56 protein-coding genes (2 of these 56 only partly in view) are annotated in these 55671 nt (G+C 64.9%); 24 read left to right on the top strand and 32 right to left on the bottom strand.

Going from position 1 to position 55671, the window contains the following annotated elements:
- The 7 genes from ABDB87_RS14110 to ABDB87_RS14080 all read right to left on the bottom strand — a co-directional run.
- Positions 1-863 carry the 5' portion of an O-antigen ligase family protein gene (locus tag ABDB87_RS14110; RefSeq protein ID WP_345928127.1) on the bottom strand. It extends 379 nt beyond the left edge of the window, so only the first 863 of its 1242 coding nucleotides appear in the window; its start codon is at positions 861-863; the stop codon falls past the left edge of the window.
- A gap of 223 nt (positions 864-1086) precedes the next feature.
- Positions 1087-1392 carry a Rossmann-fold NAD(P)-binding domain-containing protein gene (locus tag ABDB87_RS14105; RefSeq protein ID WP_345928124.1) on the bottom strand — a complete coding sequence of 102 codons (306 nt, stop codon included), beginning with the start codon at positions 1390-1392 and terminating at the stop codon, positions 1087-1089.
- A gap of 127 nt (positions 1393-1519) precedes the next feature.
- A complete protein-coding gene (gmd, locus tag ABDB87_RS14100) occupies positions 1520-2719 on the bottom strand; it encodes a GDP-mannose 4,6-dehydratase (protein WP_345928122.1) in 1200 nt (399 codons plus the stop codon).
- Positions 2720-2882: 163 nt separating this feature from the next.
- On the bottom strand, positions 2883-3974 hold the full coding sequence (locus tag ABDB87_RS14095) for a GDP-L-fucose synthase family protein (protein WP_428715125.1): 1092 nt from the start codon (positions 3972-3974) through the stop codon (positions 2883-2885).
- Positions 3975-4145: 171 nt separating this feature from the next.
- The gene (locus tag ABDB87_RS14090; protein ID WP_345928118.1) at positions 4146-4316 is read right to left on the bottom strand and encodes a hypothetical protein; all 171 of its coding nucleotides are present in this window, start codon (positions 4314-4316) and stop codon (positions 4146-4148) included.
- Positions 4317-6239: 1923 nt separating this feature from the next.
- A complete protein-coding gene (locus tag ABDB87_RS14085) occupies positions 6240-6587 on the bottom strand; it encodes a VanZ family protein (RefSeq protein ID WP_345928116.1) in 348 nt (115 codons plus the stop codon).
- Positions 6588-6597: 10 nt separating this feature from the next.
- Positions 6598-8004, bottom strand: coding sequence for an undecaprenyl-phosphate glucose phosphotransferase (locus ABDB87_RS14080; RefSeq protein ID WP_345928114.1), 1407 nt, complete (start codon positions 8002-8004; stop codon positions 6598-6600).
- A gap of 267 nt (positions 8005-8271) precedes the next feature.
- Between ABDB87_RS14080 and ABDB87_RS14075 the strand changes: the two genes are divergently transcribed.
- Together ABDB87_RS14075 and ABDB87_RS14070 are read left to right on the top strand one after the other, a co-directional pair.
- A complete protein-coding gene (locus tag ABDB87_RS14075) occupies positions 8272-8790 on the top strand; it encodes a hypothetical protein (RefSeq protein WP_345928112.1) in 519 nt (172 codons plus the stop codon).
- 398 nt (positions 8791-9188) lie between these two features.
- Entirely contained in the window at positions 9189-9794 is a 606-nt protein-coding gene (locus ABDB87_RS14070) for an REP-associated tyrosine transposase (protein ID WP_345928110.1), read from the top strand.
- Between the two features lie 255 nt (positions 9795-10049).
- Here ABDB87_RS14070 and ABDB87_RS14065 read toward each other — a convergent pair whose 3' ends face one another.
- From ABDB87_RS14065 to ABDB87_RS14055, 3 genes are all read right to left on the bottom strand, one after another.
- The gene (locus ABDB87_RS14065) at positions 10050-10463 is read right to left on the bottom strand and encodes a bacteriohemerythrin (RefSeq protein WP_345928108.1); all 414 of its coding nucleotides are present in this window, start codon (positions 10461-10463) and stop codon (positions 10050-10052) included.
- Between the two features lie 233 nt (positions 10464-10696).
- Complete coding sequence (locus tag ABDB87_RS14060) at positions 10697-10981, bottom strand: hypothetical protein (protein ID WP_345928106.1); 285 nt, start codon at positions 10979-10981, stop codon at positions 10697-10699.
- 60 nt (positions 10982-11041) lie between these two features.
- Entirely contained in the window at positions 11042-11770 is a 729-nt protein-coding gene (locus ABDB87_RS14055; protein WP_345928104.1) for a phosphatase PAP2 family protein, read from the bottom strand.
- A 162-nt stretch (positions 11771-11932) separates the two neighbouring features.
- On the opposite strand from ABDB87_RS14055, the gene ABDB87_RS14050 reads away from it, so the two are divergent.
- The 3 genes from ABDB87_RS14050 to ABDB87_RS14040 are packed head-to-tail and all read left to right on the top strand — an operon-like array spanning position 11933 to position 13852.
- On the top strand, positions 11933-13015 hold the full coding sequence (locus tag ABDB87_RS14050) for an acyltransferase family protein (RefSeq protein WP_345928102.1): 1083 nt from the start codon (positions 11933-11935) through the stop codon (positions 13013-13015).
- Complete coding sequence (locus ABDB87_RS14045; protein ID WP_345928100.1) at positions 13012-13413, top strand: PilZ domain-containing protein; 402 nt, start codon at positions 13012-13014, stop codon at positions 13411-13413. Before ABDB87_RS14050 ends, ABDB87_RS14045 begins: the two co-directional genes overlap by 4 nt.
- Positions 13414-13417: 4 nt before the next feature.
- Positions 13418-13852 (top strand): YkgJ family cysteine cluster protein, encoded by a 435-nt coding sequence (locus ABDB87_RS14040; protein WP_345928098.1) that lies wholly within the window; start codon positions 13418-13420, stop codon positions 13850-13852.
- Positions 13853-13855: 3 nt separating this feature from the next.
- On the opposite strand, the gene ABDB87_RS14035 is transcribed toward ABDB87_RS14040, so the two are convergent.
- Both ABDB87_RS14035 and ABDB87_RS14030 read right to left on the bottom strand, forming a co-directional pair.
- Complete coding sequence (locus ABDB87_RS14035) at positions 13856-14683, bottom strand: S1/P1 nuclease (RefSeq protein WP_345928096.1); 828 nt, start codon at positions 14681-14683, stop codon at positions 13856-13858.
- 8 nt (positions 14684-14691) lie between these two features.
- Positions 14692-14898, bottom strand: coding sequence for a SlyX family protein (locus ABDB87_RS14030; RefSeq protein ID WP_345928094.1), 207 nt, complete (start codon positions 14896-14898; stop codon positions 14692-14694).
- Between the two features lie 96 nt (positions 14899-14994).
- On the opposite strand from ABDB87_RS14030, the gene ABDB87_RS14025 reads away from it, so the two are divergent.
- The 5 genes from ABDB87_RS14025 (at position 14995) to ABDB87_RS14005 (ending at position 20769) form a co-directional block, all read left to right on the top strand.
- A complete protein-coding gene (locus tag ABDB87_RS14025; protein WP_345928092.1) occupies positions 14995-15615 on the top strand; it encodes a YitT family protein in 621 nt (206 codons plus the stop codon).
- A 3-nt stretch (positions 15616-15618) separates the two neighbouring features.
- Positions 15619-16467, top strand: a complete 849-nt coding sequence (locus ABDB87_RS14020; RefSeq protein WP_345928091.1) for a sulfurtransferase — start codon at positions 15619-15621, stop codon at positions 16465-16467.
- A gap of 29 nt (positions 16468-16496) precedes the next feature.
- Positions 16497-17342 carry a 23S rRNA (adenine(2030)-N(6))-methyltransferase RlmJ gene (locus ABDB87_RS14015; RefSeq protein ID WP_345928089.1) on the top strand — a complete coding sequence of 282 codons (846 nt, stop codon included), beginning with the start codon at positions 16497-16499 and terminating at the stop codon, positions 17340-17342.
- A gap of 92 nt (positions 17343-17434) precedes the next feature.
- Positions 17435-17788, top strand: coding sequence for a hypothetical protein (locus ABDB87_RS14010; protein WP_345928087.1), 354 nt, complete (start codon positions 17435-17437; stop codon positions 17786-17788).
- A gap of 104 nt (positions 17789-17892) precedes the next feature.
- Complete coding sequence (locus tag ABDB87_RS14005) at positions 17893-20769, top strand: PAS domain S-box protein (RefSeq protein ID WP_345928085.1); 2877 nt, start codon at positions 17893-17895, stop codon at positions 20767-20769.
- Between the two features lie 18 nt (positions 20770-20787).
- Here the strand turns inward: ABDB87_RS14005 and ABDB87_RS14000 are convergent, their stop codons facing one another.
- Entirely contained in the window at positions 20788-21687 is a 900-nt protein-coding gene (locus tag ABDB87_RS14000; RefSeq protein ID WP_345928082.1) for a hypothetical protein, read from the bottom strand.
- 167 nt (positions 21688-21854) lie between these two features.
- Between ABDB87_RS14000 and ABDB87_RS13995 the strand changes: the two genes are divergently transcribed.
- Positions 21855-22187 (top strand): DUF3301 domain-containing protein, encoded by a 333-nt coding sequence (locus tag ABDB87_RS13995; protein WP_345928080.1) that lies wholly within the window; start codon positions 21855-21857, stop codon positions 22185-22187.
- 15 nt (positions 22188-22202) lie between these two features.
- On the opposite strand, the gene ABDB87_RS13990 is transcribed toward ABDB87_RS13995, so the two are convergent.
- Positions 22203-23366, bottom strand: a complete 1164-nt coding sequence (locus tag ABDB87_RS13990) for an ROK family protein (RefSeq protein ID WP_345928077.1) — start codon at positions 23364-23366, stop codon at positions 22203-22205.
- Between the two features lie 267 nt (positions 23367-23633).
- On the opposite strand from ABDB87_RS13990, the gene ABDB87_RS13985 reads away from it, so the two are divergent.
- A complete protein-coding gene (locus ABDB87_RS13985; protein ID WP_345928075.1) occupies positions 23634-24860 on the top strand; it encodes a uracil-xanthine permease family protein in 1227 nt (408 codons plus the stop codon).
- A gap of 57 nt (positions 24861-24917) precedes the next feature.
- Here ABDB87_RS13985 and ABDB87_RS13980 read toward each other — a convergent pair whose 3' ends face one another.
- From ABDB87_RS13980 to ppx, 7 genes are all read right to left on the bottom strand, one after another.
- Positions 24918-25808 (bottom strand): dienelactone hydrolase family protein, encoded by an 891-nt coding sequence (locus tag ABDB87_RS13980; protein ID WP_345928074.1) that lies wholly within the window; start codon positions 25806-25808, stop codon positions 24918-24920.
- A gap of 126 nt (positions 25809-25934) precedes the next feature.
- Positions 25935-26696 carry a TatD family hydrolase gene (locus ABDB87_RS13975; RefSeq protein WP_345928072.1) on the bottom strand — a complete coding sequence of 254 codons (762 nt, stop codon included), beginning with the start codon at positions 26694-26696 and terminating at the stop codon, positions 25935-25937.
- A 33-nt stretch (positions 26697-26729) separates the two neighbouring features.
- On the bottom strand, positions 26730-27311 hold the full coding sequence (locus tag ABDB87_RS13970; protein ID WP_345928070.1) for a hypothetical protein: 582 nt from the start codon (positions 27309-27311) through the stop codon (positions 26730-26732).
- Positions 27308-28237 (bottom strand): MlaD family protein, encoded by a 930-nt coding sequence (locus tag ABDB87_RS13965; protein WP_345928067.1) that lies wholly within the window; start codon positions 28235-28237, stop codon positions 27308-27310. The genes ABDB87_RS13970 and ABDB87_RS13965 overlap by 4 nt, the downstream gene beginning before the upstream one ends.
- A gap of 2 nt (positions 28238-28239) precedes the next feature.
- Positions 28240-29001 carry an ABC transporter ATP-binding protein gene (locus ABDB87_RS13960; RefSeq protein WP_345928065.1) on the bottom strand — a complete coding sequence of 254 codons (762 nt, stop codon included), beginning with the start codon at positions 28999-29001 and terminating at the stop codon, positions 28240-28242.
- Entirely contained in the window at positions 28998-30116 is a 1119-nt protein-coding gene (locus ABDB87_RS13955; protein WP_345928063.1) for an MlaE family ABC transporter permease, read from the bottom strand. The genes ABDB87_RS13960 and ABDB87_RS13955 overlap by 4 nt, the downstream gene beginning before the upstream one ends.
- Position 30117: 1 nt before the next feature.
- Positions 30118-31632, bottom strand: a complete 1515-nt coding sequence (gene ppx, locus ABDB87_RS13950; protein WP_345928061.1) for an exopolyphosphatase — start codon at positions 31630-31632, stop codon at positions 30118-30120.
- Between the two features lie 189 nt (positions 31633-31821).
- Here ppx and ppk1 point away from each other — a divergent pair, with 189 nt between their 5' ends.
- Positions 31822-33894 (top strand): polyphosphate kinase 1, encoded by a 2073-nt coding sequence (ppk1, locus tag ABDB87_RS13945; protein WP_345928059.1) that lies wholly within the window; start codon positions 31822-31824, stop codon positions 33892-33894.
- Positions 33895-33901: 7 nt separating this feature from the next.
- Here ppk1 and ABDB87_RS13940 read toward each other — a convergent pair whose 3' ends face one another.
- Both ABDB87_RS13940 and sthA read right to left on the bottom strand, forming a co-directional pair.
- Positions 33902-34483: a tetratricopeptide repeat protein gene (locus ABDB87_RS13940; RefSeq protein ID WP_345928057.1), complete on the bottom strand. Its 582-nt coding sequence runs from the start codon at positions 34481-34483 to the stop codon at positions 33902-33904.
- 119 nt (positions 34484-34602) lie between these two features.
- Positions 34603-35991: a Si-specific NAD(P)(+) transhydrogenase gene (gene sthA / locus ABDB87_RS13935; protein WP_345928054.1), complete on the bottom strand. Its 1389-nt coding sequence runs from the start codon at positions 35989-35991 to the stop codon at positions 34603-34605.
- Between the two features lie 245 nt (positions 35992-36236).
- Here sthA and ABDB87_RS13930 point away from each other — a divergent pair, with 245 nt between their 5' ends.
- Positions 36237-38450 (top strand): NADP-dependent isocitrate dehydrogenase, encoded by a 2214-nt coding sequence (locus ABDB87_RS13930; protein ID WP_345928052.1) that lies wholly within the window; start codon positions 36237-36239, stop codon positions 38448-38450.
- A gap of 92 nt (positions 38451-38542) precedes the next feature.
- Here the strand turns inward: ABDB87_RS13930 and dut are convergent, their stop codons facing one another.
- The 3 genes from dut to coaBC are packed head-to-tail and all read right to left on the bottom strand — an operon-like array spanning position 38543 to position 40598.
- On the bottom strand, positions 38543-38992 hold the full coding sequence (gene dut / locus ABDB87_RS13925) for a dUTP diphosphatase (RefSeq protein ID WP_345928050.1): 450 nt from the start codon (positions 38990-38992) through the stop codon (positions 38543-38545).
- A gap of 24 nt (positions 38993-39016) precedes the next feature.
- Entirely contained in the window at positions 39017-39409 is a 393-nt protein-coding gene (locus ABDB87_RS13920) for a tautomerase family protein (protein WP_345928048.1), read from the bottom strand.
- Position 39410: 1 nt separating this feature from the next.
- Positions 39411-40598, bottom strand: a complete 1188-nt coding sequence (gene coaBC / locus ABDB87_RS13915) for a bifunctional phosphopantothenoylcysteine decarboxylase/phosphopantothenate--cysteine ligase CoaBC (RefSeq protein WP_345928046.1) — start codon at positions 40596-40598, stop codon at positions 39411-39413.
- Positions 40599-40666: 68 nt separating this feature from the next.
- Between coaBC and radC the strand changes: the two genes are divergently transcribed.
- The 5 genes from radC (at position 40667) to ABDB87_RS13890 (ending at position 44336) form a co-directional block, all read left to right on the top strand.
- Complete coding sequence (gene radC / locus ABDB87_RS13910; protein WP_345928044.1) at positions 40667-41344, top strand: RadC family protein; 678 nt, start codon at positions 40667-40669, stop codon at positions 41342-41344.
- 89 nt (positions 41345-41433) lie between these two features.
- The gene (gene rpmB, locus ABDB87_RS13905) at positions 41434-41670 is read left to right on the top strand and encodes a 50S ribosomal protein L28 (protein WP_345928042.1); all 237 of its coding nucleotides are present in this window, start codon (positions 41434-41436) and stop codon (positions 41668-41670) included.
- Between the two features lie 33 nt (positions 41671-41703).
- Positions 41704-41871, top strand: a complete 168-nt coding sequence (gene rpmG, locus ABDB87_RS13900; RefSeq protein WP_345928040.1) for a 50S ribosomal protein L33 — start codon at positions 41704-41706, stop codon at positions 41869-41871.
- A gap of 109 nt (positions 41872-41980) precedes the next feature.
- A complete protein-coding gene (locus ABDB87_RS13895; protein WP_345928038.1) occupies positions 41981-43054 on the top strand; it encodes a 3-deoxy-7-phosphoheptulonate synthase in 1074 nt (357 codons plus the stop codon).
- 43 nt (positions 43055-43097) lie between these two features.
- Positions 43098-44336, top strand: coding sequence for a DUF1015 domain-containing protein (locus tag ABDB87_RS13890; RefSeq protein ID WP_345928036.1), 1239 nt, complete (start codon positions 43098-43100; stop codon positions 44334-44336).
- 65 nt (positions 44337-44401) lie between these two features.
- Here ABDB87_RS13890 and ABDB87_RS13885 read toward each other — a convergent pair whose 3' ends face one another.
- The 3 genes from ABDB87_RS13885 to yaaA all read right to left on the bottom strand — a co-directional run bounded on the left by ABDB87_RS13885 (position 44402) and on the right by yaaA (position 47237).
- Positions 44402-45145, bottom strand: a complete 744-nt coding sequence (locus ABDB87_RS13885) for a carbonic anhydrase (protein WP_345928034.1) — start codon at positions 45143-45145, stop codon at positions 44402-44404.
- Between the two features lie 160 nt (positions 45146-45305).
- Positions 45306-46433: a M14 family metallopeptidase gene (locus tag ABDB87_RS13880; protein ID WP_385919215.1), complete on the bottom strand. Its 1128-nt coding sequence runs from the start codon at positions 46431-46433 to the stop codon at positions 45306-45308.
- A 27-nt stretch (positions 46434-46460) separates the two neighbouring features.
- Positions 46461-47237 (bottom strand): peroxide stress protein YaaA, encoded by a 777-nt coding sequence (gene yaaA, locus ABDB87_RS13875; RefSeq protein ID WP_345928032.1) that lies wholly within the window; start codon positions 47235-47237, stop codon positions 46461-46463.
- A 101-nt stretch (positions 47238-47338) separates the two neighbouring features.
- Between yaaA and bioA the strand changes: the two genes are divergently transcribed.
- Together bioA and ABDB87_RS13865 are read left to right on the top strand one after the other, a co-directional pair.
- Positions 47339-48688 carry an adenosylmethionine--8-amino-7-oxononanoate transaminase gene (gene bioA / locus ABDB87_RS13870; protein ID WP_345928030.1) on the top strand — a complete coding sequence of 450 codons (1350 nt, stop codon included), beginning with the start codon at positions 47339-47341 and terminating at the stop codon, positions 48686-48688.
- 89 nt (positions 48689-48777) lie between these two features.
- Positions 48778-49233 (top strand): hypothetical protein, encoded by a 456-nt coding sequence (locus tag ABDB87_RS13865; RefSeq protein WP_345928028.1) that lies wholly within the window; start codon positions 48778-48780, stop codon positions 49231-49233.
- Between the two features lie 9 nt (positions 49234-49242).
- On the opposite strand, the gene ABDB87_RS13860 is transcribed toward ABDB87_RS13865, so the two are convergent.
- From ABDB87_RS13860 to ABDB87_RS13850, 3 genes are all read right to left on the bottom strand, one after another.
- Positions 49243-49797 carry an NUDIX hydrolase gene (locus ABDB87_RS13860; protein ID WP_345928026.1) on the bottom strand — a complete coding sequence of 185 codons (555 nt, stop codon included), beginning with the start codon at positions 49795-49797 and terminating at the stop codon, positions 49243-49245.
- Positions 49798-49866: 69 nt separating this feature from the next.
- Complete coding sequence (locus ABDB87_RS13855) at positions 49867-50388, bottom strand: TspO/MBR family protein (RefSeq protein WP_345928024.1); 522 nt, start codon at positions 50386-50388, stop codon at positions 49867-49869.
- Positions 50389-50456: 68 nt separating this feature from the next.
- Positions 50457-51014 (bottom strand): hypothetical protein, encoded by a 558-nt coding sequence (locus ABDB87_RS13850; protein ID WP_345928022.1) that lies wholly within the window; start codon positions 51012-51014, stop codon positions 50457-50459.
- 247 nt (positions 51015-51261) lie between these two features.
- Between ABDB87_RS13850 and ABDB87_RS13845 the strand changes: the two genes are divergently transcribed.
- The 3 genes in view from ABDB87_RS13845 to ABDB87_RS13835 are tightly spaced (at most 6 nt apart) and all read left to right on the top strand, a layout consistent with a single transcriptional unit that may run on beyond the window.
- On the top strand, positions 51262-54363 hold the full coding sequence (locus ABDB87_RS13845) for a hybrid sensor histidine kinase/response regulator (protein ID WP_345928020.1): 3102 nt from the start codon (positions 51262-51264) through the stop codon (positions 54361-54363).
- Between the two features lie 4 nt (positions 54364-54367).
- On the top strand, positions 54368-55201 hold the full coding sequence (locus ABDB87_RS13840; protein WP_345928018.1) for a CheR family methyltransferase: 834 nt from the start codon (positions 54368-54370) through the stop codon (positions 55199-55201).
- 6 nt (positions 55202-55207) lie between these two features.
- Positions 55208-55671 carry the 5' portion of a chemotaxis protein CheB gene (locus ABDB87_RS13835; protein ID WP_345928016.1) on the top strand. Its footprint extends 112 nt past the window's final position, so only the first 464 of its 576 coding nucleotides appear in the window; its start codon is at positions 55208-55210; its stop codon lies beyond the right edge, outside the window.

The raw sequence follows: 55671 nt of genomic DNA, 5'->3' as shown, positions 1-55671 counted from the left end.
TTCCAGAAAACAGTTCTCGTCTCTGCCGTGCCTGCAGCGTCACCTCTCTCACGATTAAAAACAGATTCTGGCGCCTGATATTCAACTCCAGCCAAGCCCGCAGCACCAGCAATAAACTGTGCCACCACGGGATGCCAGCTCAGGGTAACCAGGACTGTCACCCCCAGAACGGCGGCGCCAACGAGATTTCTGAGCGCAACTGCTCGATAGAAATCCTTGCGCGCATTAAATAACCAAGCAACATTTGAGAATATGAGTCCAAGCACCAGCCCTATTACCGGAGTACGGTAGGCCGGCCCTCCACTTGAGACCCCTGATACAACGAGAAGAAAACAAATCAAAACAACCAATACCGACACAGCTTTTTTCCTTCCCTTGACCTGGTCATCAAAAACAGAAACTAGCAAAAAAAATGCCAGAACCTGGGAAGAGATAGTTGGCTGTAAATTCTCTAGAAATCCGCCCAAGGTACACAACAACACCAGAAGCGAAAGTATCTTGTACCTTTCTCGAATAACACGATAGAGCCGATCGCCATACGTAATGACCAGAGCAGGCAATAACGAGTAGAACGCCATAGCCGCGCGCCTTAAATTATTATCCCCCCACAAATCATTGCTTCTCTCATAGCACATCCACAACAAGGCCATCAAAATCAAGCCGGCTGCGTACTTGAAACTTCGGATGTGATGAAAAAAAACACCAGCAACCGAAACCACATTCATCAGGATTACCACATCAAGCAAGTAGATCGGTCCAACGCCGATCTTCGTTGCCGCGCGATTAGCCAGCAAAATAGATAGCAAGGCTATGAAACTTAAAAACTGAATCAGCTTAAAACCTTGTGACGATGTTTCTTTCACCAAACCTCCGGAGTCTAATTAGGGCGTGCTGGCAGGTCTTGCCTTTTGCCCAAACCTGATCGCATTACTGAACCAACGCTCACCCGTGGTACGCCTCAAACGCACTCCTGATACGCGCCTCAAGCTCCACTGCAGCCCTCCCGCCCCCCTAGCGCATTCATAAATTCAGTTCGAAGAGCGCCCGCTTCGCGGGCTTCAAGGTGCAAGCTGCAAAAAACCGCCTTCATGCCAAGTACGCCTTGAATGCGCTGCTGATCCCTGCTTCGAGTTCCACCGCAGCTTTCCAGCCAAGCGCGTTGAGACGGCTGCTGTCCATTATTTTCCTTGGGGTTCCGTCCGGCTTGGTGGCATCAAACTCAATCGCCCCCTTGTAACCCACCACCTTAGCCACCATTTCAGCGACCTCGCGAATCGTCACACCCGAGCCAAAGCCAACGTTGATATGGCTGCACATCGGGCTGGTGTTCGCAATCCCGGCGTCAACATCGTGGCGCATTGCTTCGGAATTTGGATTAGTTGTGCGTTTCATGGTTTTTGGGCTTCGCCCTCGTTTTGCCTTCATTCACGCAGAAGCCCGCGCCCCTTTTTTATCGGGCTACGCGGGCTTCCTTCCGTTCCTACGCCATATATTCTTGTTGGCTTGGTGAGAGCGGCGGTCAGCGTTCGGTTGAAACCGCCACCTCAAACCCCGCCCCTTTCAGCAAGGCATGCCGCTTGGCCGCCTCAAGATCAGCCGCGACCATTTCCTCACACATCTGCTGCACGGTGATTTCCGGCACCCAGCCGAGTTTTTCCTTGGCTTTGGTCGGGTCGCCCAGCAGGGTTTCGACTTCGGCAGGGCGGAAATAGCGCGGATCGATTTTTACGATCACATCGCCGGGTTTTAACGGCGGGGAGTTGGGAGTGGGGAGTCGGGAGTCGGGGTCGCCTTCGGCGGTGTGCTGAGTGCTGGGTGCTGAGTGCTGAATGAGGGCGTGATATTTGTCGGTGAGCGATTCGACGATGCCGATTTCTTCCACGCCCTGCCCTTCAAAGCGCAGCTTGATGCCGAGGTGCTCGGCGCTCCAGGTGATGAACTGGCGCACGCTGTATTGCACGCCGGTGGCGATCACGAAGTCTTCGGGCTGGTCTTGCTGCAGCATCATCCATTGCATGCGCACATAGTCTTTGGCGTGGCCCCAGTCGCGCAGGGAATCGATATTGCCCATGTAGAGACATTTTTCGAGGCCCAGCGCGATATTGGCGAGGCCACGGGTGATCTTGCGGGTGACGAAGGTTTCGCCCCGGCGCGGAGACTCGTGATTGAAGAGAATGCCGTTGCAGGCATACATGCCATAGGCCTCGCGGTAATTCACCGCGATCCAGTAGGCGTACATTTTGGCCACCGCATAGGGGCTGCGCGGGTGGAAGGGGGTGGTTTCGCGCTGGGGGATTTCCTGCACCAGGCCATAGAGCTCGGAGGTGGAGGCCTGGTAGAAGCGGGTTTTCTTTTCCAGGCCAAGGAAGCGGATGGCTTCGAGCAGGCGCAAGGTGCCGACCGCGTCGACATCGGCCGTGTATTCGGGCGACTCGAAGCTCACCGCCACATGGGATTGGGCGCCGAGGTTATAGACCTCGTCCGGCTGCACTTCCTGCAGGATGCGGGTGAGGTTGGAGGTGTCGGTGAGATCACCATAGTGGAGCTTCAGGCGGGCATGCTCGATATGCGGATCCTGATACAGGTGGTCAATACGCTGGGTGTTGAACTGCGACGCGCGGCGCTTGATGCCGTGCACTTCGTAGCCTTTTTCGAGCAGAAATTCAGCGAGGTAGGAACCGTCTTGCCCGGTGATGCCGGTGATGAGCGCTTTTTTCATGGCTTGGGTGAAGGATGGAATGCTGGATCGGGATGCGTGCTGCGTATTTCAATGTGTAAAGGGCCGCTGATCGCGGCCCTGGCGGAGTTTGCTTTGCTCAAGCGGCCTTTCGCGCCGTGCGAGGCGGGCTTGCCCGCACGACAGGAAAAGGCCGGCGTGCGGATCAGGCGGGCTGGAGGGCGGGCGCCCTGGCCGGGCGCTCGATGCTCTCCCGCGCTTCGCTGCCGAGGTAGGACTCGTAGGCGAGGCGCAGGCCGGTTTCGAGATTGATCTGTGCCTGCCAGCCGAGCTTGTTGAGCCGCTCGCTGCTCATGAGCTTGCGCGGCGTGCCGTCGGGCTTGGTGGCATCGAACTCGATGCGGCCCTGGTAGCCGACCACGGCGGCAACCTTTTCGGCCATTTCGCGGATGGTGAAATCTGACCCGTAGCCCACGTTGATGTGGCTGAGCATGGGGCTGGTGTGCTGGTCGTAGGTGGCTTTGTCGAGATTCATCACGTAGACGCTGGCGGCGGCCATGTCATCCACATAGAGGAATTCGCGGTAGGGGGTGCCGGTGCCCCAGAGCTGCACAGAATCGGGCCGGCGCAGCACGGCGAGGCCGCCGCGCTCTTCGTCGCGCAGCAGGCCGAGCATGGCGAGGATGTCTGCCGGGATTTCGCCGTATTGGCGCTCGTTGGCGATGATGCCGGCGAGATCGCCCTCCATCGCCATGCGGGCCAGGTGGAACTTGCGGATCATGGCGGGCAGCACGTGGCTATTGGCCAGGTGGTAGTTGTCACCCGGGCCGTAGAGGTTGGTGGGCATCACGCTGCGGTAGTCGGTGCCGTATTGGCGGTTGTAGCTTTCGCAGATCTTGATGCCGGCGATCTTGGCGATGGCGTAGGGCTCGTTGGTGGGCTCGAGCTGGCCGGTGAGGAGCGCCTCTTCCGTCATCGGTTGCGGCGCGTGCTTGGGGTAGATGCAGCTGGAGCCGAGGAAGAGCAGCTTCTGGATGCCGGCGCGGAAGGCTTCCTGAATCACGCTGGTTTCGATCATCAGGTTGGAGTAGATGAACTCGGCCGGGTAGGTGTTGTTGGCGTGAATGCCGCCCACCTTGGCGGCGGCGAGGTAGATCTGGTCGATCTCTTCGAATTGCAGCAGGTGGCGCACGGCGGACTGGTCGGTGAGGTCGAGCTGCTTGTGGCTCTTGGTGATGATGTTTTCACGCGGCACGCCTTGCGCCACCAGCTGGCGGACGATGGCGGAGCCGACCATGCCGTTGTGGCCGGCGACGAAGATGCGGGGGTGGGCAGCGCCGGCGGAGCGCTGGGCGCTGAGAGCGGAGTGCTGAGTGTGAGGGGTGTTCATGATGCGGGTGGCCTGCTTGCGGTAAGGATTTGCCGCACCGGCGCGAGCGCGCCAGGCGGTGCGGCGCGGAATCGGGGGTCAGCGAATGGCGCGCTGTGGCTGGCTGAGTGAGGCGACGGGTGAGGAGGCGGTGGCCTCGACCACGTTTGCGCCGCCTTCCGGCTGGCCAGCGGCCGAGAAGCCGGGCCCGAGCAGTAGCACGCCAAAGCTGGCGAGGCATACGGCGGCACAACGGATGTAGAAACTCATGATTCCCCCGGGTTCTGCTGGTTTGTGCGGCGTTGCGCCTGCTGCAGGTCGGCGGGTGCGCACGCGCCAGCCGGTGCATGAGGCCAGACAAGCGTTTGCACCCTTGCCCGTTTCATCGCCTTGATGCCTTCAGACCTGCCGATGGTCGGCAAACCTGGTAACCGCGTCCGATTTCTGTTGCTTCGGTTTTGTACGGTCTTGCCCGAATGGTACGGCGTCCGTCACGGGGGTATGTGAGACGTAGTTCTCGTTCACGAAAAAATGAACAGGATCAAATGTGAATTCATGTTGCGGGGGTGGCGCGGGCGCGACGGTTGTGGGGTTTTTGGTGGGAGGGTTGGGAGTGGGGAGTTGGGAGTGGGGAGTTGGGAGTTGGGAGTTGGGAGTTGGGAGTTGGGAGTTGGGAGTCGAGCGTGGGTGGGTTCGGCGCGGGTGGGGCGTGGGTGCGCCCGTTCGGCAGGCGTGAGTCGGGTTCGTAGGGCGCACTGAGCGGAGCGAACTGCGCCGTGTGTGCCAGGCATCGTGTGGGTGGGGCGTGGTGCCCTGCCCTGCGTTTGAGGTGCGTTGAGTCGGGGGCGGAAGCCTGGGGATGAGGGCGCGGGTAGGGCGCGGGGGTGCGTGCCGGTGCGGGTGCGGCGCGATTCGCTTCGCTCATGGCGCCCTACGGTGGGCGCCCTACGGGTGCGCCCCTTCGGCAGGCGTGAGTCGGGTTCGTAGGGCGCACTGAGCGGAGCGAACTGCGCCTTGTGTGCGAGGCATCGGGTGGGTGGGGCGTGGTGCCCTGCCCTGGGTTTGAGTTGCGTTGGGTCGGGGGCGGAAGACTGGGGATGAGGGCGCGGGTGCGGGCGCGGGGCTGCGTGCCGGTGCGGGTGCGGCGCGATTCGCTTCGCTCATGGCGCCCTACGGTAGGTGCCCTACGGGTGTGCCCCTTCGGCAGGCGTGAGTCGGTTTCGTAGGGCGCACTGAGCGGAGCGAACTGCGCCGTGTGTGCCAGGCATCGTGTGGGTGGGGCGTGGTGCCCTGCCCTGGGTTTGAGTTGCGTTGGGTCGGGGGCGGAAGACTGGGGATGAGGGCGCGGGGTTGAGTCGCGATTTGAGGGCGACTTTTGTGAGTGGGCTCGGTGCGATTCGGGGACGATGGGTGCGGCGGGGTTTGGGCGGGCGGGTGCGTGCGCGTGGGTGCGGGTGCGGCGCGATTCGCTTCGCTCATGGCGCCCTACGGTGGACGCCCTACGGGTGCGCCCCTTCGGCAGGCGTGAGTCGGGTTCGTAGGGCGCACTGAGCGGAGCGAACTGCGCCGTGTGTGCCAGGCATCGGGTGGGTGGGGCGTGGTGTCTTGGGCGCCCTCGGTGTGCGCCGGGCGGCGCGTGCGGGTGGGGCGCGATTCGCTTCGCTCATGGCGCCCTACGGTGGGCGCCCTACGGGTGTGCCCCTTCGGCAGGCGTGAGTCGGTTGGTAGGGCGCACTGAGCGGAGCGAACTGCGCCGTGTGTGCCAGGCATCGGGTGGGTGGGGCGTGGTGTCTTGCGCGCCCTCGGTGTGCGCCCGGCGGCGGGCGCGGGTGGGGCGCGGGGGTACGTGCCGGTGGGTGCGGCGCGATTCGCTTCGCTCATGGCGCCCTACGGTAGGTGCCCTACGGGTGTGCCCCTTCGGCAGGCGTGAGTCGGTTTCGTAGGGCGCACTGAGCGGAGCGAACTGCGCCTTGTGTGCCCAGGCATCGGGTGGGTGGGGCGTGGTGCCCTGCCCTGCGTTTGAGGTGCGTTGAGTCGGGGGCGGAAGCCTGGGGACGCGGGCGCGGGTGGGGCGCGGGGGTGCGTGCCGGTGCGGGTGCGGGTGCGGCGCGATTCGCTTCGCTCATGGCGCCCTACTGTGGGTGCCCTGCTGTGGGTGCCCTGCTGTGGGCGCCCTCGATGGGCGGGCGGGGCTCAGGCGGTGCGGCGGTAGGCGATGTACCAGGCGATGCTGAGGACGAGGGCGGCGCCGAGGGCGTCGGCGAGGAAGTCGCCCACGCTGGCGCTGCGGCCGGGCAGCCAGATCTGGTTGATTTCGTCGGCCATGCCGAGCAGCACCGCCCCGACGAGGGCGCTGCGCCGGGTACGGCCGAGGCCGACATGAAGCAGGCCGGCAAACAGTGCGAAGTAGAGCAGATGGGCGAGTTTGTCCCACGGGGCGGAAAAGAGGCCTTCGGCAACCGGCTTGGAGCCGAGCACGAAGAGCGCCAGCACCAGCACACTGGCGGCGGCGGCAGAGAGTTTGCGGACGGTGTCTGCCATGGCGGAGCCCTCAGAAGGCGGTTTCGTCCTTGGCCACGACGCCCACGGTGCGCAGGATGATGCGCAGGTCGAGCAGGAGTGACCAGTTGCGCAGGTAGGCAAGGTCGAGCGCGATGCGGCGCTCCATCTTGTCGAGCGTGTCGGTGAGGCCGCGGGCGCCGCTGACCTGGGCGAGCCCGGTGATGCCGGGGCGCACCTTGTGGCGGATCATGTAGCCCTTGATGAGCTTGCGGTATTCCTCGTTGTGCGCAACGGCGTGCGGGCGCGGGCCGACGATGCTCATGCGCCCTTGCAGCACGTTGATGAACTGCGGCAGCTCGTCGAGCGAGGTGCGGCGCAGGAAGGCGCCCACGCGGGTAACGCGGGCGTCGTTGCGGGTGGCCTGCTTCACGACGGCGCCATTGTCGGTGGCTGTCATGGAGCGGAATTTGTAGACCAGCACTTCCTTGCCATCGAGGCCGTAGCGGCGCTGCTTGAAGATGATCGGGCCGGGCGAGGAGAGCCGCACGGCGATGGCACAGGCCAGCAGCACGGGCGAGATGCCGATCAGGATGAGGGTGGAGAGCACGATGTCTTCCATCCGCTTGAGCACGGCGTTTGCGCCGGTGAAAGGCGTTTCGCAGACGGCCACGACGGGGATCTGGCCGACCTGCTCGACGCGCGCCTGGATGAGCTCGGTCACGAACACGTCCGGTGCGAAGAAAACAGAGGCGGTGGTGTCCTTGAGGTCGTCAAGCAGCGCGAGGATGCGCGGTTGCGATGCCATGGGCAGCGCGATGTAGATCTGGTCGATGCCCTTGCGCTTCACGTATTGCGCCAGCTCGGGCACACCGCCCAGCAGGGAGGCGCGGCCGAGGTAGGCCTGGATGCGGTCAGCGGTGCGGTCGTCAAAATAGCCCTTGAACACGATGCCCGAGTAGGGGTCGGTTTCGAAGTGCTCGGCGAGCCGTGCGCCGGTTTCATTCGCCCCGACGATGATGGCGGTCTGCTTGGCGCCCGCCACAACGCGCAGCAGCAGGCGGCGGGCGATTTCATGGGCGATCAGCAGCGCGGCGAAGGTGCTGAGCTGCCACAACAGAATCACGCTCGGGTTGAAGTAATCGGCGAAACCGGTGGCTCGCCCGAAAAGCGTGATGGTGATGCACAGCGTGGCCCAGGCCAGCACCGCCTTGAAGGCCATGCGGCGGCGGTTCTCGGAGATGCGCAGCAGCCCGGGGTAGAGCAGCAGGAAGGTGAGCACGGCGAGCGCGGCGTAGTGGCGATCAAAGCGGATGCCGTGCCACTTCACGCTGAGGATCAGCATGAGAACCACGAGACAGGGGCCGAGCAGGGTCTCGACCACGCCGATCAGCGGGAAACGGGTACGGAGGGCGCTCTCCTGCCCCGTCCAGGAGATTGCCGACACAGAGTGCTTCATTGAAAACTGTCAATTTTGATATTTCGGTCGAGAATGCCAGATCAGACCAAAGGAAAGGCTGTGAATATTTCACGCGGGAGCAAATTGATTCGGTTTCCGGACGTGTTTGAGCAATTTTCACAATGCGCGCCTGCAACACCCTGAATTCCGCATGCTCGGTCTGCCTGCGTGAGGCGGCCGGCGCCTGACGGGGCGTCGTGCATTTGTAGGCCATTCGTAGTAGAAAGCCTGTGTCCGTCATCCACGCTCATTAAAGGTTTTACGCAGATGAAACTCGCACCCCTCTCCGGCCTGGTGGCTTCTGTCGCCCTGCTCTCCGCCTGCTCGTACCTGCCCTGGAAGTCCGAGGCACCGCTGCAGGTGCATGTGAACGTGATCGGAGCCCGCAGCCTGGGCTCGCAGGAAGCACCTTCGCTGGCAGACATGAACTTCCCGGCAGGTGACGGCAAGCCCTACACGATCAACTTCCCGATGACCGTGTCATTCGAATGCGATGCGGACCGTACCCAGTGCAAGCATGCGGTGACCAACACCGAGCTCACGATCTCGTCCGAAAAGCAGAGCGCGAATGCAGTGAAGCTCACCGCCACGCTGCGCACCAAGAGCCCGACCGCCAGCAGCGTGCGCTACACGCAAGACGCCAAGGCGAAAAACCAGGTCGCCCAGATCACCACGCCCGACGCCGGCAGCCCCGAAGTGCAGCAACTCAGCGCCGTGCTCCAGCGCGGCGGCTCGCTCGACCTCAACGGCGCCAACGACGTCCGCCTGCGGGTGACGGTGAAGTAAAGCCGCTTCTCGTTCATGGTGACGTAGGGCGCACGGAGCGATGCGAACTGCGCCGCGGAAATACGATCAAGCCGGAAACGGCTCTTTGGAAACGCGGATGGGCTTGAGTACGCGCGGCTTCGGGGGTTGTGTCTTGGCCCCCGCTTCGGCGCGATTCGCTTCGCTCATGGCGCCCTATGGGTGGTAACAGCGCCAACGACTGCGGGTGACGGTGAAGTAAGGCCGTTTCTCGTTCATGGTGACGTAGGGCGCACTGAGCGCAGCGAACTGCGCCGCAGACATACGCGCGCGGGTTCTGGGAAACGCTGATGAGCATGTGCGCACGCGGTTTCCGGGGAAGTGTCTTGTGCCCCCGCTTCGGCGCGATTCGCTTCGCTCATGGCGCCCTACGAGTGGTGTTGGCCACTAAACGCAACGAACTGCACCACCCCAAAAGGACATTGCCCCTCCTGCCCGCCGCGCTCCACACTCGATCGATGGACTATCGACGACTCTGGCAGGCGGGCGGCACGTATTTCTTCACGGTCAATCTGCTGCGGCGCGAAGGCAATGATCTGCTCGTGCGCCACATCGACCGACTGCGCGAATCCGTGGCATGGGTGCGGCGCCGGCATCCCTTCATCATCCACGCTTGGGTGGTGCTGCCGGATCATCTGCACTGCATCATCGAGCTGCCTTCCGGCGATGCGGATTTCGCGGTCCGCTGGCGCCTGATCAAGCAGCGGTTTTCGCGTGGCATCCCGGCAACAGAATCCCGCTCCATGACGCGAGTGCGGCGGGGCGAACGGGGCGTCTGGCAACGTCGTTACTGGGAGCACCTTGTCCGCGACCAAGCCGATTTCGACGCGCACATGAACTACGTGCATATCAATCCGCTCAAGCATGGCTTGGTCTCTGCGGTGGCGGACTGGCCGTTCTCGACGTTTCACGCCTGCGTGGCCGCCGCCCGCTACCCGCGGGATTGGGGCCGCGGAGACATGCCTTTGCCGACCTACGAGGATTGAGATGGAGGCGGCTTCGGCGCGATTCGCTCATGACGCCCGAGGGGCGATGTAGGGCGCACTGAGCGAAGCGAACTGCGCCGCAGATATACATGCGCGGGTCTTGGGAAGCACTAATGGGCGTGTGTGCAATGTTTGCGGTGTATGTGTTGTGCCGGCTGCTTCGGCGCGATTCGCTTTGCTCATGGCGCCCTACGAGGGGTGTAAAAAAACGGGGCGCATGGCGCCCCGTTTCGGTTCCGCTGAAGCGTCGGCGGCTCAGGCGGCCGGGACGCTTTCCTTGTGGATGGCGGCCGCGAGGGCCATGTCGCGCACGAGCACATGCTCGCGCAGCCAGCCGGCGAGGAACTGGTCGATGTCGAGCTGGGCGGTGCGGGCGCCGCGGGCCACGCGCGACTGCAGCGCACACACTTCGCTGACGAAGCGGTCGTGCTCGGCCTTGTGGGTGGGGTAGTGCTCGTAGCTGATCTTGCGCATGAATTCCTCTTCGCGGGCGAAGTGGGATTCGGCGTATTCACGCAGGGCATCGACGATGCTCTGGGTTTCCTGGTTGATCTGCCCCGTGCTCATGTCGTGATGCAGGCGTTCGAGCAGGTCGAACAGGTTGCGGTGGTCTTCGTCGATGGCCGGGTTGCCGACAGCCAGATCGCTTGTCCATTTGACGACGCTCATGGGGATACTCCTTGATGCAATGAAAGAAACCGGTTGTGCGGAGGTGCTCCGCCGTTCCCCTCAATGATTGTAGGTTGGCAAAAGGGCAGATTGATCCAGCACATCCTTTTTCATTTTTTTTGGCGCGCGCTTTCCGTTTCCCCCGGGCGTCTGAGCCAACTCAAGAAAGCGGCGCCGAAACGACAAGGGCCGGTGCTTGCGCACCGGCCCTTGTCACGCTTGACATGCGGTAATCAGCTGGCAGCGAGGCTGCGCTCGAAGAGGGCGTCGGCGTTGACCGGGAACTGATAGCGGGCAAACGCACCGCGGATCTCGTCAAGGTGACGGCTGGCATCACGGTCCAGGAAGTTGATGCCCAGCGACTTGCCATTGGCTGCCAGTGTCATGAACGCGAAACGCCAGCGCCAGGTTTCGCCCAGTCGCTCACGCAGTTCGTTTTCATTGGTAATTGCGACCCCGGCTGCCTTGATCGATTCAAGGAATTCGACGTAGGTCTGATCACACATCTGGTGTCCCATAATGCTGCTTTCCTTTCATTGGGAAACTGAACGCCTCCATGTGGCGAATAACGCCTGCTCTCAGCAGCGGGTTGACGCGATTGCGCGTTTTTTTTCGAGAATTTCAGTTTTCGCCGAAGATCTAGGTAAAACCCTTACAAAACGAAAAGACAAACCGGCAAACAGCAATGCCAGCGCCGTACCGGCCACTGCGTCGAGCACCACGTGCTGGCGCGTGGCAACCGTCGACCAGATGATCGCGAGGCACCAGAGGGCGCTGAACCACCGGAGCCCGCGCGGAGCAGCAAAGCGGCGCAGGAGGTGCTCCAGCCAGATGGCGGAGAACAGGGCGGTAGCGACATGCAGCGAGGGGCAGGCGTTGCCGGCCGCGTCGATGCCTTTCAGGAACGCCATGCCGGGATAGCGCGCCCAGTCAATATTGGCTGGCGGCACCGCGGTGGGCCACAGCCAGAAGATCAGCAGCCCGGTGATGCACATGAGCCCGATGTGCAGGCCGTATTTCACGAGCTCGGTGCGCGTCAGCAGGAAGGTTGGCGGCAGCGAGACATACAGCCAGAGCGAGAGATAGGGAATCAGTGCGGCGGGCTGGAAGCCGATAGCCGCGTCGAACCAAGTCAGGGGGACTTCGGTGACCGGGCCGGAGGGGTTCTTGAGCAGGTGGATATAGGCGACGAAGAAGACCGTGGTGAAGGCCGTGGTGCCGATGGCCTTGAACCAGAAGCAGGTCAGGAAGCTCCTGATGAACCGCAGGGGAAAGGAAACGCCCTGCCCGACCGCCGATGACTCCATGTACTGGCCTCCCGCCCGATATGCGCGGCCCAAGCAATATCAGCCAGCGCACGGATTGTGCCAAAACACCCGACGGATGACCACTTCAGGCGCTGGCGCCGCCTCCGGTGCGGGAGTAGACTCGCGGCCACCGTAATACCTGCCCGATCAGACGCTGTTCCCATGACCCGAACGAGTTCCCGACTGCCGCTTGTAGACATGCTCAAGGCAGTCGCCTCGCAGCTGATCGTTCTGCATCATCTGGCCTTCTACGGCCCGATGTCGGATACGGCCTACTCGCTCGTGCCGGCCGGCATCGACTGGCTGTATGACTACGCACGCATCGCGGTGCAGGTCTTCCTGGTGATCGCCGGCTTTCTCGCCGCCCGCGGGCTGGCGCCCGACGGCCTGCCGCGTGATCGCGGGCTAATTGACTTGCTCTCTTCGCGTTATTGCCGGCTGGCCCTGCCGCTCACCGTCGCGGTGATGCTGAGCATTCTCGCTGCCGCGCTGGCACGGCAGCTGATGGTGCATGAGTCGATTCCCGATGCGCCGGCCCTGTGGCAGTTCATCAGCCATGCGCTGCTGCTGCATGGCGTGACCGAGCAGGAATCCCTCTCGGCCGGCGTCTGGTACGTGGCCATCGATTTCCAGCTGTTTGCGGCCTTCGCGTGCATGCTCTGGCTGGCCCGCCATCTGCCACGCTGGCGCAGCGCGACGTTTGCACTGGTTGGCGGCATGGCGGCGGCCTCGCTCTTCGTTTTCAACCGCCAGGCCGAGCTCGATTCCTGGTGGATCTACTTTTTCGGCGCTTATGCGATGGGCATTGCCGCGCAGTGGGCCGGGCGAAGCCGGCAAGGCGGTCTCTGGCTGGCGCTGCTGCTGGCGCTGGGCCTGGCTGCGCTGGTGCTGGACTTCCGCTCGCGCATCGCGCTGGCCTTGTGCACCGCGCTGTTGCTGGGCTGGGGCATGCGCCGCGGCTGGCTGGAACGCTGCCCTTCGTTCGCGCTGACGGACTGGCTCAGCCGGATTTCCTATTCGGTCTTCCTGATTCACTTCCCGGTGTGTCTGCTGACCAATGCAATCGTCTTCAAGCTTGCGCCGGACTCGGCCGTAATCAATCTGGCAGGCATGATCCTGGCATGGCAGCTGAGCATCGCGGCCGGTCACCAGTTTCATCGCCATGTCGAAAGCCGCCTTGCGAATTTCTCGCTCCGGCAGCTTTTGCCCGGATTCCTACGCCAGCAGACACAGCGCAACTCATGAACGCAAAGAAAGAAACCAGCTTTGAACGCCGCCAGCGCCAGCGCTTCGCGGCCATTCGCGATGGCAAGCCCTGCATCGAGGTGGTCATCAACGAGCGGCGCCTGGCGCTGATCGACCTCTCACTGGATGGTTTCGGTGTGCCGGCCAATACCGGCTGCCCCGAGGGCGAGTTCGAGTTCGTGATGCGGCTGATCGACGGTTTCGGCGACAAGGTGAAGGGCCGCGCGGTGGCTGTGAATCAGGCTGCGGGCCAGACCGGCTGCCGCTTCGTGGATCTCGACGAAGCCAGCGAAAAAATCCTGCAGGAATGGCTCACCGTGATCGTGATCTGCGGTGCGTCGGTGCGCCTGACCCCTGCTGACGCCACGGCCATCGTGACCGGCCCCTCGCTGGTCTGAGCCGGTGCTGAAGCACACCGTCATCCATAGCGCGGACCGCGATGACCTGGATACCTGGGTCAGGTATCGCAACGGGCTGTGCGACAGCTGCAATGCGGTGTGCTGCACGATGCCGGCGGAAGTCCGCGCACGTGACCTCGTCCGCCTGGGTTTCATCGACGAGTTCGAGCTCGACAGCGACCCCAAGCAGCTCGCCAAGCGCTTGCAGAAACAAGGGCTGATCGAGCACTTCAATTTCCGCCATGCGCTCTTCACGCTGGCCCGCCGGGCCAACGGAGACTGCCGCCTGCTGGATCCGGCGACCCGCCGCTGCACGGTCTATGAGCAGCGGCCGGACACCTGCCGCAACCACCCGCAGAAAATCGGGCCGCGCCCGGGCTATTGCCCCTACCACCAGAAGCCGGCGGCCAAGCGCCAGCGCCCTGACGACGAAATCTGAGCTTCAGCGCAGGCTCTGGTTGAGCACCGCAGCCAGGCGTTGCCCTGCCCGCTCGAGCTGCTGCCGGATGACGGCCACACTGGCTTCGCGATACGCCTGATCCAGCCTGATGGGCTCGGCCAGCCGGGCTTCGCATGCAAACCCTGGCAGGGGTCGATAGACCGCTTCGAGCGCGAGGGCGCGCGTCTCGCGCATCCATTGCGTCGGTGCGTCAGGCGTGAGCGGCACCGGCGCGGCTGCGCCCGGTACGCGCTCCCAGCCCGCCAGCGCGGCATCGAGCAGCGGGCCATCCCAGGCTTCATGCAGGCTGAGTCGCCCCGGCCTGGCATAGCCAGCCAGCTCGACCCGCGCGTTGCCGCCGTTGCTGTTCACGCCGGCATGCAGCGGCATGTGCAGGTCCCCCAGCAGATGCACCACCCACTTGAGCGCTTCGTTGCGCGCGCGGGGCGACTGCGTGCGGTCGGCCAGGATCGCGGTCTGGCTGATGAGGAGCTGGTCGACGCAATGGCCGTCGGGACAGGCGCCAAGCGCTTCGCTGCAGACCGGGTTGCGCCGCACGTGCCAGCCCCGGAACGCGGCGGGATCGGTCTTGACGGCCTCGTCCCGGATCTCGTCAGCCCAGGATGCGATCTCGACGAGCTGCGTGCGGCGCGAGGGCCGGCCATGCCGGTCAAGATCGTCCGCCAGCAGCTGGCGCACCTGCGCGGCGGCCTGCGGCGTAAGCAGCGGCGTCGCGATGGCAGCCACCGCGGCGTGGCCCGCCGCATTCCAGGCGCCGGCCGAAAGCGGAAGCAAAAGCAGCAGACAGGAAATGACGCGGGCGGCGCGCATGATGGGGCTCAATAATGCGGCGGGATTTCTTCGCGCAGGTCGCGCTTCTCTGCAGCCGCGCTGCCTGCGCCCTGCAGTTGCTGGTAGAGCACGCGGATCTGTGCCTGGAGCTGGTCGATCTGCTCCTGCTGGCGCCAGACCGTACGGTTGAGCTCGTCCAGCAGATCCTCGGCGAGGCAGAGCTTGCTTTCGAGATTGACGATGCGGTCTTCCATGATGAGTGGCACTATGATTCGGGGAACGCGGATTGTACGCCGCGCAGCGGGCCCGGCCCGCCTTGACGCTCTCCTCCCCCTGCCCGCACGACACTCATGACCGCCTCTGCCGCCACGCCCCCGGACCTCGCCCACAGCCTGCTCGAAGACGTCCAGGCCCTGCTCGTCGCCCCGCTCTTCATGGCCCTTGCGGTGATGTTCTTCCGTCAGGCGGGTCTGCTCACCGGCGGCACGGCCGGGCTGGCCTTCCTGTTCCACTACCTGAGCGGCTGGCGCTTCGGCGTGCTTTTCTTTGCCATCAATCTGCCCTTCTATGTCTTCGCGGTGCGCGCGCTGGGCTGGCCCTTCACCTTCAAGACCTTTGCGGCCGTGGCCCTGCTCTCGGTCTACAGCGAACTGCTGCCGCGCCTGCTCAGCCTCGATCATCTGGATGTCATTTTCGCGGCGATCATGGCTGGGCTGCTCGCCGGCATCAGCCTGCTGATCCTGATCCGCCACAAGGCCAGCCTGGGTGGTCTGGGTGTTCTCGCGATCTTTCTGCAGGAGCGCTATGGCATCCGCGCCGGCAAGTTCCAGATGGGCGCAGACTGCGCCATCGTGCTGGCCTCTTTTTTCGTGGTGGATGCCTGGCACGTCCTGCTCTCCGTCCTGGGCGCCGTCGCCCTGAATCTGGTCATCGCGGTCAATCACCGCCCCGGCCGCTACATGGGAATCTGAAGCATGCATTCCACAATCGTTTCCACCGCACTGCTCGCCAGGCATCTCGAAGATCCGCGCTGGCTCGTCATCGATGTGCGGCACGAACTCTCGGACCCGGCCTTCGGCCGCAGGGCCTTTGCCGCCGGCCACATTCCCGGCGCGCAGTTCCTGCATATCGACGATGACCTCTCCGCCCCGACTACCGGCCGCAACGGGCGCCACCCCCTGCCGGGGCGCGAAGCCTTCGCCGCACGCATGGGCGAACTGGGGCTGACGCCGCAGACCCAGGTCGTGGTGTATGACGCGCAGGGCGGCATGACGGCCGTGCGTCTGTGGTGGATGCTGCGCTGGATCGGTCACGCCGGTGTGGCGGTACTCGATGGCGGCCTGCCCGCCTGGCTGGCGGCCGGCCTGCCGGTGGAAGCGGGGGCGGCGAAGCCGCGAGCGGCCAGCCCGGTGCTGATCCAGCCTTCGCTGGTCGGTGCGGTGAGCGCAGCGGATCTGCTGGCCAACCTCGCCGGCGGCCCCTTGCAGGTCGTCGACGCCCGTTCGCCGGATCGCTTCCGCGGCGAAAACGAGACGCTGGATCCGGTCGGCGGCCACATTCCCGGCGCGCTGAACCGGTTTTTCAGGGACAATCTCGGCCCCGATGGACATTTCAAGCCAGCCGACCAGCTGCGTGCCGAGTTCGAAACGCTGCTCGACGATACGCCGGTCGAGTCGGTCGTCGCCCAGTGCGGCTCAGGCATTACCGCCTGCCACAACCTCCTGGCGCTGGAAATTGCCGGTCTGCCGGGCGCGCGTCTCTATCCCGGCTCGTGGAGCGAATGGTGTGCCGACCCGGCGCACCCGGTCGCAACCGGCGCCTGACACTACCGCCAGCCAACTGATCCCTCTTCATGCTCAGCTATCGTCATTCCTACCATGCCGGCAATCATGCCGATGTCCTCAAGCACAGCATCCTGATCCAGCTGCTGAAGTATCTGGCTCAGAAGGACAAGGCCTTCCAGGTGGTCGACACCCACTCCGGCGCGGGGCTCTACGCGCTCGACTCGGAGCATGCGACCAAGCTCGGCGAATTCCGCGAGGGCATTGGTCGCCTGTGGGCGCGCAGTGACCTGCCGCCGATGCTGGCCGAGTATGTCGAGGAAGTCCGCGCGCTCAATGGCGAGGGCGTGCTCCAGGCCTACCCCGGCTCGCCCTGGCTTGAAGCGCGGGCGCTGCGCGAGCAGGACAGGCTGCGCCTCTTCGAGCTGCACAGCACGGATTTCCGCACGCTCGACAGCTGCTTCGGCCAGCAGGGCAAGCAGACGATGGTGTACGCCGACGACGGCTTCGCGAATCTCAAGGCGCTGCTGCCACCACCCTCGCGCCGCGGGCTGACGCTGATCGACCCCTCCTACGAGCTGCGCGAGGACTACGGCCGCCTGATCGAGGTCATGAAGGATGCATTGCAGCGTTTCCCGACCGGCATGTATGCCATCTGGTACCCCATGCTGGCCAAGCCGGAATCCCGCCAGCTGCCGGCACGCCTCAAGCAGCTCGGCGTGAAGAACTGGCTTCATGCGGGCCTGGTCGTCCGCACGCCGGGCAAGGAGTTTGCGGGCATGTTCGGCAGCGGCATGTTCATCATCAATCCGCCCTGGACGCTCGCCGGCATGCTCTCGACCACCCTGCCCTGGCTGGTCGGCGCGCTGGCGGAAGAGAGCGGCGGCAGCTTCATCCTGGAGCATGAATCGGTCTGATCCGGGCGAGCGGCGGCACGCCGGCTGCCGGCACTTGAGACTAGAATCTGAGCGCCTGTCATCCCGGCTTTCTTCTTCGAAGGAGTATCACCATGCGTAAAACCCTGATCGTCTGCCTTGCTTCGCTCTTTGCCGCCAACCTGGCCATGGCCGCGACCTGCGAGGAGCAGGCTGCCGACAAGAAACTCGCCGGCGCCGCCAAGAACAGCTTCGTGAAGAAATGCGAAGCGGATGGTCGCGGCGCAGCCACCTCGCCCTGCGAAAGTGCCGCAGCCGAGAAGAAGCTCGCCGGCGCAGCGAAGAACAGCTTCCTCAAGAAGTGCGAAGCAGACGCCAAGGCAGGCTCTGCCGGTGCGGCCTGCGAAGCGAAGGCTGACGAAAAGAAACTCGCCGGGGCTGCCCGAACGAGCTTCGTCAAGAAATGCAGCAGCGACGCCGTCAAGTAAGACAGCAGCGTCCATTCCGGGCCTGAACGGCTCCGGAATGGACGCCCTCCGGGGCGCATGCCCCTTTCATGACGAGACCACGCGGCTGAAGCGCCACATCCGAGATGCATCACCACTGGTTCGAACACTTTTTCGACGGCAGCTCCGGCCCGGACACCCGCCCCCTGCTCCGCAAGCTGCGGGTGGGCGTTCTCGTGTTCTATGCCATCACGATTGCCATCGCGCTGCTTGCGGTGGTGTGGCTCAGTTACGCAGACTACCGCGACACGCTCCGCGGCACGGAGCGCCAGGCCATGGCGCTGGCACGCTCGCTCAACGAACACGCCACCCGCTCCTTCGTCTCGGTCGAGCAGGCGATGGAGAACGTCGCCGAAAACCTGGTGAAGGACGGCGGCCTCGACAGGCTCGACGAGAAATGGGCGCATGAGCGCCTCAAGGCCAAGGTCGAGCTCACCCCCCAGATCCGCGCGATCATCGCGATCAATGCCCAGGGCATCCTGCGGGCGCACGGACTGGAATACCCGACCCGCCAGGTGGATCTCTCCGACCGCGGGTATTTCGAATATCACCGCGACCATGACACCACGCAGCTGCGTGTGGGCGAACCCGTCATCAGTCGCACCGATTACAAATGGCTGATCCCGCTCACCATGCGGCTGAAGAATCCGGACGGCTCCTTCGGCGGCGTGATGCTCTCCGGCGTCGATCCGGCCTACTACCTCGGCTTCTACGAATCCCTCAATCTGGATACCGGCACCTCCGTCCAGGTGATGCGCAACGACGGCCTGCTGCTGATCAACTTCCCGCTCGACATCTCGCGCCTGGGTCAGAACGTGATGAGCGCCGGCCAGGGACCACTCTTCAGCGGCCAGGCCACGAGCGCCTTCTTCCGCGAGCATTCCCCGACCTCGGGCGACCGTTTCGTGGCGCAACTGGTCAATCAGGGCGATGTGCCGCTGATCGTGCGAGTGAGCCTGGATTCCGACACCGTGCTGATGCGCTTCAAGACCGACACCCGTCTGCGGATCGCCACCGCCACGCTGGTGCTGCTGATGCTGAGCCTGATGCTCTACCTGCTGCTGCGGCAGATCGACCGGGTGGATGCGTCGGAATCGCGACTGCGCCTGACCCAGTTCGCGGTCGACGAGTCGCCGGACATGGTGCTCTGGTGCACCAACAGCGGTCAGCTCCGCTATGCCAATCGCCAGGTCTCGAAGGCCAGCGGACGCAGCTTTGCGGATCTGGTCACGCTGAACCTGCGCGAGATTTTCGACGCGCCCGAACTGGCCTGGACCGGCCTTGAAACCCTGCTGGGCGACAAACCCGCTGCGGGCGGCATCGAGACCTGTCTGCATGACGCCGCCGGCCGGCATGTGCCGGTCGAACTCACGATCGCGCGAATCGCCAACGAGGCCGAAACCTACTACTGCGTCACCGCGCGGGACATCAGCGAGCGCAAGGCCTCGCAGCAGGAGTTGCGCCAGCACCGGGACCACCTGCAGGAGCTCGTTGCCGAGCGGACAGCCGAAGTCCGCGCCATGCTCGATGCCAATCCGCTGGCCATCGCGCTGGTGATCGGTTCGCACATCCAGCAGATCAATCCGGCCTTCGAAACACTCTTCGGCTACTCCCGTGAAGCCTTGCAGCAACTGCCGGAATCGACGCTCTTTCCATCAGTGGAAGCCCGCGAGCTCGTCGCCGGGCAGGTTCAGGCCGGGCTGCAGCGGGGCGGCACCTTCCGTGGCGAGGCCGAGCTGCGCCGCCGTGACGGCTCGATCTTCTGGGCGGTGCTCTTCGCGCGGGCGCTGATTACGGACGATCCGGAGCGTGGCGTGGTCATCATCATCGAGGATGTCAGCGCACAGCGGGCTGCCGCGCAGAGCCTGCGTCAGTCGGAGCAGCTCAAGCGCTCGGTACTCGACGCCATGACCGACAGCTTCGCGCTGATCGACCGCGAGCGCCGCTTCGTGGACGTCAATCAGGCGCTCTCGCTGCAGGTGGGGCTGCACCGCAGCATGCTGATCGGGCAGACGCCGGAATCGATCTGGGGCGAAGCCCAGGGCCAGCTGCTCTTCCCGCCCTTGGACGAAACCGTACCCGCCGCCAGCCAGCAGGAAGTCACGCTGCCGGTGCGCAGCGGTGAGCGCCATCCCTTCCAGGTCAGCTACGGCGTGATTCCCGACGAGTACGGTACCGTTGCCTACCGCTTCGCGTTCTTCGCCGACATCTCCCGCCAGAAGCAGATTGCCAGCAGCCTGCTCGACGCCAAGGAGGCCGCCGAAGCTGCCAGCCAGGCCAAAAGCAGTTTTCTCGCGAACATGTCGCATGAGCTGCGCACGCCCATGCACGCGATCCTGTCCTTCTCCGAAATGGGCCTGCTCAAGGTCCGGGACGGCGCCGCGGCAGACTTCGAACGCTACTTCGAACACATCCAGAAAGCCGGCAACCGCCTGCTGACGCTGCTCAACGATCTGCTGGACCTCTCGCGTCTGGATGCCGACCGCATGACCTATGACAGCAGCGTGCATTCGCTGCAGGCCACCGTTCAGGCTGCGATCAACGAGGTGTCTTCACTCACCACCGCCCGCGGCATCGAGATCAGACTGCTGTCTGCGGAAACCGGGCTGAGCTTGCGCTACGACCAGGCCCGGCTCACCCAGGTGCTGATCAACCTGCTGTCGAACGCGATCCGTTTCAGTCCGGAAGGTGGCCGCATCGACATCCAGCTGCTGACCGACGGCTCGCTCGGCAACGGCAAGCCGGCCGCCGGGCTGAGCATCCGTGACATGGGGCCGGGCATTCCGCCGGAAGACCTGCGGATCATCTTCGACGCCTTCGAACAGGGCAGCCAGCCCCGCTCGGGGGGCTCGGGCCTCGGTCTGGCCATCAGCCAGCGCATCATTCGAGATCATGGCGGCGAAATCAGCGCCGCCAACCATCCGGAAGGCGGCGCACTCTTCACACTGCTGCTGCCGCTCTGACGGCGGCAAGCCCCGCAATCAGGCGTAGCGGTTCGCGAACACCCTGCAACGCGCTTCGAATTCGGCCGTGCTCTTGGGCATGGACACGCGCGCCCGGGTGATGTCCGAAATCAGGTCGCGCGCCTGGCGGATCAGGCGCAAGCCATGCTCGCACTCGCGCACCATGTGCTCGGTGGTGTCGGCAGGCATGCTGGGTTCGAAGTTGTAGAGACGCTCGCCGGCCACCGCGAAGCTCGCCCAGACATCAAAGATGCCCTTGTCGGTCCGCAGTACCTCGCACTTCACGCGCGCGCTCGCCGCGTAGCGCTCGACCAGACCGGCAATGCCCGCGAAGATGCTGCGCCCCTCAAAGGTATCGGCCAGCGCCTTGCTGATGGTGTCGATGTCACGCATGGCCAGCGCGATCTTGTTGTAGCGGCTCTCGTAGAAAGCTTCCACCGGAATCGAGAAGGCCTTGAAGGGTTCCCCCCACAGCTCGTCGATCCCTTCTTCACCGCTGCGATGCAAAACGGTGCGCCCCAGTTGCAGGGCTTCCTGCAGACAACGGCCGCACTCGCGCATCAGTGCGTTGTCGGTCGCGATCTCGACACCGACCGCCTGCAGATCCACGAGCTTGGTGAAGATGTCGGTGGCGCGGTTGAACAGCGCACCGGCCAGCATGGCGCCCTTGACCCGCTTCATTTCCGGATCGGCTTCCGCCTCGTAGGCCGCCCGCGCCTCACCCAGGCGACGGCCGGGAATGTTGATGCCGTGCTCGACGTGGTTGAACAGGCGGCGTGTCAGCGCCTCGATCAGGCGCTTCTTGGCATCCAGCGTGTTTTCCGGCGCTTCGTAGGTCTTGATCCAGTAACCGTAGTAGTAGATCCGCTCGACGCCGTCGATGACCTGCTTGGTGCCACAAGGGATGGAGTCACTCATGTTTCTTGTTTCAACTGAAGGGGCTGCGGGTTTCACTGTACTGCGTTTTACATGCTGGGCAATCGATACCGTTGCATTGCTGCCAATTTTGCCGCGCCCTCCCCTTCACGAACAGCCGGACGTTACACTCCGGCCTGCCTCCTTCACCACGATCCGGGAATCCCTGCATGCTGGAAAGCCTCATCCTGCTGGCCTTCATCGCCGCCATCGGCTGGTTCTGGCAAGACAGTGCCAGCGCACGCGAAGTCGCCGTCGCCGCCGCCAGGACGGCCTGCCAGCGGGAATCCCTGCAGTTTCTGGACGATACGGTGGCGCAGCGCGGACTGCGCCTGATGCGCACCGAGCGGGGGCACCTCGCCCTGCAGCGCAGTTTCGGCTTCGAGTACAGCGAAACGGGAGATGATCGCCAGCCCGGCCTGGTAGTGATTCTGGGCCGGGAAATCGTCCTGCTGCAGACCGGCCGGACGCCTCCCCGGCCGCACCTGACACTGATTCAGTAAGCCGCTGCGGGCGGCTCAGATCGGCAGCAGGAGCTTGTGCAGCACCAGGGCCGCAGCACCGGCCGGCACGGCATGGGCACCATAGCGCGCGCGGCGGATCTCGGGCATGTCGATGCCTGAAGACTGTGCCAGCGCTTCGAAACTGCGCTCGGCGGCATTGAGGAAAGCCGGGCCGAGCTCGCAGCCGGAGCCGCCGAGCACGATGAGAGCCGGATCCAGCGTCGTCCAGAGGTTGTGCATCAGCATGCCGAGGCGTTGCCCGGCCGCCTGCAGCGCCTTGACGGCGGCCGGCTCGGCGCGATGGGCCCGCTCGAAAACCTCGCGCGGACTGCAACCCAGACTGGCCGCGATCGCGTTCAGACCGAAATAGGCTTCCGCGCAGCCGCGGCGGCCGCAGCTGCAGGCCGGGCCGTCGTGCTGAAGCTGAAGGTGGCCGATCTCGCCGGCAAAACCGCGCTGCCCGACCAGGAGGCGCTGACCCACGACCACGCCCGCCCCCACGCCCACGCCAAGCCCGATGAAGACCAGCGGGTCGCCGGACTTTCCGGGCGAGAACTCGATTTCGCCCAGCGCCGCCACATCGCAGTCATTGCGAACGAACAGGGGTACTTCGCTCAGACCGAGAATCTCGAGCTCGCGCGCCAGATCGGCTCGAACCGGCACCTTGCGCCAGCCCAGATTGGGGGCCGTCATGAGGATGCCTTCGCTCTCGAGCACCGCGCCCGGCAAGGCCACGCCGATGCCCAGCAGTCCCCGGCCGTGCTCGCGCAACTGCCGGGCCATGTCGGCAATCATGCCGGCCATCCTGACCATGACGTCGGCAGGGGCTTCGTCGCCTTTCAGGGGGTGACGGGACTCATGAAGCACCTTGCCGTCCAGCGACATGCCCAGCACGATCAGGCCACCCACCTCGAGCTCTGCGCCGATGAGGCCCAGACGCTGCCCGTCCAGCTTCAGGGGCGTGGGTCGCCGGCCGATGGCGCCGGTGATGAGCACGTTTTCCTCACGCAGCCAGCCCTCGTCAATGAGTTCCTGCACGAGCAGGCTGACGGTGGATTTTGTCAGCCCCGTCTCCGCGGCCAGGTCGGCGCGGGAGAGCCCCGGCCGCGCCCTGACAAGACGCACCATTGCCATGCGGTTGATCCGCTTGAGCAAACGCTGGTCTCCTGTGATAGCCATGCTTATCCACTCCCCGTTCTTATATTGATTTCGCTGTCATGCGCGCGAAATTGTTTCACACTCTGCGCCCCCTCCGGTCCGATTATCTGCCCGCAAGCGGGCACACGCCGCATCCGGCGCGTTTGCATCGGGGCAACAGGCACTGGCGTGCCGCATCGGGCAGTTGACGAAACCTGCCATGACCAGCGGTTGGTCGTAGTAGTCTCCGCCCCGGCGGAAGACCGCGAACCTGGCGGATCGCCCACAGACAAAAGGAGAATACAAGAAATGCATGAAACGAACGTCCAGAACGGGCCGGTCTGGCGACAGGCCATTTCCGGCGCCCAGATCCTTTTTGTCGCCTTCGGCGCCTTGGTACTGGTGCCGCTGCTGACCGGGCTGAACCCGGCCATGGCCCTGCTCGGCGCAGGAGTCGGCACCCTGCTGTTCCAGGCGCTCACGCGCCGTCAGGTACCGATTTTCCTGGGCTCTTCCTTCGCGTTCATCGCACCGATCATCTACTCGGTGCAGCACTGGGGCATGTCGGCCACCATGGGTGCGCTGGCCTGCGTGAGCATCATGTACTTCATCTTCGCCGGGCTCGTTGCGCGTCATGGTGCGGAAGTGGTGCACAAGTTCATGCCACCGGTCGTCATCGGCCCGATCATCATGGTGATCGGCCTCTCGCTCTCGGGCGTGGCGGTCAACATGGCCATGGGCAAGGACAATCCGATCGGTTACGGCCCCGCGCTGCTGCTGGCTTCGGTTTCGCTCTTCACGACCGTGCTGGTATCGATTTTCTCGCGCCGCTTCCTGCGCCTGATTCCGATCCTGGTCGGTGTCGTCGTCGGTTATGTGCTGGCCGCGATTCTGGGCTACGTCGACTTCTCGAAGGTTGCCGAAGCACCCTGGTTTGCCGTGCCGCATTTCGTGACGCCCGAGTTCAACCTCTCCGCCGTGCTCTTCATGCTGCCGGTTGCCCTCGCTCCGGCCATCGAACACGTCGGCAACGTGATCGCCGTCGGTGGCCTGACCGGCAAGGACTACACCAAGACCCCGGGTCTGCACCGCACGCTGGCCGGTGACGGCCTTGGCGTCGCCTTCGCCGGCCTGGTCGGCGGCCCACCCATCACGACCTATGCCGAAGTGACCGGCGCGCTGACGCTGACCCGCAACTTCAACCCGGTAATCATGACCTGGGCCGCAGTCTTCGCGATCGCGCTGGCCTTCGTCGGCAAGTTCAACGCCGTGCTGCAATCGATTCCTGCCCCGGTCATGGGCGGCATCATGATCCTGCTCTTCGGCTCGATCGCCGCCATCGGCCTCAAGACGCTGATCGGTGCGCGTACCGACCTCGACCAGCCGCGTAACCTGATCATCGTATCCACGGTGCTGGTGCTGGGCATCGGTGCCTTCAGCGTGAACATCGGCAGCTTCGTGCTGCAGGGCGTGAGCCTGTGCGGCGTGGTGGCCATCGTGCTGAATCTGGCGCTGCCCAAGGCCAGACAGGACTGAGAACTGCCCGGCTCCACGGAAAAGGCGCATCGGGGGATGCGCCTTTTTCATGGGCGCTCAGGCAAGTTTCTGTTTCAGGAAGGCTTCCGTCCGCTGCCAGGCGAGCGTGGCCGCAGCAGCGTCATAACGTGCGGCATTGGTGTCGTTGTTGAAGGCGTGGTTCGCGCCCTCGTAGACGAAGATTTCGTGTGCCACCCCGGCCGCCTTGAGCGCAGCGTCATAGGCCGGGATGCCGGCATTGATGCGTTCATCCAGCCCTGCGTAATGCAGTTGCAGCGGAGCCTTGATGCGCGCTGCGTCCTCGGGTTTCGGCTGCATGCCGTAGAAGGCCACGCCGGCATCAAGATCCGGCGCCAGCACGGCCAGCTGGTTCACCGCTGCCCCGCCCCAGCAGAATCCCACCACGCCGACCTTGCCGGTCGAAGCCTCATGCTTCTTCAGGTAGGCGAGCGCCGCGAGCGAGATGCTCTCGATCGTGCTCCGCTCGAGCCTGGCGATCATGTCGCGCGCCTTGTCTTCATCCGCCGGCGTACCGCCCATACCACTCAGATAATCAACCCCCAGCGCCAGGAAGCCGGCCAGCGCAAGCCGGCGCGAGATGTCTTCGATATGCGGATTGAGACCGCGGTTCTCATGAATCACGATCACCGCCGGCAGTTTGCCGGAAGCCTTCGCCGGCTTCGCAAGATAGGCATTGATCGAGCCCTCGGACGAAGGAAAGCTCAGCTTCGCCGTGCTGACCCGCGCGTCATCCGGAGCCAGAACGGCGGCCTGCGCATAGTTGTTTTCCAGCAGGGGCAAGACCGCACTGGCGGCCACCGTGCTGCCGGTGATCGCGGTGAGGCGCTTCATGAAGACCCGGCGCGGCAGCGGCGCATGGGTGTATTCGTCATACAGCGCGATGACTTCGGGGCTGATGACGGAGGCTGCAGCCTGTTTCTGACTCATGGGAAATCCTCTCGTGGATGCGGTTGGAAACGCGACGCTTGCGGTCGTCTCTCCGGACGACGCTGCCCCCTTGGATAACCCGGGGCGCCCGGAGTTTCAAGTCCGTTCGGGCTATGTAAGCGATTGTCAGGACAGACCGAGTGCCGCACAGGCATTGCGGCTGGTCTGCAAGGCGATGCTTTCGGGCGTCACGCCGCGCAGCTCCGCCAGGCAGGCGGCAAAGCGCGGCAGGTTGTCAGGCGTGTTGCGTCCGCCCGGCAGCCAGGCGGGCGGAATGTCGGGGGCGTCGGTTTCCAGCACGATGGATTCGATCGGCAGCGTGGCGGCAAGGGCCCGGATCCGGCTCGAGCCCGAATAGGTCATCGCGCCGCCGAAGCCCAGCCGGAAGCCCAGTGCAATGAAGGTTTCAGCCTGCTGCAGGCTGCCGTTGAACGCATGAGCGATGCCGCCGCGCACCGGATGCCGGCGCAGGTACTTGAGCACCCGGTCCTGCGCCCGCCTTACATGCAGGATGACGGGCAGATCGAATGCGCGCGCGAGCTTCAGCTGCTCGGCGAAGAACCATTCGCTGCGCACCGGATCCGCGTCCGGCTCGTAGCCGTCCAGCCCGATTTCGCCGACGGCGATGGCCACGCCACGCTGCAGGCAGGTGCGCAGCGCATCGAGGTCACGCTCGCTGGCACGCGACACGAACAGCGGATGAATCCCGAAGGCGCAGACGCTGCCCGGCAGCCCGGCAGCCAGCGCTTCCACCTGCCCGAAATTGGCCCGCTCAACGGCAGGGATCACGAAGCGAGCAACGCCCGATGCCTGCGCAGCGCGCACGACGGCCTCGCGGTCCGCATCGAACTCGGCGGCATCCAGATGGATGTGGGTGTCGATGAGCATGGTCGAACGCCCGTGCCGGTCAGGCTGCGACGCTCAGTCGGGCGCGCGGCAGAAGGTGTCGATTTGGCCGCTGATCCAGTTCGAAGTCAGCTCGCCGAGCTGGATCAGCGCCTTGCGCCCGCCCAGGGCCAGGGCCTCCGGCTCGACCGGATCGACCGGCACGCGGATGTCGACGATGCGCCGGTAAATGGAAGTCTTGCCATCCAGCGACAGCCGCAGCGAGCCCGCCAGGAGGACGCTGCCCGAGCCGGCCTCGTCGATTTCGAGCAGCAGGTCGGAGAGCAGGAAGTTCAGCCGGCAACGGCCGGAAGCGTCCTGCGGCAGGACGCGGTTGAAGGCCTGGTCAAGCAGGTTCGCCGGCGGCGCGGCCCAGCGGTTGAAGGCATAGGCGCCGCGCGTGGTGGGCTGGCTCGCGTCGCGGTAATTCATGTTGAGCCCGGCCATGAGCGGCGTGGCCGAGACCGACACCGAGCGCAGCGGCAGGGGCTTCTGCGCCAGGGCGCGGAAACCGCCGCCCAGATCATGCTGGACAAGTTGATGGCCCTTTTGCGGCACCAGCCCGCAGGCCGCACCTGCGAGCAGTGCCAGCGCGGCACAGAGGGTTCGGATCTTCACGGTCGTGTCTCGCCGGGGCCGGGCGCCTGCTGTTGCTTGCCGAGCAGGAGCAGTTGCGGGGAGCGCTCGACTTCGTCGAGCACTCTGGAGAGTTGCTGGGTGTTGGTCTGCAGCTCGAGCAGGAGCTGGTTCATGCGCGGCAGCGTGTCGGCAGTCAGGCTCGCCTGTACGTCGCCCCCGAGCTTGTCGATGCGGGTGCCGGCGGCATTGACGCGGGCCACGGCGGTACGGAACTCGTCCACCGCAGGCGAGAGCTTGCTGCTCATCGCGCGCACGCTCTCGAGCGTGCCGGCGAGGCGCTCGGCATTTTCAGGCGAGGCAAAGCGCCGCATGTCCTGCGCGAGCGCAGCGCTCTGCTCGAGCGCCTTTTCCAGATTGGCCGAGCTGGTCGCCAGATGCTGCAGGGTCTTGTCGAGGCGATCGATGTTCTCGTCGCTCAGCAGGCGGTCGATGCGCTCGGTCGTGCGCTGCAGCCGGCCGATGAGCGCCTGCGCGCCCTCGGCTGCGCCCATGCCTGCCGGCCCCTCTTCCATCGCGATCATCGGGATGCCGCTGCCGGGCAGGCGTTTCGGTGGTGCGCCGTCGCGGCCGTCGTCATCAAGCATGACAAAGCCCTGACCCGTCAGCCCCTGCACGCCGATGCGCGCACGCGTGCCCTGGGTCACCGGAATGTCGGAATCCACCCGGATCTGGATGTAGACCTCGCGCGTGTCACGCAGATCCACATCGATCACCTTGCCCACCCGCACGCCGCGATAGCGCACCGCCGCCTGCGGATTGAGCCCGCTGACCGAGCCCGAAGAGATGATCAGGTAACGGGTGGTGTCTTGCGCGCCGCCGGAAAACCACCACAGACACGCAACCAGCGCACTGCCCAGCACCAGGGTGAAGAGTCCGACGAAAAGCGGGTAGGCGCGGTTTTCCATGCTCAGTCTGCAGTCTCATCCACGGCGGCGTGGTAACGGAAGAATTTCTGGATGAAGGGATGATCCACGGCCCGGATCTGATCCAGCGTCCCTTCGGCCAGTATACGGTGTTCGGCCAGCACGGCGACGCGGGTCGCCAGCGCCTGGAGCGTGTCGAGATCATGGGTCACGAACACCATCGTGAGCCCCAGCTCCGCATGCAGCTGGCGGATCAGGCGGACAAAGCCCGCGCTGCGGTCCGGATCGAGCCCGGCAGTCGGCTCATCAAGCAGGAGCAGCTCGGGCTCCAGCGCCAGCGCACGGGCCAGCGCCGCACGCTTGACCATGCCGCCGGAGAGCTCGGCCGGCATCAGCAGCGCGTGGCGGGCTTCGAGCTCGACCTGGTTGAGCTTGGCGTGCACCAGTGCGCGGATTTCCTCTTCGCTCAGGCCGCCGGCCTCGCGCAGCGGAAACGCGACGTTGTCATACACCGACAGCGCGGAGAACAGCGCGCCATGCTGGAACAGCACGCCCATGCGTCGCAGCCGCGCGAAACGCTCGCGACGCCTGCCGCGGTGATGGGGCTCGCCAAACAGGCGGACTTCGCCGTGGGTGGGACGCATGAGGCCGATCATCTGGCGCAGCAGCGTGGTTTTGCCCGCGCCGGAGCCGCCGACCAGCGCCAGCAGGTCACCCCGGGCCACCGAAAGATTGACCTCGCGATGGACCCAATGCCCACCGAGGCGGGTGGCGATGCCTTCGAGTTCGATCAGCGGCGCGCTCATCTGACCGGCAACCCGATGCCGCGCGTCAGCATGGCGAAAACAGAATCGAGCAGCAGGACCGCGGTGATCGCGGTGACCACCGAAGTGGTGGTCTTGCGGGCCAGACTCTCGGTATTGGGCTTGATCCGCAGCCCGAAATGGCAGGCAATCAGCGCAATCGCGACCCCGAACACGCAGCCCTTGCTCAGACCGATGTAGAGATTCTGGACCGGCACCACATGCGGAAGCGAGCCGAGAAAGAAGCGCCAGTCGATTTCGAGCTGCAGCTGCGCAGCGAGCATGCCGCCCGCCAGCGCGGAAGCCGAGGTCCACACCACCAGCAGCGGCATGGCGACGGCCAGTGCCAGCACGCGCGGCAGGATCAGGCGCTGATGCGCGGAGACGCCGATGGCGGCCAGCGCGTCGAGCTCCTCGGTCACCCGCATCACGCCCAGCTGCGCGGTGATGGCCGAGCCCGAGCGGCCGGCCACCAGAATGGAAACCAGCACCGGGCCCAGCTCGCGGATGATGCCGACGCCCAGAATGTTGATGATGAAGGCCTCGGCGCCGAAGTTCTGCAACTGCATCGCGGAAAGATAGGACAGCACGATGCCGATCAGGAAACCGACCAGGGCCGACACCGGCATCGCCTGCATGCCGGTCTTGTAGAGCGCCGCCGAAAACTCGCGCAGCGGAATGGAACGGGGTTCGACGAGCAGCCGTGCCGTTTCGATCATCACCGAGCCCAGCATGCTGGCGAACTCCAGCAGGCCTTCCGCCTCGCGCAGCACGCGCCGCCCCACACGCTCGATGAAGGCAAAGCGCACACGCCGTGGCCGCGGCGGCTTCAGCGCCGCAACCGGCCGGATGCGGTCGAAGGCCGCCTGCAGATGCGGCGGCATGATCAGCGTTTCGGGCTCGGTGAGCCCCCAGGTCCGCCACAGCAGCAAGGCGCCGAAACTGTCGATGCGGCTGATGCCGCCCAGATCCCAGTGCGGCGCGCCCCGGCTCATGCGCAGCTGGGTCCGCAGAAAGAGCAGACGGCTGCGCAGTGCGGTCAGCGTCCAGTCGCCACTGAGCTGGCAGCGCTCCCCTTCATGGCGGAAATGCGGCGCCGAATGCGCATGCGTCGTCAATTCAGGCTCCGCTGCGGACCGTCGGCTTGCGCAGCGTCTTGATGCGGAAACTGCGACCGGCGCGCAGCCATTGCTGGACTTCGTCCTGCAGCGCCGCCGCGCTCAGCGGGAAGGTCTGCTGCCACTCATGACGCACATTGGCCAGATAGCCGCCGTCGCGATCGATCTCGATCTGCAGCGGCAGGGCTTCCAGCGACAGACGCGAGCGGTGCAGGATCGCCGCGGTGCGCAGACACAGGATCAGCAGCCAGTCCGGGCTGTTCGCCTCCAGGCCCTGGACGCGCTCGAGCTTACCGCGCTGGGCAAGCGCCAGACGCGCCAGACGGCCCTGCTCCATGCGAGAGAAACCCGGCATGTCGGCGTTCCCCAGGATGTAGGCGGAATGCTTGTGATAGCTCGAGTGCGCGATCGACATGCCGACTTCATGCAGGAGCGCGGCCCACTCGAGGAAACGCCGCTCGCTGAGCGCCACTTCAGCCGGCAGACTGCCGAGGAAGGGCTCGAGCAGCTGCAGCGCCGTGTCGGCAACCCGACGCGCCTGCACGGCGTCGACCTGATAGCGCTGCATGAAGTTGAGCACGGTCGCGTCACGCAGATCCTGCCGGTGATAGCGACCGAGCAGGTCGTAGAGCACGCCCAGACGCAGCGCGCCCTCGGAGAACACCATCTGGTCGATATCCAGAGCCTTGAACACCGCTGACATGATCGCGAAGCCTCCGATGAAAACCGGCGTGCGGTCTGACCGCAAACCCTGCAGATCGAGCCGGTCGATATGGCCGGCCTTGAGCATGACCTGGCGCAGCTTGGCCATGCCTTCGCGCGTGATGCCGCTGCGGCAGAAACCGTTGAGCTCGAGCACGTCAACCAGCGCCTTGGCGCTGCCCGAGGAGCCCACTGCCAGCTCCCAGCCGGTGGCCCGATAGGTGCCGGAAATCGCCTCCAGCTGTGAGGCCGCGGCCATCTCCGCCTCGTTGAGCGCCGCCCGGCTGATGAGGCCTCCGGGGAAATAGCGCATCGAATAGCTCACGCAGCCCATGTAGAGCGATTCCAGATGCAGCGACTCGAAATCCCGCCCGATGATGAACTCGGTGGAGCCGCCGCCGATGTCGACAACCAGCTGCTGCCGGGAAGGCTCGGGCAAAGTGTGTGCCACGCCCACATAGATCAGCCGGGCTTCTTCACGGCCGGCGATGACCTCGATCGGGAAGCCGAGCGCCTCTTCGGCCCGGCGCAGGAATTCGCCGGCATTCTTCGCCACGCGCAGCGTGTTGGTGGCCACGGCCCGCACCGATTCCGGCCGAAAGCCGCGCAGGCGCTCGTTGAAGCGGCGCAGGGCCTCGAGCCCGCGCTGCTGCGCGGCCTCGTCGAGCATCTTGTCGGAACCGAGTCCTGCGGCGAGGCGAACGGCTTCCTTCAGGCCGTCCAGCGGATAGATCTGGTTGCCTCGAACTTTGCCGACCTGGAGACGGAAGCTGTTCGAGCCCAGATCAACGGCACACACGAGACTCTGCGGCATGGGGAACAATCAGGCTAAGGCGGTGTCCGATTCTAGCCCGGAAAGGCCCGGGCCGGCGCAGCCCGGTGCGCGGCAGCACGGTCTTCCGCACATGACGTTTGTCATGCATTCGAAATACATCTGTCACACAATAAGATCGTGAACATTCCCTGCCCGCCGCCTGTCGGCGACACACTCATGACCCTCTCGATGACAGCCCCCACGCCCGAATTCCTGCTCAACCGGGAACTCTCCATCCTGGCTTTCCAGCGCAGGGTGCTGGCCCAGGCCGGCGATGAAACGGTTCCGCTGCTCGAACGCCTGAAGTATCTGTGCATCGTTTCGAGCAACCTCGACGAGTTCTTCGAAATCCGCATCGCCGGCCTCAAGGAGCAGCTGCGCCAGGGCGCACCGCTGGCCGGCGGCGTATCGCCCCAGGCCCACTACCGCGAAATCAGCCGCGAGGTGCACGACATCATTGCCGAGCAGTACAGCCTGCTCAACGACAAGATCCTGCCCAGACTGGCCGAAGAAAACATCCGCTTCCTGCGTCGCTCGCTGTGGACGGAGGAGCAGCGCGCCTGGATCCACGACTTCTTCGTGAAGGAAGTGATGCCGATCGTCACGCCGGTCGGACTCGACCCGGCGCACCCCTTCCCCCGCCTGCTCAACAAGAGCCTGAACTTTGCCGTCGAGCTTGAAGGCAAGGACGCCTTCGGTCGCAGTTCGAATGCGGCCATCGTGCAGGCGCCGCGCGCCTTGCCCCGCGTCATCCGGCTGCCGCGCGAGCTGACCGGCATCGACTACGGCTTCGTTTTCCTCTCCTCGGTGCTGCACGCTTTCGTGGGCGAGCTCTTCGGCGGCATGAGCGTGCTGGGCTGCTACCAGTTCCGCGTCACCCGCAACAGCGATCTGTTCGTCGATGAGGAAGAGGTCAAGGATCTGCGCAAGACGCTGCAGGGCGAACTCCTGCAGCGCAACTTCGGCAATGCGGTGCGGATGGAAGTGGCCGACAACTGCTCGCCGCAGATGTGCGAATTCCTGCAGCAGCAGTTCGGCCTCGAGCGCGACGAGATCTACCGGGTGCCGGGCATCGTGAATCTGGTCCGGCTGATGATGGTGCCGGACAAGGTCGACCGGCCCGATCTGAAATTCCCGCCGTTCATTCCCGCCCTGCCCCGCAGCCTGGACAAGCGGGCCGACCTGTTTGCCGAAATCCGCTCGCGCGACGTGCTGCTGCACCACCCTTTCCAGAGTTTCGAGCCGGTCATCGAGCTCCTGCGCGATGCGGCAGACGACCCGCAGGTAGTGGCCATCCGGATGACGGTCTATCGCACCGGCACCGACTCCGTGCTGATGGAGCAGCTCCTGCGCGCGGCACGCAAGGGCAAGGAAGTGAATGTTGTCGTCGAGCTGATGGCGCGCTTTGACGAGGAAGCCAACATCAACTGGGCGGCGAAGCTTGAAGACGCCGGCGCGCATGTGGTGTATGGCGTGTTCGGTTACAAGACGCACGCAAAGATGCTGCTGATCGTACGACGGGAAGACGACCGCAACGGCGAGCCGCTGCTGCGCCGCTATGCTCACCTCGGCACCGGCAACTACCACCCGCGCACCACGCGTTTCTATACCGACTTCGGCCTGATGACCGCCAATGAGGAAATCTGCGAGGACGTGCACCAGATCTTCAAGCAGCTGACCGGCCTGGGTCATGCGGAAAAGCTCCGCCACATCTGGCAGTCCCCGTTCTCGATGCAGAGCAGCGTGATTGCGGCGATCCGCGCGGAAGCCGAAGCCGCCAGACAGGGGCGCAAGGGCCGGATCATCGCCAAGATGAACGCGCTGATGGAGCCCCAGACCATCCAGGTGCTGTATGAGGCCTCGCAAGCCGGTGTCGAGATCGACCTGATCGTGCGCAGCGCCTGCGCTCTCAAGCCGGGCATTGCCGGGCTGTCGGAAAACATCCGGGTGCGTTCGGTGGTGGGCCGCTTCCTGGAGCACACGCGGATCTTCTACTTCCTCGCCGACGGCGAGGAGAAGATCTACCTCTCCAGCGCAGACTGGATGGACCGCAATTTCTTCCGTCGCATCGAAGCCTGCTTCCCGATCCTGGATGCCAAGCTCAAGCGCCGCGTCATCCGTGAAGGCCTGAAGCCCTACCTCACGGACAACTGCCAGGCCTGGGAAATGGATCAGGACGGCAAGTATCGCCAGAAGCAGCCACGCAGCAACGCCAGTCGCCACAGCGCGCAGGAAATCCTGCTGCAGGAACTCGGCGGCTGAGGCGAGCTCAGCAGCTCACGCCAGGGATGCGCCAGTCGGAGCGCCCCGTCTGCGTGAGCAGCTGGGTCGCGCGCTGCAGATCCCGCTCGGCGACCTGCTCCACCGCATCCCGCAGCCCCCGCTCGTTGCCGCAGTGATGCTGGCAGATGCCGATCAGGTAAAGCGGCCGCGGGCTGGCCGGCACCAGATCATGCACCTTGCGCAGGGCGGGAATGGCATAGGCATATTGCCCGAGCGCGATATGCGCATCGGCCAGCTCGAACCAGGCATCGGCATTGAGCGGCTGCAGGCGCACCTGCTTTTCGAGGGCGCTGACAGCCTCCGGCCACCAGCCCATGCGTGCGCGGATCCGCGCCAGCTCCTGCCACACCGCAGCATGCCGCGGCGCCCAGCCCGCCGCTCTCGCCAGCGCCTCTTCCGCATGTTCGAACTGGCCGTGAGTTGCTGCAATCCTTGCATAGTGCCGCGCACAGGCCACACAGCGCCGCGCGTTCAGAATGCGTCCGAACAGCACGGCGGCGCGACGGTCCGCCCCGATCGCCCGGGCCAGCCAGGCTTCCAGAAAATCGCGAATGATGCTGTGGCTCATGCCTCACCTCCGGTCAGTCCTGCACCCTGAGAATGAAGCAAAAAAAATGCCCCTGGGAGAGGGGCATGTCCTGATGCTGTTAGCACTGAGCGGGGCAGCCCCAAGGCTGCGCCAGCCGTTCAGTAGAGACGGTTGAGCCCGTTCAGCGCAGCCACCCGATAGGCCTCGGCCATGGTCGGATAGTTGAAGGTGGTATTCACGAAATAGCGGATCGTGTTGTGCGGCGCCGGCTGCAGCATGATGGCCTGGCCGATGTGGATGATCTCGGACGCCTGCGCCCCGAAGCAGTGAATCCCGAGCACCTCGAGCGTTTCACGGTGAAACAGGATCTTCAGCATGCCGGTCGTCTGTCCGGTGATCTGCGCACGGGCGAGGCTGCGGAACAGGCTGTGCCCGACTTCATAGGGCACACGGGCTTCGGTGAGCTCCCGTTCGGTGCGGCCCAGCGAGCTGATTTCGGGCAGCGTGTAGATGCCGGTCGGAATGTCGCGCGCGAGCTCCGAGCGGTAATTGCCGTCAACAAGGTGCGCCGCCGCATGCCGGCCCTGGTCGTAGGCGGCAGACGCCAGACTCGGCCAGCCGATCACATCCCCCACCGCATAGATGTGGGGCACCACCGTCTGGTAGTTCTCATTGACGGCAATCACGCCACGCTTGTCCGGCTCGATGCCCAGGGCTTCCAAGCCCATGTCATCGGTATTGCCCTGGCGGCCGTTGGCCCAGAGCAGGTAGTCGGTCTTGATGCGCTTGTTGGACTTCAGCTCCAGCACGACGCCGTTGTCCTCCACGTGCACGCCGGCCGCCTCCTCGTTGTGCCGCACCAGCACGCCCTGCTCGCGCAGGTGGTAGGCAAGCGCATCAACGATTTCGTCATCCAGGAAGGACAGCAGGCGGTCCCGGGTATTGATCAGATTCACCTTGCAGCCGAGATTGCGGAAGATCGAGGCGTACTCGCAGCCGATCACGCCGGCACCGTAGATCGTGATCGATTCGGGCGACTCGGTCAGGCGAAGGATGCTGTCGGAATCGTGAATGCGCGGATGGCTGAAATCGATTTCGGGCGGATGGTAGGGACGCGAGCCGGTTGCAATGATGAACTGGCGTGCGGTGCAGGTTTCACTGCCGCCGTTGTTGAGCTGGACCTTGACCGTATGCGGATCAACAAAACGCGCGCGGCCATGAATCACCGTGACGCTGTTGCGGTCGTAGAAATTCTGCCGCATCGAAACCTGGCGGCGGATCACGCCTTCCGCGGTGCGCAGGAGCTTCGGAAAACTGACGGTCAGATCGGCAGAATCGTGGAACTGGGGATTGTCACGCACCTCGCGCAGACCGGAAATCACCTGCCTCAGCGCCTTCGAAGGAATCGTCCCCCAGTGTGTGCAGCCACCGCCGACCATGCCGTAGGCCTCGACCATGGCGACCTTCTTGCCGGCCTTGGCGCATTTCATCGCCGCACCTTCGCCCCCCGGTCCCGAGCCCACAACAATGACGTCGTAATCCTGCATGTTCTCTCCGATCCTGTTGGCGTAATGTTCTTTTGCGTACCGGGATTATCCAAGCTTTGCGCCTGCAGCGGAAGCAGGGCAGACCCGGCTTCCGCCCCGCACCGGGCCCTGCGCCGGCCTCCCGCGCCGGCCGGACATCCTCCGGCGTATCCGCAGCCTGCTTGAAATGCCGGGCAGATTGATATACTGGCAGCTTCACTACAGTGAAGCGATGCCGTTCCCGCCCGAGAGCCCAGAAAGAAATCATGAACAAGATCATCTACACCCTGACTGACGAAGCGCCCGCGCTGGCCACCTACTCATTTCTGCCCATCGTTCAGGCTTTCACCCGGACGGCCGGCATTGCAGTGGAAACCCGCGACATTTCCGTTGCCGCACGCATCCTGGCCAATTTCCCCGAATCGCTGAACCCCGGGCAGAAAGTGCCTGACACGCTCGCCGAGCTGGGCGAACTGGCCAAGACTCCGGAAGCGAACATCATCAAGCTGCCCAACATCAGCGCCTCCGTGCCCCAGCTCAAGGCGGCCATCAAGGAGCTCCAGTCGCAAGGCTACGCGGTACCGGATTTCCCCGAAAACCCGGCCAGCGAAGAAGAGAAAGCCATCAAGGCGCGCTACGCCAAGGTGCTGGGCTCGGCCGTGAACCCCGTGCTGCGTGAGGGCAACTCGGATCGCCGCGTGGCCAACGCCGTCAAGCAGTACGCCAAGGCCCATCCGCACTCGATGGGCGCCTGGAGCGCAGACTCGAAGAGCCACGTCGCCCACATGGATTCGGGCGACTTCTACGGTAACGAGCAGTCCGCCGTGATCCCCAGGGCCGGCACGCTGAAAATCGAGTTCACCGACGCCGCCGGCCAAAGCAAGACGCTGAAGGAAGTGAAGGTCAAGGATCAGGAGCTGATCGCCACGACCTTCATGAGCGCCAAGAGGCTCAAGGCTTTCTACGAAGCGCAGATCGCTGACGCGAAGGCACAGGGCGTGCTGTTCTCGCTGCACCTGAAGGCCACCATGATGAAGGTCTCCGACCCCATCCTGTTCGGCCACGCCGTCAGCGCCTACTACAAGGATGTGTTCGCGAAGCATGCCGACACCTTCGCGAGGCTGGGCGTGAATGTGCGCAACGGCATTGGCGACGCCTACGCCAAGATCCAGAGCCTGCCGGAAGCCGAACGTGCCGCAATCGAAGCCGATCTGCGTGCCGCTGAAGCCGCCGTACCGGTCGCCATGGTTGATTCCGACCGCGGCATCACCAACCTGCATGTGCCCAGCGACGTGATCGTCGACGCCTCCATGCCCGCCGCGATCCGCGCGTCCGGTCAGATGTGGAACGCCGCCGGCAAGCAGCAGGACACCAAGTTCACGATTCCCGACCGCTGCTATGCCGGCGTCTATCAGGCCGTGATCGAAGACTGCAAGGCTCACGGCAAGTTCGACGTCACCACCATGGGCACCGTGCCCAACGTCGGCCTGATGGCGCAAGCGGCCGAAGAATACGGCTCACACGACAAGACCTTTGAAATCGCCGCAGACGGCGTCGTGCGCGTCATCGCGGAAGACGGCAGCGTGCTCACCGAGCACAAGGTCGAAGCCGGCGACATCTGGCGCATGTGCCAGACCAAGGACATCGCCATCCAGGACTGGGTCAAGCTCGCCGTCACCCGCGCCCGCGCCTCCGGCGCCCCCGCCGTGTTCTGGCTCGACGAAGCCCGCGCCTATGACCGCAACCTGATCGCCAAGGTCAAGCACTACCTCCAGCAGCATGACACCGCCGGGCTCGAAACCCCGATCCTGTCGCCGGTGGAAGCCTGCAAGCTGTCACTGCGCCGCATCCGCGCCGGTCAGGACACCATCTCGGTCACCGGCAACGTGCTGCGCGACTACAACACCGATCTCTTCCCGATCCTCGAACTGGGCACCAGCGCCAAGATGCTCTCCATCGTGCCGCTGCTGGCCGGTGGCGGCATGTACGAAACCGGCGCCGGCGGCTCGGCGCCCAAGCATGTGCAGCAGTTCCTCGAAGAGAACTACCTGCGCTGGGATTCGCTCGGCGAGTTCCTGGCTCTGCAGGTGTCGATTGAAGAGCTGGCCGCCAAGACCGGCAACCAGGCCGGTGCCGTACTGGCCGAATGTCTGGACGCGGCCAACGCCAAGTTCCTCGAAAACGACAAGTCGCCCGCGCGCAAGGTCGGCCAGACCGACAACCGCGGCAGCCACTTCTACCTGGCGCTGTACTGGGCCCAGGCACTTGCCGCCCAGTCGAAGGATGCCGGCCTGCAGGCGAAGTTCAAACCGATCGCCGAGAAGCTGACCGCTGACGAAGCGAAGATCGCGGGCGAACTGATCGCCGCCCAGGGCAAGCCGGTCGACATCGGTGGTTACTACCACCCGTCATCGGAAAAGTGCGCTGCCGAAATGCGTCCGAGCGCAACGCTCAACAGCGTGCTGAACAGCATCCAGTAAAGCCCCTGGGCTCCGGCGCCCGCCGGATGCCGGCAAGAAAAAGCCCCGACGGAAACGCCGGGGCTTTTTTCATGCAGTTGGCCCTGGAACGGCTACTGACGCCCGGTGCTGCCGAAACCGCCCGCTCCGCGCTCGCTCGCCGCAAAGTCATCCACGATGTTGAGCGCCACCTGCACCACCGGCACAACCACCAGCTGCGCAATGCGATCCATCGGCTGGATCGTGAAGACTTCCTTGCCGCGGTTCCAGGTCGAGACGAAGACCTGGCCCTGGTAATCGGAATCGATCAGGCCGACCAGGTTGCCCATCACGATGCCGTGCTTGTGACCCAGCCCGGAACGGGGCAGGATCAGCGCGGCCAGCTTCGGATCCTCCAGATGGATCGCCATGCCGGTCGGAATCAGCTGGGTGTCACCCGGATTCAGGGTCAGAGGCGCATCGAGGCAGGCCCGCAGATCGAGCCCGGCAGCACCCGCGGTGCCGTATTGCGGCAGGTTGTCGCGCAGACGCGCGTCGAGGATCTTGATGTCGAGTTGATGCATGGTTTCAGTCAGGAAAGGTTGGATTCAGACCTCGACCTTGAAGCCGAGATCCACTTCGGAAGCAGGCAGACCGCGCACGCCCCAGTTTTCGCGGGGGATCTCGTTCAGCCGCACAAGGATGTGGTCGGCCGGGATCCCGAGCGGCGCGAGATGTTCAACGATGGCCGCATACAGCCTGCGCTTGGCAGCGACCGAGCGGCCGGCAAAGAGATCAATCCCGATCAGCGTGAAACGCGCCGGATGCGCCTTGCCCGGCGGACAGGCAAAGCAGGCCGGTGAATGAGTGACCAGGCGCACGATCCGGTCATCCGCCGGAATTTCCAGCGCACTCACCATGGCCGCATGCAGCGCGTCGATCAGGGCCTGCGCCTCCTCGGCGCTGTAATCACGGCGGACTTCGATCAGCGCAGCGGGCATCTCAGGCATCCAGCATGCGGGCAAGATGTGCAACGATGCCGGCCGCTACCTCATCCTTGCTGGCGGCTGGCAGAGGGTGATCACCCGCAGCGTCGAACAGCACGACCCGGTTCGTGTCGCCCCCCATGCCGTCCTGCACCAGATTGCCCACCACCAGCTTCAGCCGCTTGGCTTCGAGCTTGCCGCGGGCATAGCTCTCCAGATCGCGGCTTTCAGCCGCAAAACCGACGCAGAACGGCGCGGCCGGCAGCGAGGCCACGTCAGCGAGAATGTCAGGATTGCGCGCCAGACGGATCACCGGCGCCTCGCCGGTCTTCTTGATCTTGTGCTCTGCTGCGTCGTCCGGGCGATAGTCCGCCACCGCCGCCACGCCAATGAACACGTCGGCATGCGCCACGCGCTGCATGACCGCCAGATGCATCTCTGCCGCAGTCATGACACCGATGCGCTCAACCCCGGCCGGCGCCGGCAACGCGACCGGTCCGCTGACGAGCTGCACCTCTGCGCCCGCATGCCGCAGCGCCCGGGCCAGGGCGTAGCCCATCTTGCCAGAGGAAATATTGGTGATGCCGCGAACGGGGTCCAGCGGCTCGTAAGTCGGGCCGGCCGTCATCAGTACCCGGCGTCCGGCCAGTGGTTTCGGCTTGAAGAAAGCGATCAGCGCTTCGCGGATCGCCTCCGGCTCGCTCATGCGCCCTTCCCCGATCTCACCGCAGGCCTGCTCGCCGGCATCCGGCCCGATGAGCGTCACGCCGTCCTCGCGCAACTGCGCCACATTGCGCTGCGTGGCCGGGTTCGCCCACATCTGGCGATTCATGGCCGGTGCTACCAGCAAGGGGCAATCCCGGGCGAGCGCCAGCGTCGACAGCAGATCGTCGGCGAGCCCGTTCGCGATTTTCGCGAGCGTATTGGCCGTTGCCGGCGCAATCAGCAGCGCGTCAGCCGAACGGGTGAGGTCGATGTGGCTCATGTTGTTGGCGCGCCGATCATCCCAGGGATCGGTCCAGACCGGGTTGCCGGAGAGCGCCTGGAAGGTCGTCGGCGTGACAAAGCGTGCGCCGTTCTCCGTCATCACCACATGAACCCGGGCGCCGGCCTTGATCAGCAGGCGGGTCAGCTCCGCCGCCTTGTAGGCAGCAATGCCACCGGAAACACCCAGAACGATGGTTTTGCCCGTGAGTTCAGTCATGGCCGGCCAGACGCCCAAGTAAAAATCGAGCCCGCATTCTAACCCGCCCACCCCTGCCCGGACCTCCCATGGCAATCACCGACTGGCCCGAAGACGAACGCCCCCGCGAGCGCCTCCTCACTCACGGCGCAAGCGCCCTTTCCGATGCCGAACTGCTGGCGATCTTTCTGCGCGTGGGCGTCCGCGGCAAAAGCGCCGTCGATCTGGCCCGTGACCTGATCGCGCACTTCGGCAGCCTCGGCCGGCTGTTCTGCGCACCGCTGACCGAGCTGTGCAGCGTTCATGGCATGGGGGAAGCCAAGTTCAGTCAGCTGCAGGCGGTGTTCGAGATGTCGCGCCGTGCGCTGGAGGAGCGCATGCGCAGCCGCGACGTACTGGGCTCGCCAGGCGAAGTTCGCGACTGGCTGCGACTCAGGCTCGGCCAGCTGCCGCATGAGGTCTTCATGGTGCTGCTGCTCGATGCACAGAACCAGCTCATCGAGGCCCGCGAACTCTTCCGTGGAACGCTCACCCAAACCTCCGTGTATCCGAGGGAAGTAGTCAAACTGGCCCTCGAACGCAACGCGGCCGCGATGATCCTGGCCCACAATCACCCCTCCGGCGTGGCAGAACCCAGCCGGGCCGACGAGATGCTGACGCAAGCCCTCAAACAGGCTCTGGCGCTGGTCGACGTGCGGGTTCTGGACCATTTCATCGTGGCAGGAAACCAGAATCCGCTTTCCTTTGCCCAGCGTGGGCTGCTATAGTTACCGACTTTCCAGCACTCGGACTTGAGCTCGCCACGAGTTTCGGGCTACAATCGCGTGCTTTACGGAACCAGTTACCGGAGCGAGATATGTCTCGAGTTTGTCAAGTTACGGGCAAGGGCCCGATGGTCGGGAACAACGTTTCCCACTCCAACATCAAGACCAAGCGTCGTTTCCTGCCGAACCTGCAGAACCGTCGCTTCTGGGTTGAAGCAGAAAACCGCTGGGTCAGCCTGCGCGTCTCGAACGCCGGCCTGCGCACCATCGACAAGAAGGGTATCGAAGTCGTTCTCGCCGAGCTGCGTGCTCGCGGCGAGAAGATCTGATTTCGCCCACTGAACACATAGCGGAGATTAATCATGGCTAAAGGCGGTCGCGAAAAGATCAAGCTGGAATCCACTGCGGGTACCGGCCACTTCTACACCACCAACAAGAACAAGCGCACCACCCCGGAAAAGCTTGAGTTCATCAAGTATGACCCGGTCGTTCGCAAGCACGTTGCATATAAGGAAACCAAGCTCAAGTAAGCCTTGTGCGGCGCGGCCCGCACAATCGCTCACAGCCTGGTTCCGACCTGCTGCACACGAAAAAGCCCGCTGAAGCGGGCTTTTTTGTTTTTCGACTCCGGATTCCGACATGACTCACGCGTCCACAGAAAACCTCAACGTCGTCTCCTTCGATTCCATGCCCTCGCCGGGCGAAATCAAGGCCCGTCTGCCGCTCTCGGACGACATGGCAGCCCGGGTAGAGTCCGGCCGCAACACGATCAAGGCCATTCTGGACCGCAAGGATCCGCGGCCGATGGTGATCGTCGGCCCCTGCTCGATCCACGACCCCGTCGCCGGTCTGGATTATGCGCGTCGCCTCAAAGCGCTCGCGGACGAAGTCTCGGACACGCTGTTCGTAGTCATGCGGGTCTATTTCGAGAAGCCGCGCACCACGGTTGGCTGGAAGGGCTTCATCAACGATCCGCGCATGGATGACTCCTTCCGCATCGAGGAAGGCATGGAGCGGGGCCGCCAGTTCCTGATCGATGTGGTGAGCCTCGGCCTGCCTGCGGCCTCCGAAACCCTGGATCCGATTGCGCCGCAGTATTACGGCGATCTGCTGTCCTGGGCCGCCATCGGCGCCCGCACCACCGAATCCCAGACGCACCGGGAGATCGCCTCGGGGCTGTCTTCGCCGGTCGGCTTCAAGAACGGCACCGACGGCTCGCTGGACGCAGCGGTAAACGGCTGCCTGTCTGCCTCGCAGCCCCACAGTTTCCTGGGCGTCAATGACCGGGGTGAAACCTGCATCGTCCGCACCCGCGGCAACCGCTACAGCCATGTCGTGCTGCGCGGCGGCGGCGGTCGCCCTAATTACGACACGGTGTCGGTCTCACTCGCCGAGCAGGCCATGGCGAAGGCCAAGCTGCCGGCCAATCTGGTTATCGACTGCTCGCATGCCAATTCCTGGAAGAAACCGGAACTGCAGCCGCTGGTCATGAAAGACGTGATGGGTCAGATCCGCGAGGGCAATCGCTCCATCGTCGGCGTAATGATCGAAAGCTTCATCGAAGCCGGCAACCAGTCGATTCCGAAGGATCTCGGCGAACTGCGTTACGGCTGCTCGGTCACCGACGGCTGCGTGGCCTGGGACACCACCGAGCAGATGCTGCGCGAAGCGCGCAACACGCTGCGCGACAGCGTCGCCCGGCGAAAAAGCTGAGAAAATCCCCTTTCCCGAATTTCCCGCAAACAAAGGTACAAGCATGCACCTGGTTACTCCGTTCAAGGCGCTCCGCCCTGCCACCGGCCGTGCGGCCGAGATCATCGCCCCGCCCTATGACGTGCTCTCTTCCAGCGAAGCCCTCGAGCGCGCAGCGGGCAAGCCCTGGAGCTTCCTGCACATCTCGAAGCCGGAGATCGACCTGCCGGCCGGCACCGACATCTATTCGCCTGCGGTGTATGCCAAGGCCGCGGAAAACCTGCAGAAGATGCTGGACGCCGGCGTGATCGCTCGCGATGACAAGGCCTGCTACTACGTCTATCGCATCATCATGGGCAGCCATGTGCAGACCGGCATCGTCGCCGCAGCTTCGGTGGTCGAGTACGACACCCACCGCATCAAGCGCCACGAGTTCACGCGGCCAGACAAGGAAGATGACCGCGTGCGCCAGATCGAAGCGCTGAACGCCCAGACCGGCCCGGTCTTCCTGGCCTATCCGGAAGCCCCCTCGATCGACGCGATCCTGAATGCCACCCTCGCCGGCACACCTGACGCCGATGCAAGCGCAGACGACGGCATCCGCCACACGCTGTGGGTGATCCGCGACAACGCCACCATCGACCAGATCACGCGCGCCTTTGATGCCCTGCCCGCGCTCTACATCGCTGATGGCCACCACCGCTCTGCTGCCGCCTCACGCGTGGCCGCCGCCCGCCGCACGGCCAACCCGCACCACACCGGCGAAGAAGGCTACAACTACTTCCTCTCGGTGATCTTCCCTGCGCATGCACTGAAGATCATGGACTACAACCGCGTCGTCTGCGATCTGAACGGCCTGAGCCAGGATGAACTGCTCGCCCGCGTTGCCGAAGCCTATACCGTGACGCCCTCGACCACGCCGGTGAAACCCGCTGCCTACGGCGAAGTCGGCATGTACGTGGCCGGCCAGTGGTACAAGCTCGCCATCAAGCCCGAGCTGATCCCGGCAGACCCGGTCGAGCGCCTGGATGTGAGCCTGCTCACCACTCATGTGCTGACCCCGGTGCTGGGCATTGCCGACCTGCGTCGCGACAAGCGCATCGACTTCGTCGGCGGTATCCGCGGCCTGCCGGAGCTCGAAAAGCGTGTGAACAGCGGCGAGATGGCCGTGGCCTTCGCGATGTGCGCCACCACCATGAACGACCTGATGTCGGTGGCCGACGCCGGCCAGGTGATGCCGCCGAAGTCGACCTGGTTCGAGCCGAAGCTGGCTGACGGCATGGCCTCGCATGTGATCGACTGATCCGCTTCTGCGGCCGGAAAAAAGCCGACCCTCGGGTCGGCTTTTTCATAGCCGGACAATGCGGATCAGTTGATCACGATCCGTGCGTTGCGGGGCTGCACCGGACGGTTGTTGGGATGACGAACCACCCGGGCGAACTGCTCGACCTGGGCCTTCGAGCCCTCGACCGGCTGCTTCAGCACGATCCAGGACACGCCTTCGCTGCAGGGCGGCGTGGTGAGCGAGCCGCTGAAGTAGTAGTAGTCACGCTTTTTCGGCAGCAGTTGGGCTGCGGTCAGCCTGCCGTCAAACGCATGCTCGCCGTCTGCCTGCTCAGGCATCTGCTTCCAGAGGCTGGCCAGTGCGGACTGGGTACGGCCTTCGCGGAACATCACCGCCACCACGGCCAGACGCCCGGCCTTGTCCTGATGCACCAGATGCCCTTCCATGGCGAACTGCTTGCCGTGGATCTGGTTCTCGCTCGGCACATGGAAGTGCATCTGCTTGAGCTCATAGGCATGGCCGCCCAGCGTGAGCGTGCTGCCCGGCGCAAAGTTGGCCTGGATGGTGTGGCCATTGTTGACCACGCTGACCACCGGCGTCTTGTAGTCGAAACCGAGCTTCGGCAAGCCGGTTGCGTGCACTTCGCCCGAAATGTCGATGGGGGACTGGTTCTGACCTGCGGCACAGGTGGCGAACTCGGGCGCCAGCTCCGCCCAGTGCTCGGCGGCAATCTCGCCTTCATAGCCCCAGTGCGGGCCTTCCGCCCAGGCAGACGGAACGGCCGCGACGCCGGCCAGCAGCGCGGCGCCGATCAATGCTGATTTCATGCAAAGCTCCTTCGGATGAGAGGGGGAGAGCCGCATTCCTTGCTGAGTGAATGCGGCGCCGCGGATTCTCCTCCTCGCACCCCGGCCCAAGCTTGCATCAGCCTGACCGGGCACGCCCCGCCCGACGAACGTGCAGAAACACGCCCTGCCAGCCCCCGGCTCAGTCTGCCAGCAGCCGGAGATGATCAAGGATGGGCTGCAGGAAGGCAGCACCCAGCCGCTTGCTTCGCGCGCCATTCCAGCCGGTCCGCGGATCCGGCGCATTGGCGTTGTCCTTGAAGGGCATTTCCAGCGTGAGCGCCACACAGCCGAAGGTCGCTGCCGCCCACTTCGAGCACAGCGTCATCATCTCACCGGTGAAGCGGTCATCGCGGTAGCCGTGTTCGGTCTGGAAATCCGGGCTCGCGCGCTTGAGGTTCTCGAGGAATGCCGCCTGCAGTGCCAGATTGCGCTCGCCATAGCCCGGCACCATGTGGCTGCCGTCGATGAAGACATAGGGCAGCGTCTCGTCGCCATGAATGTCGAGGAAGAGCTCGGCGCCGATCTTCCTCATCGCGGCCTGGGCATGCAGCACCTCGGGGCTTTGCGCAAGCGTCGGCGCATGCCATTCGCGGTTGAGGTTGATGCCGGCAGCATTGCTGCGCAGATGGCCCAGCACGCTGCCATCCGGATTGATGTTAGGAATCAGGTGGAAGCTGGCGCGCTCCCGCAGTTCGCGCGCGACCGGATCGGCTGCATCGAGCAGGCGCTCGATCAGCCCTTCCATGAACCATTCGGCCATGCTCTCGCCAGGGTGCTGGCGCGCCTGTGCCCAGATCTGCCGCGGCCCGCTGCCGATATGCAGCACATCGAGGTCCCGCCCCTGCAGGCTCGTTCCGATGCATTCCACCTGCACCAGCGGCGAGCAGGCGCAGCGGCCGAGAAAATCGAGCCGGCGCTCCTGCGAATAGGGCTCGAAGTAAGCCAGCCAGACCGTGTCCTGCTCCGGCGTGAACTCGATGACCAGCTCCCGCCCGTCATAGAAGGTGTCTGCAATCCGGAACCAGTCCGCCCGGTCGTAACTCGCGGCACAGCGGTAGCCGTGCCAGCCGTCGGCATAGCTGCAGTCACCGGCGTTCTCGATCACCAGCCTGAGGCGCTGGCCCCGCACGCCGTGCAGCCGGAAATGGAACCACTGCATGAAAACGCCGCCCGCATCATGGCGGATCGCCAGGCGGATATCGGATGGATTGGACGCATCGCGGACTTCGATGTTGCCGCTGTCAAACTGGCTGCTGATAGAGATCATGGGAAATGGAAAGTCGTCAGTCGGAAATCAGTTGGCCTCACGGCGGAACACCCAGCGGTCGCCCTCGGACGCAGCGGCGGACCAGGCGTAGCCCTCCAGATCGAAGGCCTTGAGCGCCTCGGGGTCGGTCAGGGCATTGACAATGGCATAACGGCTCATCAGGCCGCGCGCGCGCTTGGCATAGAAGCTCACGATCTTCCAGCCGCTCCCCTTCCTCTCCTCGAAGACCGGCGTGATCACGCGCGCCGCCAGCTTCTTCGGCCGGACCGCCTTGAAATACTCTTCGGAGGCCAGATTCACCAGCACAGGTGGTGTTTTCTGGCGGGCAAGCTCTGCAGCCAGCGCCTCGGTAATCGTGTCGCCCCAGAAAGCGTAGAGATCCTTGCCCGCCGGGTTGGCGAGCTTCGTGCCCATTTCCAGGCGGTAGGGCTGCATCAGATCCAGCGGGCGCAGCACGCCATACAAGCCGGACAGCATCCGGAAATGTTCCTGGGCGAAAGCGATCTGTGCCTCGCTGAAGGTGAAAGCATCCAGCCCTTCATAGACGTCACCATCGAAGGCAAACATTGCCTGACGCGCATTCCTTGCGCTGAAAGGCCGGTGCCACTCGGCGTAGCGGGTCACGTTCAGGGTCGCCAGTGTGTCCGAAATGGACATCAGCCGGCTGATCTCGAGCGGACTCTTTTCACGCAGCAGGCCGATCAGGGCCTCGCTGCGATCAAGAAAGGCCGGCTGGGTATGTTTGGTGACGGGCAGCGGACGCTCGTAATCAAGGGACTTGGCGGGAGAGACGACGATCAGCATGGATGGACGGATTTCAGGCTGGGCAGGCGCACATGATAACGCTTCCCTCCACCCGCCCCGACTCGTAGACTCGCCGCTCCGCTTCAATCACGACGATAGCCATGTCCCTGCTTGACCGCTCGCTCGCCGCAGTCTGGCACCCCTGCACGCAGATGAAACAGCACGAAACCCTGCCGCTGATCGCGATTGCGCGCGGTGAAGGGCCGTGGCTGGTGGCCGAGGATGGCCGCCGCTATCTGGATGCCGTCAGCTCCTGGTGGGTGAATCTCTTCGGCCACTGCAACGCGCACATCAACCGGCGCCTCGCCGAGCAGATGGAAAAGCTCGAGCACGTGATCCTCGCCGGCTTCACGCACGAGCCGGTGGTGCGCCTCTCCGAAGAACTCTCAGCCCTCACCGGCCACGCGCTGGGCCACGCCTTCTACGCGTCTGACGGCGCCTCGGCCACCGAGATCGCGCTGAAGATGAGCGTGCATTACTGGCGCAACAGCGGCAGGCCCGCGAAGACGCGCTTCGTGAGTCTGGCCGGCAGCTATCACGGTGAGACCGTGGGCGCGCTGGCGGTGACCGACATCGCCCTCTTCCGGGAGGCCTACGCGCCGCTGGTGCGCGCTGCCGCCACCGTCGCTTCGCCCGACGCCCGCGCCGCCGAGCCGGGCGAATCCGCGGCTGACGTGGCCATCCATGCGGCCGCCGCGCTCGAAGCCTTTTTGGCCGAACACCATCATGAAACGGCCGCGCTGATCGTCGAGCCCCTGGTGCAATGCGCGACCGGCATGGCGATGTATGACCCCGAATACCTGCGCCGCGCCCGCACCCTCTGCGACCAATATGAAGTGCATCTGATCGCCGACGAGATCGCCGTCGGCTGCGGCCGCAGCGGCAAATTCTTCGCGATGGAGCACGCCGCGCCCCGCTCCTCGGGAGAGGGGTCGGGGGAGAGGCCGTCAAACTTCTGGCCGGATTTCCTGTGCATCTCGAAAGGCATCTCCGGCGGCTACCTGCCGCTCTCGCTGGTGCTCACCACCGAAAGCGTCTATCAGGCTTTCTACGCCGACGAGGTGGCGCGCGGCTTCCTGCATTCCCACTCCTACACCGGCAACGCGCTGGCCTGCACGGCCGCCCTGGCCACGCTGGAAATCTTCCGCGACGAGCAGGTGCTGGCGCAGAACCTCGAACGCGCCGCCTGGCTGGCCCGCGCAGCCGCGCCGATCGCCGCGCACCCGGCGGTGCGCCACCTGCGCCAGCAGGGCATGATCCTCGCGTTCGACGTGGACGCTGCCCCCGGCTTCGCGCGCCGCTTCCACACCGCGGCACTCGCTCAGGGCCTGCTCCTGCGCCCCATCGGCAATACGGTCTACTGGATGCCGCCCTATGTGCTGGACGAGGCACAATGCCAGTGGCTGGGCACCGCAACACTGGATGCGCTGAAGCAGAGCCTGCAGGCCTGAGGCAGAAGGTCTTCTGCATGCCATGAGCATCCCGCTCACGCCTCGCGGCGAACCCGTCTGCGCCGCGTACTGACCCGAGGAATACGCCGATGAGAATCCGCTCCCTTGCCCTCGCAGCACTGCTGGTGCTGCTGGCCCTGTTCGTCGCCCTCAACTGGGACGTCCTCTCCGCCCCCGCCGTGCTGAGCCTCGGGTTCACGCATGTCCAGGCCCCGCCGGGCCTCGTGCTGCTAGGTTTCGCGGCCGCACTCTGCGGCGTGCTGCTGATTCACATCCTGCTGCTGCAGGCCGGCGTGATCATGGAAGGGCGCCGGCTTGCCAGAGAAATCGCGACCCAGCGCGAGATCGCGGACAAGGCAGAGGCCTCTCGGATTGCGGAGCTCAAAAACCTGATCGACACGAGTGTCGTGCAGCGCGAGGCCGACTCGGCGGCCCTGCGCGCCGCCCTGATCGATCAGGTGAATGAGTCGACCGCTTCGCTCTCCGCCCATCTCGGCGAGATCGAAGACAAGCTCGACCGGGTGCTGGGCAGCAAGCCGCTGTGAGCGCGTTGCTCAGGCTTCGAGCCTGAGTCGCTCAAGCCGCAGCAGGCAACGGCTGAAAGATGCCACATGCATGGCGTGGGAAAACTCGCCGCTCACGATCCGGGCCAGCACTGAGGCCACCGATTCGACGCTGACCTCGATTTCCTCGGACGCATCGAGCGCCTGCCCGGCCACACGACGCGCATTGCGGGCGATGAAGAGATGAAGGCGGTTCGCCTGCCGGGCCGGATTCGGAAACATCGTGCCGACGGTCTCCCAGTCATCGCTGGCGTAACCGGTTTCCTCGAGCAGTTCGCGCTTGGCGGCCTCGAGCGCATCCTCGCCAGCATCGATGATGCCGCCCGGCAACTCAAGGCTCGCGATCATCGCCGGATAGCGGTACTGACGGACCAGTACCACCCGACCCGCTTCGTCGAAAGCACAGATGTGCGCCCATTCCTTCTCGTGCACCACGTAATAGGGATCGAGCACCATGCCATTGGGCAACTCGGTGCGGACGGCCGAGACGCCCAGCCAGTGATCGGTGATGACAGGGGTATCGGAGAGAACTTTCCAGGGACGCATGATGCTCGGGGCCGCGCGGCTGCAGGGGTGTGCAGCTTAACGCCCGCCCCCGCGCGCAGCAAGGCGGGCTCAGTGCTGCATCACCGGATTGCGCTGCCAGATTGCCAGCGTCAGCGCGGCGGCATACGCGAGCCAGGGTACCGAGGGCAGCAGCATCCAGCCCGCAGGCCGGTCCAGACGCATGAAACCCACGCAGCAGGCGCTCATGAGCAGGAACAGGAACACCGCATCCACGAAAGCCCACATGCCGAGCTGCCGCGCAAAGAACAGCCAGGTCCAGACGGCGTTGGCCACCAGCTGGATCGAGAACAGGCTCAGTGCCAGCGTGCGCGTAGCCGAGGCGGCCTGCACGGAGACCCGCCAGACCGCGAGCAGCATGAGCAGATAGAGCAGGCTCCAGACCGGCGCGAAAAGATTCGCCGGCGCGGCCCAGCGCGGCCGCTCGAGTTCGTCATAGAGCCTGATCGCGTCCATCGAGGCGATGGCCCCGATGCCGGCGGTGATCAGGACCGGCATCAGCCACAGGATGAAATGCAGTGCGGGCTGGCGCACATGGGCGGGGCTTTCGGCCCCGGCTTCGGTGGTTTCCATGACTGACTCCCGTCCCGACAGATGAAGCCCTCGCCTGCCCGGCGCCGCGCGGGCACCGGGCACCACGCTTACCAACCCTGCTGGTAATGGGCCTTGGCAGAAGCCATGCAGACGTCCTTGCGCTCGCCCTTGAGCGCATCGCATTTCTCCGCCGCCAGGCGGTAATCCGCCTTGAGGTGGGCCTCGTCCGCATCTTCGATGGCGGCATCAGTCTTGCGCGCGAGCTTCATGTCGGCTTCGGACTTGTCGCGCGCCGTCTTCGCCGCGCGCACGCAGACGTCGCGATCATTGCCCGAGAGCGCCTCGCATTTTCTGCGCTCCACCTCATAGCGGGCCTCGACCTTGGCCTTCCAGAGATCCGTCTCGTCTTTCTTGCTGCCGCTGTAGTTGTACTCGAGCTGGGCCAGCGCGATCTTCTCGCGGCCCTTGGCGACTTCCAGGCACAGGCTGCGGTCCTCGCCGCTGCGGGCTTCGCAGGTTTCGCGTTCGAGCTTGAAGCGGGACTTCACCTCGGTCCGTGCGCCCTCGTAGACGGGCTTCGAGAAGTTCGCCGCGCGGGCGTTTCCGACGGTCATCAGGGTGGCGAGCAGCAGGCCTGCGCAGTAGAGCGGCTTGAGCGTGTACATGGTGGTCCTTTCGCAGAAAGCATCGGAATGCGAGCCGCCGGCACCGCCCGAGGCGACGCGCCCGGCCCGCATGCATCCAGTATTGCGGTCACGCGGTGCCCGCCCCAGCAGCCTCTGCCGCCATCGCGTGTAGGTGCTGGCCTACATACCCCGCCAGCGGCTTCATGCACAATCCTTCGACACGCCCCCGGAGTGCGCTGCGCCGGCACGCCAGCGCGACCTCAAGCACGGCACACGAGCAGACGCCATGGACTCAGCCCGCACCGCACCGGCCCGCAAGCACGACCTCCCGGTTCTCGCCGGCACGCTGGCCCTGTCGAGCAGCCTCTTCGTGATCGACGCGCTGACCCCGCTCGGATATTCCATCTGGATATTCCAGGCCTGGGCGGTGGCGCTGGCGATCTTCCAGACCCGGCCGCGCCTGCCCTGGCTGCTCGCCGCACTCGCCACAACCTATACCGCCGCGGGCGTGACGCTGTCACCCGAGGGTGCAAACGTCTCGATGAATCTCGTCCTCTTCAACCGGACGGCGGGCTCGACCAGTTTCTTCGTCATCGGCTTCATCGTGTCGCTGGTCATCAGCCAGCGCGAAGCCGCGCAGCGCAATCTCTGGCTGCAGCAAACCGAAAGCCAGCTGGCCCAGGCGCTCGCCGGTGATCTGCTGCCGGCAGAAATCGGCGCGCGCAGCTGCGATGTGCTCTGCGCCCGCCTCGACGCGCGGGTCGGCGTGCTCTACACGGTCCAGGGCGAGCGGCTGCTGCCGGTCGGCAGCCACGGTCTGGACGCTACCAGTCAGGTGCGCACGCTGGGCTTGCATGACGGCCTGCTCGGTCAGGCCTGCCGTGACGGGCGCTTCCGCGCGCTGAGCCCGGCGCCCGAGGGGCATCTGCCTGTCCAGACCGGTCTGGGCCGGAGCGAGCCGAGCCACATCCTGATCCTGCCTCTCCAGATCGAAGGCCGCGTGCTGGGCGTGATCGAGCTGGGCCTGCAACGTCGCGAACTGGACCTCACGCCGCTCGCCGGCTTGGCCAGCCAGATCGCGGAAGTCGTGGGGCTGGCGTTGCGGGGGGCGATGTATCGCGAGGAGCGGCAGAGCATGCTGGCCGAAGCGCAACAGCAGGCCGAGGTGCTGCAGGCCCAGCAGGAAGAATTGCGCGTCAGCAATGAAGAGCTCGAGGAACAGGGCCGCGTGCTGCGTGAATCGCAGGCGGCGCTCGAAGTGCAGCAGACCGAGCTCGAGCGCGTCAATCAGCAGATCGCGAGCTATGCGGCGAGTCTCGAGCAGCGTCAGGCCGAGCTCCTGCGCTCGCAGGCCGAACTGTCTGAAAAGAGCACGGCGCTGGAAACCGCCAGCCGCTACAAGTCCGAATTCCTCGCCAACATGTCGCACGAGCTGCGCACGCCGCTCAACAGTTCGCTGATCCTCTCTCGCCTGCTCATGGAAAACGGCGGCCAGCGCCTGAACGAGGACGAAGTGCGCTTCGCGACCGCCATTCACGACTCCAACAATGATCTGCTGCTGCTGATCAATGACATCCTCGACCTCTCCCGCATCGAAGCCGGACATGTCGAGCTCGCTGCCGAGGCGGTCAATCTCGCCGAACTCGCCAGCCGGATGGAAGCAGTGGTCGATCCGCTGGCGCGGGAGAAAGGCCTCGCCTTCCGCGTGCACTTCGAGCCGGGCACGCCCGACACGCTCGAGACCGACAAGCAGCGCCTGCAGCAGGTGCTGAAGAATCTGCTCTCCAACGCGGTGAAGTTCACCGCCGCCGGCCAGATCGAGCTCAGCCTGCGGCCGCTGGCCGACGGTGGCGTGGGTTTCGATGTCACGGATACCGGCATGGGCATCCCGGCCGAGAAGCATGAAATCATCTTCGAGGCTTTCCGCCAGGCTGATGGCAGCACCAACCGCCTCTTCGGCGGCACCGGCCTCGGCCTGTCGATCTCGCGCGAACTGGTCGTCCGCATGGGCGGCAGCATCCGCTTGCGCAGCGAGCCGGGTCGCGGCAGCACCTTCACCGTCGAACTGCCCGCCCATCTGCCGGAAACGCCGGTCGCCGCTGCGCTGCTGCGCAAGCCGGCAGCGCCGCCGGCAAGCCTGCGCCCCGGCCTGCCGGCCGCCGCGCCGGCCCCGGCGCCCCCCGCACCGCCTGCTCCGCGGCGCCCGAAAAGCGGCCGGCGCCTGGTACTGGCGGTGGATGACGACAGCGAGTTCGTGCAGGTGCTGCAGCAACTCGTCGAGGAAATGGACTTCGACTGCCTGGTGGCCGGCAACGGCAGCGAGGCGCTGGCGCTCGCGCGCGAGTACGCCCCGGCCGGTGTGCTGCTGGACGTCGGCCTGCCCGATGTGTCCGGCCTCTCGGTGCTGGAGCGCCTCAAGCACGACCCGGCCACACGGCATATTCCGGTGCATCTGGTTTCCGCGGTGGACCGCAGCCAGACCGCGCTGGCGATGGGCGCGATCGGGCATGTGGTCAAACCGGCGCGGCGCGAAGAACTGGTGGCCGCGATTGCCCGCCTGCGCGAGCGGGCCGACCAGGCCCTGCGTCGCGTGCTGGTCGTCGAGGATGATCCGCAACTGCGCGAAAATCTTCAGCATCTGCTGGCAGGGCCGAACACCGAAATCGTTACTGTCGGCTCGGCCGCCGCCGCGCTCGACGCCCTGGCCGACCGCGCCTTCGACTGCATGGTGACCGACCTCGCCCTGCCGGACGCATCCGGCTTCGATCTGCTCGAACGCATGGCCGCGAATCCGGCACAGGGCTTCCCGCCGGTCATCGTCTATACCGGTCGCCAGCTCAGCCGCGACGAGGAAACGCGCCTGCGCCGCTACTCGCGCTCGATCATCGTCAAGGGCGCCCGCTCCCCGGAACGCCTGCTCGACGAAGTCACGCTCTTCCTGCACAGCGTCGAGGCCAACCTGCCGCCCGAGCAGCAGCGCCTGCTGCAGTCGGCCCGCAAACGCGACAGCACTCTGGAAGACCGGCGCATCCTGCTGGCCGAAGATGATGTGCGCAACATCTTCGCCCTCACCAGCGTCTTCGAGCCGCTCGGCGCGAGCCTCGAGATCGCGCGCAATGGCCGCGAGGCCCTGGATCGGCTTGACCGTGACCCGCCCATCGACCTGGTGCTGATGGATGTGATGATGCCGGAGATGGATGGCATTACCGCGATCCGCCAGCTGCGCGCGCGCCCCGGGCATGCGGACATTCCGGTCATCGCGATCACCGCCAAGGCGATGGCGGATGACCGGCGGCAGTGCCTGGAGGCCGGCGCCAACGACTACCTGGCCAAGCCGATCGACGTGGATCGGCTGGTGTCCCTGTGCCGTGTCTGGATGCCCCGGTAGCGCCATGAACAGCGAGGACAGCCAGCTCTTCGATCTCGAGATCAAGGCGCTGCTCGAGGCCATCCTCCTGCACTACCAGCAGGATTTCCGCCTCTATTCGCCCGCCTCCCTGCGCCGCCGCCTGCGCCAGGCGCTCGCCCAGTCCGGCTTCGAGCGCCTCTCGCAACTGCAGGACCATGTGCTGCGCGATGGCGAGCATTTCACGCGCCTGCTGCAGTTCCTCACCGTGCAGGTCAGCGAGATGTTCCGTGACCCGGCCTACTTCCGCAGCCTGCGCGAAAACGTGCTGCCCGAGCTGTCGACCTGGCCCTCGATCAAGATCTGGGTGGCCGGCTGCAGCCGTGGCGAGGAGGTCTGGTCCATGGCCGTGCTGCTCAAGGAGGAAGGGCTGCTCGAGCGCAGCATCATCTATGCCACCGACATCAATCCGGAAGCACTCCGGCAAGCCGAAGCCGGCGTGTTCCCGCTCGATCGCGTCCAGCGCTTCAGCAGCAACTATCTGGCCGCCGGCGGACGCGGTTCGCTCTCCGACCACTACCATGCCGCCTATGACGGCATCGTTTTCGACCGCCAGCTCAAGCGCCAGATCGTCTTCGCCGATCACAGCCTGGCCACCGATGCGGTCTTCTCCGAAGTGCATCTGGTTTCCTGCCGCAATGTGCTGATCTATTTCGACCAGACCCTGCAGGACCGCGCCGTCGGACTCTTTCGCGAATCCCTCGTGCGGCGCGGCTTCGTCGGCCTGGGCAGCCGCGAATCCCTGCAGTTCGGCCGCCATGCCGGCGACTTCGAACTGTGTTTTGCCGAACCCGACGTGCGGATCTACCGCCGTGTGTGAGCCATCATGAATCGCTGGCCCGATGTAGACGCCGTGCTGGTCGGCGCTTCGGCAGGCGGCGTCGATGCCCTGCTCAAGCTCTGCGCGGCGCTGCCGGCGGACTTCCCGGTACCGCTGCTGCTGGTCCTGCACCGCCCGGCCAGCGGCGGCTCGCTGGCGCCGCTGCTGGCCTCGCGCTGCGCCCTGCCGCTCAGCGATGCCTGGGACAAGCAGCCGCTGCGCGCCGGTGAAGTGCTGCTGGCCCCCGCCGATTACCACATGCTGGTGGCACCGGGCCCGTGTATTGCCCTGTCGCGGGATGCACCGCTGAACTGGTCGCGCCCCGCAATCGACCCGCTCTTCGAGAGCGCAACGGACGTCTTCGGGGCGCGGCTGCTCGGGGTGATCCTGACCGGCGCGAACACGGACGGCGCGCTGGGCGCGCGCGCGCTGAGGCAGGCCGGTGGCGAGCTCTGGGTGCAGAACCCGAA

Origin of the sequence: Uliginosibacterium paludis (assembly GCF_039631355.1) — a bacterium.
Lineage (GTDB): Bacteria > Pseudomonadota > Gammaproteobacteria > Burkholderiales > Rhodocyclaceae > Uliginosibacterium > Uliginosibacterium paludis.
Note: the sequence above shows the minus strand (reverse complement) of the source record. Positions and strands in the feature narration are given on the sequence as shown.

Bases quoted from the DNA above. Each gene is read 5' to 3' on its own strand.
- ABDB87_RS14105 (WP_345928124.1), bottom strand. From the start codon at position 1,392: ATGAAACGCACAACTAATCCAAATTCCGAAGCAATGCGCCACGATGTT.
- gmd (WP_345928122.1), bottom strand. From the start codon at position 2,719: ATGAAAAAAGCGCTCATCACCGGCATCACCGGGCAAGACGGTTCCTAC.
- ABDB87_RS14095 (WP_428715125.1), bottom strand. From the start codon at position 3,974: ATGGTCGGCTCCGCCATCGTCCGCCAGCTGGTGGCGCAAGGCGTGCCG.
- ABDB87_RS14090 (WP_345928118.1), bottom strand. From the start codon at position 4,316: ATGAGTTTCTACATCCGTTGTGCCGCCGTATGCCTCGCCAGCTTTGGC.
- ABDB87_RS14085 (WP_345928116.1), bottom strand. From the start codon at position 6,587: ATGGCAGACACCGTCCGCAAACTCTCTGCCGCCGCCGCCAGTGTGCTG.
- ABDB87_RS14080 (WP_345928114.1), bottom strand. From the start codon at position 8,004: ATGAAGCACTCTGTGTCGGCAATCTCCTGGACGGGGCAGGAGAGCGCC.
- ABDB87_RS14075 (WP_345928112.1), top strand. From the start codon at position 8,272: ATGAAACTCGCACCCCTCTCCGGCCTGGTGGCTTCTGTCGCCCTGCTC.
- ABDB87_RS14065 (WP_345928108.1), bottom strand. From the start codon at position 10,463: ATGAGCGTCGTCAAATGGACAAGCGATCTGGCTGTCGGCAACCCGGCC.
- ABDB87_RS14060 (WP_345928106.1), bottom strand. From the start codon at position 10,981: ATGGGACACCAGATGTGTGATCAGACCTACGTCGAATTCCTTGAATCG.
- ABDB87_RS14055 (WP_345928104.1), bottom strand. From the start codon at position 11,770: ATGGAGTCATCGGCGGTCGGGCAGGGCGTTTCCTTTCCCCTGCGGTTC.
- ABDB87_RS14050 (WP_345928102.1), top strand. From the start codon at position 11,933: ATGACCCGAACGAGTTCCCGACTGCCGCTTGTAGACATGCTCAAGGCA.
- ABDB87_RS14045 (WP_345928100.1), top strand. From the start codon at position 13,012: ATGAACGCAAAGAAAGAAACCAGCTTTGAACGCCGCCAGCGCCAGCGC.
- ABDB87_RS14035 (WP_345928096.1), bottom strand. From the start codon at position 14,683: ATGCGCGCCGCCCGCGTCATTTCCTGTCTGCTGCTTTTGCTTCCGCTT.
- ABDB87_RS14030 (WP_345928094.1), bottom strand. From the start codon at position 14,898: ATGGAAGACCGCATCGTCAATCTCGAAAGCAAGCTCTGCCTCGCCGAG.
- ABDB87_RS14025 (WP_345928092.1), top strand. From the start codon at position 14,995: ATGACCGCCTCTGCCGCCACGCCCCCGGACCTCGCCCACAGCCTGCTC.
- ABDB87_RS14020 (WP_345928091.1), top strand. From the start codon at position 15,619: ATGCATTCCACAATCGTTTCCACCGCACTGCTCGCCAGGCATCTCGAA.
- ABDB87_RS14015 (WP_345928089.1), top strand. From the start codon at position 16,497: ATGCTCAGCTATCGTCATTCCTACCATGCCGGCAATCATGCCGATGTC.
- ABDB87_RS14010 (WP_345928087.1), top strand. From the start codon at position 17,435: ATGCGTAAAACCCTGATCGTCTGCCTTGCTTCGCTCTTTGCCGCCAAC.
- ABDB87_RS14005 (WP_345928085.1), top strand. From the start codon at position 17,893: ATGCATCACCACTGGTTCGAACACTTTTTCGACGGCAGCTCCGGCCCG.
- ABDB87_RS14000 (WP_345928082.1), bottom strand. From the start codon at position 21,687: ATGAGTGACTCCATCCCTTGTGGCACCAAGCAGGTCATCGACGGCGTC.
- ABDB87_RS13995 (WP_345928080.1), top strand. From the start codon at position 21,855: ATGCTGGAAAGCCTCATCCTGCTGGCCTTCATCGCCGCCATCGGCTGG.
- ABDB87_RS13990 (WP_345928077.1), bottom strand. From the start codon at position 23,366: ATGGCTATCACAGGAGACCAGCGTTTGCTCAAGCGGATCAACCGCATG.
- ABDB87_RS13985 (WP_345928075.1), top strand. From the start codon at position 23,634: ATGCATGAAACGAACGTCCAGAACGGGCCGGTCTGGCGACAGGCCATT.
- ABDB87_RS13980 (WP_345928074.1), bottom strand. From the start codon at position 25,808: ATGAGTCAGAAACAGGCTGCAGCCTCCGTCATCAGCCCCGAAGTCATC.
- ABDB87_RS13975 (WP_345928072.1), bottom strand. From the start codon at position 26,696: ATGCTCATCGACACCCACATCCATCTGGATGCCGCCGAGTTCGATGCG.
- ABDB87_RS13965 (WP_345928067.1), bottom strand. From the start codon at position 28,237: ATGGAAAACCGCGCCTACCCGCTTTTCGTCGGACTCTTCACCCTGGTG.
- ABDB87_RS13960 (WP_345928065.1), bottom strand. From the start codon at position 29,001: ATGAGCGCGCCGCTGATCGAACTCGAAGGCATCGCCACCCGCCTCGGT.
- ppx (WP_345928061.1), bottom strand. From the start codon at position 31,632: ATGCCGCAGAGTCTCGTGTGTGCCGTTGATCTGGGCTCGAACAGCTTC.
- ppk1 (WP_345928059.1), top strand. From the start codon at position 31,822: ATGACAGCCCCCACGCCCGAATTCCTGCTCAACCGGGAACTCTCCATC.
- ABDB87_RS13940 (WP_345928057.1), bottom strand. From the start codon at position 34,483: ATGAGCCACAGCATCATTCGCGATTTTCTGGAAGCCTGGCTGGCCCGG.
- sthA (WP_345928054.1), bottom strand. From the start codon at position 35,991: ATGCAGGATTACGACGTCATTGTTGTGGGCTCGGGACCGGGGGGCGAA.
- ABDB87_RS13930 (WP_345928052.1), top strand. From the start codon at position 36,237: ATGAACAAGATCATCTACACCCTGACTGACGAAGCGCCCGCGCTGGCC.
- dut (WP_345928050.1), bottom strand. From the start codon at position 38,992: ATGCATCAACTCGACATCAAGATCCTCGACGCGCGTCTGCGCGACAAC.
- ABDB87_RS13920 (WP_345928048.1), bottom strand. From the start codon at position 39,409: ATGCCCGCTGCGCTGATCGAAGTCCGCCGTGATTACAGCGCCGAGGAG.
- coaBC (WP_345928046.1), bottom strand. From the start codon at position 40,598: ATGACTGAACTCACGGGCAAAACCATCGTTCTGGGTGTTTCCGGTGGC.
- radC (WP_345928044.1), top strand. From the start codon at position 40,667: ATGGCAATCACCGACTGGCCCGAAGACGAACGCCCCCGCGAGCGCCTC.
- rpmB (WP_345928042.1), top strand. From the start codon at position 41,434: ATGTCTCGAGTTTGTCAAGTTACGGGCAAGGGCCCGATGGTCGGGAAC.
- rpmG (WP_345928040.1), top strand. From the start codon at position 41,704: ATGGCTAAAGGCGGTCGCGAAAAGATCAAGCTGGAATCCACTGCGGGT.
- ABDB87_RS13895 (WP_345928038.1), top strand. From the start codon at position 41,981: ATGACTCACGCGTCCACAGAAAACCTCAACGTCGTCTCCTTCGATTCC.
- ABDB87_RS13890 (WP_345928036.1), top strand. From the start codon at position 43,098: ATGCACCTGGTTACTCCGTTCAAGGCGCTCCGCCCTGCCACCGGCCGT.
- ABDB87_RS13885 (WP_345928034.1), bottom strand. From the start codon at position 45,145: ATGAAATCAGCATTGATCGGCGCCGCGCTGCTGGCCGGCGTCGCGGCC.
- ABDB87_RS13880 (WP_385919215.1), bottom strand. From the start codon at position 46,433: ATGATCTCTATCAGCAGCCAGTTTGACAGCGGCAACATCGAAGTCCGC.
- yaaA (WP_345928032.1), bottom strand. From the start codon at position 47,237: ATGCTGATCGTCGTCTCTCCCGCCAAGTCCCTTGATTACGAGCGTCCG.
- bioA (WP_345928030.1), top strand. From the start codon at position 47,339: ATGTCCCTGCTTGACCGCTCGCTCGCCGCAGTCTGGCACCCCTGCACG.
- ABDB87_RS13865 (WP_345928028.1), top strand. From the start codon at position 48,778: ATGAGAATCCGCTCCCTTGCCCTCGCAGCACTGCTGGTGCTGCTGGCC.
- ABDB87_RS13860 (WP_345928026.1), bottom strand. From the start codon at position 49,797: ATGCGTCCCTGGAAAGTTCTCTCCGATACCCCTGTCATCACCGATCAC.
- ABDB87_RS13855 (WP_345928024.1), bottom strand. From the start codon at position 50,388: ATGGAAACCACCGAAGCCGGGGCCGAAAGCCCCGCCCATGTGCGCCAG.
- ABDB87_RS13850 (WP_345928022.1), bottom strand. From the start codon at position 51,014: ATGTACACGCTCAAGCCGCTCTACTGCGCAGGCCTGCTGCTCGCCACC.
- ABDB87_RS13845 (WP_345928020.1), top strand. From the start codon at position 51,262: ATGGACTCAGCCCGCACCGCACCGGCCCGCAAGCACGACCTCCCGGTT.
- ABDB87_RS13840 (WP_345928018.1), top strand. From the start codon at position 54,368: ATGAACAGCGAGGACAGCCAGCTCTTCGATCTCGAGATCAAGGCGCTG.